The organism is Phascolarctobacterium sp. (assembly GCF_030531065.1).
GTDB lineage: Bacteria > Bacillota > Negativicutes > Acidaminococcales > Acidaminococcaceae > Phascolarctobacterium_A.
The window spans coordinates 1-41,596 of record NZ_JAUNOQ010000017.1 but is presented as its reverse complement, the minus strand read 5'-3'; the positions used below and the strand labels follow the sequence as shown (position 1 = coordinate 41,596).

The window sequence follows — 41,596 nt, the reverse complement described above, 5'->3', positions numbered from 1 at the left end:
TCGCGTCGACTTGTATATATTACCACGCAGCGTTGAGATTGTCAACACTCTTTTTCACTTTTTCCGCAACTTTTTTAACAAATTTTCTTCGCTTTGGCATGAAGCTCAACCGTTATTATCCTAACGGCAATAAAACGGCTCGTTTTTCTTCACCGCTATTGTCCAGCATCACATAGTACTCCCCCGCTGCGCCGGTCTGCCAATGCTTCTTAAACAGCTCGATAGGATAGTTCTTATGAATCTGCCGCCAACTGCTGAACTTATAGCCGGGAATATATTGCTGTACCAACGCTTCATTACGCCAAAAATCAGATACAATATTAAAAATCTCTTCGCTTTGCCAGCCTAACCAGTCGGGATGCCACCCCGGTACGCTCATAAACACATCATAACGCAATATCTCCCGCAATGCCGCAGCCTGCTCGTCTGTGAAATGCTCAATTATATATTGATGCAAAATTTTTGCTACGCCTTTAGTATTATGGCTCTGCGGATAATTCCCCTTCTGCACCCACCAGGCGGTCAACTGACGGTAAAACGCAAAAGCCTCCAACCCGCTCCGCTCTATCAGCGCTGCTAAAATATGCGTAAACGCTCCGCTATTGCCCGTCTGGTCCAAAATATTTTCTACTCGCTTCAAAAGCAGCATATCCTCATAAGGCATATATTTAGTCGCCAAGATTTCGTAAGGCGGTTCATCCATATACGCCAAGCCGTATTTCTGTGTCTCGCGGCACAGCTGCGTACCCGGCAGCACCTTCAAAAAGCCCAGCTGCAGCATATCCGCCTGCAAGCCGTAGACGTCGTTAAAGGATTTGGCGAAGGTTGGCAAATCCTCATAAGGCAAGCCCGCAATCAAATCTACATGAATATGCATATTTTTAAAAGACAGCAGCCTGCGGACATTAGCCGCCAGCTTATCCCAATTATCCTGACGGTTAATAGCCTTCAGCGTCGGCTGATGCGTGCTTTGAATGCCTATCTCCAGTTGAAAGCGGCCTTTAGGCACTGTAGCTAAAAAGTCCAGCACCTTCTCTGATAAAATATCCGCTTTGATTTCAAAATGAAAGGTTGCGTTGGTGTCAGCCGCTGCTAAATGGCGCATGATCGGCAGAAAATATTCTTCATCTAAATTATAAGTACGATCCACAAATTTCACTAACGGCACTCCTGCCGCAATAAATTTATCTAAATCGCGCAGAACCATAGCCAAAGGGCGACGACGCACCGACCGCGAAATTCCCGATAAGCAATAAGCGCAGCGGAAAGGGCAGCCGCGCGTACATTCATAGTACACTATTTTATGCTCTGCCAACACCTCAGGCAAATCAGGATAAGGGAAGGGCAGCTCCGCCAAATCGTCCAGCACCACTGTGCCCCCGTTCAGCTCCACCCGGCCGTCCTTTACATACGCAATATGCCGCGGCACAGGGCCGCCCTGCTCCAGGCTATGCAGCAGCTCGCTGAAAATTATCTCGCCCTCTCCCTGCACGATATAATCGGCGGCAGGCAGCTCCTTAAAGATACGCTCCGCATCAAAGGCCACCTCCGGACCGCCGATGACAATAACAGCCTCAGGGCGCAGCTTACGTAGCATTTTAATCAATCTGAATACGAACAGCTTATTCCAAATATGCACCGAAAAGCCATAAACCTGCGCTTCGGCCTGCATAATTTTTTCCAGAACCGCCAAAATAGGCGTATTGATAGTTTCCTCCAACAGCTTGACGCTATGGCCCTTGCTTTTAGCATACTCGCCCACATAACGCAGGCCCAATCCGGTGTGAATATATTTACTGTTGATCGCAGTTAAAAGTACCTTCATTATCTTCCTCGTTTCCTTCTCAATCACAATATACTATGGTACAATAATAAGGTATGATTCTAAAATTTGCAAGGAGTTGATTTTCATGCCAGAAAAAAATATAAAGATTCCCGCCCATGGCAGCAATGTCGACCGTGCCGATATTCCCGCAGAATGGAAGTGGCGCGTACAGGATATTTACGCCGACGAAGCCCAATGGCAGCAAGCCTGCGCCGATTTTAAAGCTAAACTGCCGCAGCTTACAGCTTTGCAGGGCACATTGACCAACGCGCAAGCGCTTTATAACGCGCTCAAGCTCCAGGACGAGCTGGCGCAAACGCTCGATAAAATTTATGCTTACGCGCGCTTGCAGCAGGACGCGGACAACACCGACCAGCACCTGCAGGCCTTGTCCGGCGAAGCAGAGGGTCTGGCAGCCTCCTTCAGCAGCGCCAATTCCTTCATCGAACCGGAAATGCTGGCTCTCGGCGTACAAAAGGTTCAGCAAATGCTGGACAGCGAGCCGCTGCTGGCTGAATATAAATTTTATATAGCCAATTTAATGCGCCTTGCCCAGCACGTACTTTCTGCAGACAAGGAGGCGCTTTTTGCCCAAAGCCGTCTGGCTACCGGCTCCGCGGCTAACTCTTTCCGCGCTCTGGTCAGCGCCGATATGCAGTTCCCGCCGATTACCGACGGCGCAGGAAAGCCTGCCGTAGTCAGCGAAGGCAATTATATGCTCAATATGTCCTCGAACGACCGCCAGCTGCGTAAAAATTCCTTCCAGTGTCTGATGGGAACCTACCATAAATTCCGCAACACCTTAGCCACTACCCTCACAGGCAGCGCCCGCACGGCTTTCTTCTATGCCTCCGTACATAATTACAAGGATACGTTGGAATCCGCACTCGCCGAGGATAATATTCCCTCCAGCCTGTACGACGGCCTTATTGCAACCGTACATGATAATTTAGCGCCCTTGCACGAATATATCCAACTGAAAAAAGACGTCCTGGGCTATGACGAGCTGCATCCCTACGACCTTTACGTGCCGCTTTCGTCTGCAGCCGACAGCTTTTCCTGTACATTCCCCGAAGCCTGCGCCAAGGTAGAAGCCGCGCTGGCCCCCTTGGGAGAAGATTACGTCGCTACTCTGCATACCGGCTTGAACAGCGGCTGGATTGACGCCTACGAAAACAAGGGCAAGCGTTCCGGCGCTTATTCCTGGGGCGTATATGGCGTGCATCCCTTCGTGCTGCTTAACTATCAGCAGCGCTACAGCAGCGTTTCCACCATCGCCCACGAAATGGGACACGCGCTGCACAGCTATTACAGCAGCCACAACCAAACCTATGTAAATTCCGAATACACTATTTTCTGCGCCGAGGTAGCCTCCACCACTAACGAAAATCTGCTTTTGGAGTACACCCTCAAGCACGCAACGGACGAACAGAAAATTTATCTGCTCAATCAATATTTGGAAGCGGTGCGCACCACAGTTTACCGTCAGGTACAATTCGCTGAATTTGAAAAATTTATTCACAGCGAAATTACCGCCGGGCGCTCGCTGCAAGCCGAAAAGCTGGAAGCTTACTGGCTGGATAGCAATCGACGCTATTACGGCCCCGCCTTAACCGTTGATAAGGAATTAGCCAGCGAATGGTCCCGCATCCCACATTTCTACACGCCGTTCTACGTTTACAAATACGCAACCGGCTACAGCGCCGCCACCGCCTTCGCCAGCGCTATTCTCAGCGGCCAGCCCGGCGCGGTGGCAAAATATTTAGGCTTCCTCAAAGCTGGCGGCAGCGATTATTCCCTCAACCTTCTCAAAACCGCCGGCGTAGATTTAAATACGCCGCAGCCCGTCACCATTACTCTGCAAAAATTTGCCAGCAAGTTGCAGGAGCTTAAAGCGCTGATTGGCAAATAAATTGCGCTTGTCCAAAATTTTTCTACAAAAGCAGTTGACAAGCGCATCATAAACTAGTATAATACTTATTGTTCCGAGTTGTTCGGAGCCAAGAGTTGCCGAAGTGGCGGAATTGGCAGACGCACTTGACTCAAAATCAAGCGGGTTCACGCTCGTGCCGGTTCGAGTCCGGCCTTCGGCACCACGCAAACCATGCGGTTCTTCGAAAGAAGAACCGCTTTTTTGTTTGTCATGAAAGCCGTAAAATTACAGCCATTAGATGCAAAAAGGCCGCCGCATTTTCATGCGGCAGCCTTAATTTTTACTAAAGACGAATCAGCCCAACCAGGAACGCATACCGGTACGCTTTACGCCCTTCTCTTTATTTACCTCTACCTGCTCCGGCGCATACAGCAGCAAATCGTCGCTGATAAAGGACACGGAAGCGGCAACGATATAGCTCACGCCGTTCAGATAATCGAAAATACGGTTTCTCAGCGCAGCGTCCACGGCTTCAAAGCTCACCAGAATCGCAGAACCGCTCATCAAAGAATCGGCGTATTCGCGCACATCCGTAAAGCTTTTGGGAGCGCGCACCATAATATTCAAATGTCCGGTTTTCAACAGACGCGGACCAGCATACTCCTCAACCCGCTCTTCCTCCTCAGCAGAGGAAAAAAACTTTATTGCCGTATTTTTCAAATTCATGGCTGACGCCTCCAAACTAAGAAAGTGTAATGTATAGATATTCGTTCTCTTTCAGGGTATTTCCTGCTTGTATTTTTTATTGTAGCAAAAATTTTACTTAATGTCAAACAAATTAAGCCTGCGCGTTCTTCATACGACCGCGCATTTTGCCGCGCTCCAAGCGGTCCAGCACCTTTTTGCGCATACGGATGGATTTAGGAGTAACCTCTACCAGCTCGTCGTCGTTGATATGCTCCAGCGCCTGCTCCAAAGAGAAAGTGCGCGGCGGAATCAAACGGATAGCTTCGTCGCTGCCGGAAGCGCGCATATTGCTGACATGCTTCTTTTTGCAGGGGTTAACGTCCATATCGTCCTCACGGCTGTTTTCGCCTACCAGCTGGCCTTCGTAAATCTTTTCGGCAGGCACCACAAACATAGTGCCGCGCTCCTGAGCGTTGCCTATGCCATAGGAAGTCGTTTCGCCGCTTTCAAAAGCGACCAGGCTGCCGCGGGTACGACCGGGGATTTCTCCTTTATAATCCTCATAGCCGGCAAAAACGTGGTTCATGATGCCGTTACCCTTGGTGTCGGTGAGGAACTGATTGCGGAAGCCAATCAGACCGCGGGCAGGAATTTTAAATTCCATACGCAGATAACCGGCCATTTCCGTCATATTCTGCAGCTCTGCCTTGCGCAGGCCCAAGCCCTCCATAACGGCGCCCATATAATCCTGAGGCACGTCGATGGTCAGCGCCTCCATGGGTTCCTGCAAGGTGCCGGTAGCGTCGCGGTGCATGATAACCTTGGGCTTGCCCACCTGCAGCTCAAAGCCCTCGCGGCGCATAGTCTCGATTAAAATGGAAAGATGCAGCTCGCCGCGACCGGACACCTTGTAAGCGTCGGGGCTGTCGGTTTCCTCCACGCGCATGGACACATTGGTCTTAACCTCTTTAAACAGACGGTCGCGCAGATGGCGGCTGGTAACGAATTCGCCCTCCTTACCGGCAAAGGGGCTGTTATTAACGTAAAAGATCATGGACAACGTAGGCTCGTCAATCTTGATGCCCTTCAAGGCTTCGGGGTTTTCCTTATCGGCAATGGTATCGCCGATGTTAGCGTCCTGCAGGCCAATCAGCGCTACGATGTCGCCGGCCTCCACCTCCGGCACCTCTACGCGCTTCAAGCCCTGATAGGTATATAAGCGGCCGATTTTGCCGGAACGGTTGCCGCTTTCGTCCATCAGCGTAATATTTTCGCCGTTATGAATGGTACCGCGAACCACGCGGCCGACTACGATACGGCCAACATAATCGTCATAGTCCAAAGTGTTGACCAGCATTTGCAGCGGCGCATTCACATCAACGTCGGGAGCGGGAATATTTTCCAGAATTACTTTAAACAGCGGCTCCAAAGAATCGCTTTCCTCATCCATGGACAGCTTAGCGACGCCATTGCGGGCGGAGGCCAAAACTACGGGGAATTCCAGCTGATCCTCGTCGGCGTCCAGCTCGATGAACAAATCCAGCACCTCGTCGATAACCTCTTCCACGCGCTGGTCGGGACGATCAATTTTATTGATAACTACGATGGGCTTTAAATGCTGCTCCAAAGCCTTGCGCAGCACGTATTTAGTCTGGGGCATAGGGCCTTCGTAAGCGTCGACCAGCAACAGTACGCCGTCAACCATGGTCAGCACGCGCTCTACCTCGCCGCCGAAATCGGCATGGCCCGGAGTATCCAGAATATTGATTTTCACGCCCTCGTGCATAACTGCGGTATTCTTGGACAAAATGGTGATGCCGCGCTCGCGCTCCAAATCGTTGGAGTCCATTACGCGCTCCTCCACATGCTCGTTGGCACGGAAAACGCCGCTCTGCTTCAGCATAGCGTCTACCAAGGTGGTTTTGCCATGGTCAACGTGAGCGATAATAGCTATATTACGAATATCGTTTCTAATCATACTGCTTATTCTCTCCTAACCTTTAATCTACAAAAGCATTTAAAAGACAAGAAAAAGGATGCTTGTCAAGCGCATCCTTTTACGGTATTACTAATAAATTATATGCTTTTTCCTTTTCTCTGTCAATAATTTTACAGCAAAGTATGCAAAAAATGCCCGGACGGCAGCGCGCCAATCCGTAGCGAACTATAAAAGCGTCCGCCCCGAAGGACGGACGCAAAAACAAAATATAAAATTAGAATTGATTATCGCTTTGGCACAACTTACAGGTTCTTGCTCTTGTAATTTTTAGAAGCTCCAGCGCACGCCGGCGTTCCATTGCCACGGCGTCGCCACGTCGCCGCCGTAAGTTTTTTCTACGTCAAAGTATAAATGGCTCGCTTCGCTCAGGTTGATGTTCGTGCCTACGCCGACCTCCCACCAGCCGCCGCCGAGGTCTTGCTCAAAGCGTTTGTTCTGTATGCCATAGCTGTAACGCACGTCCGTCTCGCCGTCGAAATCGTACAGGTACGACGCGCGCAGGTACACGTTGCCCTTGCCTTGCGCCAAATTTTTGCCTAAAGCGAAGCCCAATCGGCCTACCACGCTGTCCATGCCCTCCTGCCGCACTCTGACGCCGTTATTCGTAAGATACTCGCCGCTGCTTACTCTGCCGTAAGTCAGCTCTACCTGCGGCTCAATCCACAAGCCGCTCTTTTGCGTAAAGCGCTTGCCGTATTCCGCGCTCAGGCTGTAGCCGTTGGTATCAAAGTCCCCTTTGCCCGCGCCGCCGTATACTTCATAGTCATGCTCCAGACGCGCGTAGCGGGCGATTAAATCAATAAAGCTGCCGTCGTCGTTCAGGCGGCTGCCGTAAACGGCCAGACCCTTGTGCTTGTTTTCGCCCTTGCCGTAACTAAAGCTGCTTTCCGCGTCCGTATAGGTCAGCGCCGCGCCCACGGTCCAGCGCTTATCAACGCTCAATTTTTCATCGTAGCCTAATTGATAAGCGTTATACTGATTTTTAATATTTTGGTTGCCATACTTAGCTTCACCGCGGGTCATGCGCACCCAGACGCCGTGTTCGCCCACGCTGTCGCGCAGCTCGCCCAAGCGCTTGTTCATATCGTCGTTTTCTTGGCGCCAGGTCATCAGCGAAATAGCTGCCATTTCGCTGATACCTTGGTTTGGTACGTTGGGCTGTTCCTCCGCAAAAACTACTTTGCCGTCTACCACGTCGGCGGTGTAGGCCCCGGCTACGGAACTGGCGTCGGTAGTAATTTGCGTCGCTACGGAAGGATACTCAAGCGAATCGTCGCTATTGATAACTACGTCCGCCAATCTTTGCGCGTTTACTTTTTCGTTCTGCGCAATCAAATCAGTAATTGCGCTGGTTCCGTGTACGGTCAAGCTTTCGATGCCTGTAGGATCGTCTACTTTTATCTTATTGGTTAAATTATCGGTGTTGATAACGCCGCCTTTACTGCTCAAAGCGCCTATTCTAGCGACATAATTGCTGTCGGCGTTACCTTGCGACAAATTTATATTACCGCCGTTATCTAAGTTGACAGTCGTTGCATAACTGTCGTCCGTCACCTTCCACGTCGCGCCATCGGACAAATTTAAAGTAATCTTGCCGCTCTTATCGACGCTGGAATCACCGGAATTATCGTCAATTACGCCGGTAATGGACGAATCCGCCGTAGTCAAATTTACATTGATTACGCCTTCATTCAAAGCGCTGACCGTACCGGTAATTGCAATTTCATTTTTGCCGTCTTCATTAACGTTCACCTGTGTGCCCGCCCCTCTAGATTCGATAGCTACGAATTCTTCGCCTACTCCCGTTTGGCCGGAAATAGAACCGCCGGCAAGATTCACTACGGAGTTACTGACAGCATATATACCCATAGCCTCGCTGCCTACAGAAGCGTTGGTCGCTTCTATTTTGGTAACGCCCAAATTCACTTTGGAAGAATTATAAGCATAAACGCTATAAACGTCAACATCTCCCTCGGCAATAGCGGTAATCGTAGAATTATTGCCTACATTTACTGTACCTCCCGAAGCCACAATACCGATGTTTAAACCTTCAGCAGACGTATTCTTAGCTGTAATTGCAGAACCGTCGCCTAAATTTACCGTTCCGGCGCTCGCTATAATGCCATAACTATTTCCGGACTTAGTGCTTTTAGCTTCCGCTTCAATTTTGCCGCCGTTAGCAATATTGATTATACTTTCCTTGCCTTCCACACTTATGCCATAGCTAAAAACCGTACCGTCGCTTTCACCGGAGACTTTAATATTTACGCTGTCAAAGTTAACTTTATTATTCTCACCTTGTGCGGTATCAAAAATACCTCTAGCAATAACGCTCGCAGACTCATTACCGACAGCGCCCTTAACCTTAATATCAATACCTAAATTTTCTCCGCTTACCTCAGTATTACTGCCACGAATCTCTATACCAGCACCAGAAGCAGTTATACTTTTATTTTGCATACAATCAGTAACATCTATGCTTATGTTGCCTGAACCGAATAGTAATCTATCTTTATCGTTCGCTTCAATAAGTATCCCCGTCGCAGTAGCTCCATACGAATTTTTTGATGATTCGTTATTCACTTTAAGAGATATATCACCACCCTTACTTCTATCTATGAGCGCATTATTATGATTTAAACCTATAAATATACCATAACCAGTATCACCTTTACCATAAGAGATATCAATGTCTAATTTATTTTTAATGATGATGCTATTTGTTACTTGATCAGTTGATGATATAAAGATACCGGTGTTACGTGCATCTACCATTTTCAAAACAGCGTCGCCGCCAAAATCATACGTATATTTAGTTCCGTCCACAGTTTTGACGTCATTGCCATAATTATCGGTAGCGCCGGAAATACGGTCATTGTATTCCGCCGCCCACGCGCCGCACGGCACAGCCAAAAGTAATCCCAATGTTATAGCCCGCGCTAAAATTTCTTTTCGTTTCATACAACCTCACCCTTTCATCAATAAAATTTTATATACGTGCGGCGTACTGCCGCAAGGAAACGACTATTACACTCCCTCAGACATTTTGCAAGCAAAATGCCAACTCCCTCTAAGAGGGAGCACGAAGTTAAACTCATACGCGCCCTCTTATGTACCCTCCTAGAGGGCAAGGTGAATTGGCCGTAGGCCAAGCGGCGTGGGCCGGCTGTCACCGCAGGTGACTAGGTGGAGCATATCCAAACCTACGCCAGCACGCGCCGCGCAGACCGGAACGCACGCCGGATGCGCAAGCAAGCTTTGTTTGCACAGACTGCGGTAGTACTTCGCAACGTACTTCGTCTGCGAGGAGCGGCGAGCTATCTTTCGCTAGTTTTCCGAACTTTTAAGCGTCCGTCTCCCTATGCGGACGCAACTGCTAGGCGGCGGAATCCGGCAAGCGGCTAAAGGCTCTTTTTGCATACTTTTTACCCTAAAGGGCACAGGTCGTGCCTTTACGAAAAAGTATGAGAAGGAAAGCACTAACCTTCAGTAGAAGCCTTTACAAAAAACTTCCACCCTTTTCTTCATTATAGCACGTTTGTCCCCCCCGACAAGCCTTTACTATGCATAAAGCGTTACTTTCTCTAGCTTATCGCCTGTTTCACTTTCGGGCAATGGGCCGACTAAAAAGCGCTGCAAAGCGCGTCAAAAATTGCGCGTCACAGCTAACGCTAAAGCTCCGTCAAAAAGTTCGCAAAAGAAAAGCGTCCCTCAAACAGGACGCCCTCATCAATCAAAAACGGTTCTTATGAAAATCATCAATAGCTTCTATAAACGCAAAAGCTTCTTCTATCAATTCTATAACTTCCTCATCCGTACATTCCCATACATCGCTATAATCACTGCTGGAACGGCTATTAAATAAATTTGTTATAGTGTCTGACAAATCTTTAGAAAAAATTCCTGTTTTCACATATTCTTTTCTGAAATAAGATATAACTCCAGAATGTTTGGCAAAATCTTTGCCCTCTAATGCCAATGCAGAACGCATACCATGAAACATGGCATAATAAGCTCTATTAACGGCTCCGCGACTGTCTCCAAAATCCATTAACATTTTCGCCGACATTAAACATTGATGGGCTTGCTGCAAGCGTAACTTCGCTAAAACTCTTTCCTTAGGCTGCATAAAGTACAACTCCATCCTTTTCAATGTTTTGGTAAAAGGGCATTGCAGGAAGCCAATACGTATAAGCTTCCCTATCTATTAAAAACATGGACAACAAAACGTCATACTCTAATCCGACACGGCTAAAAATTTTATTAAGCTCACGATTATATTTTCTTGTTTCAGCCGCAGTAACACGGGTAAGAATTAAAATGTCCACATCAGACTCCTCCGTATTATCTCCGCGGGCACAAGAACCATAAAGAACCACGCGATCTAATTTATCGCCCAATAAAGAATATATTTGGGCAGTAAGATTTTTCAAAATCATCTCCAAATTTTTTTTTTGCATAATCGCGCCTCCCACCAAAACTTATTATAAACTTATTATATCATTAGAGCAATTTAGTCAGCAAGAAAAATCGCATCTTGTGCTTATTCTTGTAACGCGAGCAGAATAGCACCAAAATATTTAAACGTCAAATCCCTTCCGTTCCCAAAACACGCAAAAAATGCCCGGACGGCAGCGCGCCAATCCGGGCAATAAGAGAGGGGGGCTCTTTATTTAACTACATTGGGCAGCCAAGTGGCCAGCTCCGGGAAGAAGCAAAGGATTAAAATTTCCAGGGCCATAGCTGCGCCGAAGGGAATAACGCCCTTGATAATCTGGGTCATCTTGCTGTCGGGGCTGATGCCCTGCAGCACGAACAGGTTCATGCCTACGGGCGGCGTAATCAGCGCCAGCTCCAGATTCAGCAGCATAACTACGTTGAACCAAATGGGGTCGAAGCCCAGCTGCATAACCAGCGGGAACAAAATCGGCAGCGTAATGAAAATGATAGAAACGGATTCCAAAATGCAGCCCAAAAAGAGCAGCAGAATATTTATCATTACGAAAATCAGCCAACGATTAGCCTCCAGCGATACTACATAAGTAGTCAAGGCCTGCGGCGCGTCGAGAATCGTCAGCACGAAACCGAACAGGCTGGCGCCAATCATGATGGCGAAAATCATGCAGGTGGTCTTAATCGTATCGTTCAAAATACCCGGCATATCCTTGAGGGACAACGTCTTATAAACCACGAAGGTAATAAACAGGCTGTATACCGTACCGATGCCTGCGGCCTCCGTCGGCGTAAAGACGCCGGTATAAATGCCGCCGACTACGATAATCGGCAGCAGCAGACCCCAAAAGGTTTTGCGCAAAGCCTCAAGGCGTTCGCTCCAGGAAGCGGCAGCCTCGCGCTGCAAATTGCGGGAACGGTAAACGACGATGGCCATAAACATAACCGTCATCATAGCCCCGGGAACTACGCCGGACATAAACAGCTTGCCGATGGATTCGTCGGTAATCGCGCCGTACAAAATCATGGGGATGGACGGCGGAATCAAAATACCCAGCGTACCGCCGGCTGCCACGCAGCCCAGAACCAGCGCCCGGTCATAGCCGCGGGACAGCATTTCCGGAATAGCGATAGCGCCGATGGTAACGGCGCAGGCTACGGAAGAACCGGTAATCGCGGCAAAAATAGCGCAGGCCATAACCGTAGCGATGCCCAAGCCGCCGGGCAAATGCCGCAGCCATTTATTGGCCAGCTCGAACAGGTTATTGCCAACCTTACCGGTCAAAAGAATCTGGCTCATTAAAATATACATGGGCACGGCCGTAAGCACGAAATCGTCCAAGGATTTATAGCCGATAATCGGCAGCTGCGCCAACGCGCCCTCGCCGCCCATAAAGGCCAGCATACCGGCAACGCCGCCCATGCCTAACGAGAAGGCTACGGGCAGGCCCATGGCCAGCAGAATCAGCAGAAGGATAGTAAATCCAGCAAGCATTATTTATTTACCTCCTTCGCAAAATCCATAGTAAAATCATTAGCCTTAATCTTCACGATGTCTTCTAAAATCGTGCGGACGATTTGCAGCAGCAGCACGGCGAAGCCCACGGGCATGGATGACTGCGGAATCCACAGCGGCGTGCCCAGTGTCGTCGGCGCGCAGTTATTCAGCTCGATGGACAGCATCATCATGCCAAAGGACTGCACCATGAACAAATAGCTGTAAAAAGCGCCGATAATACAGGTTACAAGCTCCGCATAGGTGCGCGTTTTCGGCGACATCTTAGAAACGAAAATATCTACATGAATATGCTTTTTGCCGGCATAAGCGACGCCCATGCCCAAAAAGCCGGCAATTACGATACAATAGGTGGAAATTTCCATAACCCATTCCGTCGGCGCATGGAAAACGCCGCGGGAAATTACCTCCCACACGATGGCAAAGCCGCAGAACATAACCAAAAACCCGGCGATGGTACCCACCAGCATGGTCAGCAGCTTTAAAAATTTTTCATAGACAGTTAAAAACTTTTCCACCTTAACCCCCACTTTTTTAAAAGATAGCCTGCACGCTTAAATTGCAGCGTAAGCGGCAGCCCCAGGCCGCCGCCTCGCGCAAAGCAATTATTGCTTGGTGCAGATGTCGATAAGCTCCTGGCCTACCTTGCCGTTTTCTTTTACATACAAATCCCATACGGGCTTAGTAGCGTCGCGCCAAGCCTGCAATTCGTTTTCAGGCACTACGTAAACTTCCATGCCCTTAGCTTTCAAATCTTCCAAAGCCTGCAGGTCTTCCTTCTTCGCGTTAGCGCGCAAATCTGCCTGTACTTCGTTGGCGGCTTCGGTCAGAGCCTGCTTTTGCTTGTCGTCCAGCTTATTGAAGGATTTATCGTTAATAGCTACGATAAATTCCGGGGAAGCATGGTTGGTAACGGTCAGATATTTATGCACCTCGTACATTTTGCGGTCGCGCATAGCGGTGGTGCCGGAGGATTGGCCGTCGATAGTACCGCGCTGAATCGCCATATAAACCTCGCCCGCGCCCATGGTTACGCTGGAAGCGCCCAAAGCCTTAATGGTTTCAGCGGAATATTTGCTGTAGCCGCGAATCTTCATGCCGTCAAAATCAGCCGGAGTTTTAGCCAGCTTTTTGTTGTTGGCATATTGTACAAAGCCGTAGTCGGCCCACAGCAGCGGACGCACGCCCTTCTTCAGCAGCTCGTCGCCCAGCTTCTGGCCCAGGCCGTTGTCGATGGATTTATCAACCTTTTCATAGCCGGGGAAAATAAAGGGCACGTCGAAAATATCCATAGCCGGAACTATGCTAGCCCAACGACCGACAGTGTTCAGGCCCATATCAACGCCGCCGGAAATCAGCGCGTCGTTCATATTTTTATCGTTAAACAGCTGGCCTGCCGGATAAATAGCGATTTCCACGCTGCCGCCGGATTTGGCCGCAGCTTTCTGCTTGAGGCTGTCCATAGCCTTTACTAACGGATGGCTTTGCGGAAGAGCCGTAGCCATTTTCAAAGTAACCTTTGCGCCGGTGGCAGCCTTTTTCTCGGAGCTGCCGCCGCAGCCTGCGATTAAAGCCATAGCGGCGATTAAAGCGACAGCGGTAAATTTTTTAGAGATTTTCATAAACATAACTTCCTTTCCTCAAGCACCTTTGCTTATTTTTATTTATATTTTTTATCCAGCTCATTGTAGTCTTCCAACCCAATAAAGCTGTTAAATTGACTAAAGCTTAGCATTTTATCATGAACGCTGCTGGTCGTGCCCTCGTCCCGCAGCGTGCGCAGCACCTCGCCTAAAGCCCTGGTCACGGTGTACACCAGGCTGCAGGGCCAAAAGACGATATCAAAGCCCAGATTTTCCAAATCCTTGCTGGTCAGGTTCGGCGTCCTGCCGCCCTCAATCATATTCGCCAGCAAAATCGTATCGGGAAACGCCTTGGCGATTTCCTCCAGCTCCCATTCGTTTTGCGGCGCTTCGATGAACAAGGCCTCGGCGCCGCTGTCCAAATACAGCTTGCCGCGCTCGATTGCCGCGTCCAAACCGTAAACAGCGCGCGAATCCGTGCGCGCGATGAGCAGCGTATCTTCGCAGGTTTTGGCGTCGGCGGCAGCGCGCAGCTTACGGGCGTGCTCTTCGGCGTCTATAACCTGCTTGCCCGCCATATGCCCACAGCGCTTAGGCCAGACCTGGTCCTCGAACAAGACGCCCGCAGCCCCGGCGTGTTCGTATTCGCGCAAGGTTCGCTGCACACTTAAAGCGTTGCCGTAGCCGGTGTCGCCGTCGGCCAGAACAGGCACGTCCACCGCGCGGGCAATGCAGCGCAGCGCGTCCGCCATTTCCGTCATGGATAAATACCCCACGTCGGGCTCGCCCAAACGAGAAGCGGCGATAGCGTAACCGCCCATCACCAAAGCGTCAAACCCGGCCTTAACGGCCACCTTCGCAGACAAAGCGTCGTAAACGCCCGGCAGCACCAGAATATCGGGGCGCGCCAAACGCTCGCGCAATTTTTTACCAGGATTAAGCATCTTTGCAAAATTCCTCCTTCAAGCTATACAAAAAGCCCCTACCGGAAATCCGGTAGGGGCGTAATACGCGGTACCACCCTACATTATACTCTTGAGCCTTAACGCAGCCAAACGCTTCCTCCTAAACCGGCGGTCTCAGACGAAGGGCTCCCAGGTGAGAAAAAGGACGCCATTCCACCGGCTTGCACCAACCGCCGGCTCTCTAAAGCCTGTTATCCTTTTATTCCTGTTCACAGCCGATGCTATAATGTATAATTCACTTCGGTGTAAATTAAACATAGTATAACAACACGCTTTGCATTTGTCAAGCCGTCCGCACACTTTATTTAGCTATTCAACAATAATTTTTACAAGAGTAGTGCGTCAAGTAGATTTTGTGTTTTCACCAAAGACTTGGCGTCAAAATTCTTTCAACAAATCTTCCATATACTTACGCAGCTTTTCCAGTTTTTTGCGCACCAAAGGCGCTTTGCCTACGTCCCTAGCGACAATCTGCTCCAATTTGCTACGCTGCTGCAAATATTCGCTCTCGATATTGCGCAGGTAAGCGCGCAGCTCCAAAGCGGCCGGTTCCACGGTAACGATTTCGGAAGCCTTTACCTGCCAATCGGTACCGTCGATAGTAACGCAATCGCCAAACTGAGGAATATAAGCGGCCGTTCCCAGCCTGCGGCCCAAAAGATCCGCCAAGCTCATCGCCGCGTCCATCTCGCCGTGAGTCACAAAGAAAGCCTTCGGAGCGCTCTTCATGCCGCCGTACCAAGCCAGCAGCTGCTCCTTATCCGCATGGGCGGAAAAGCCCTTCATATTATAAATTTTCGCCTTCACGCTGATGGTCTCGCCCATAATCTTAACGCGCTTAGCGCCGTCGATAATCTGCCGCCCCATGGAGCCCTCCGCCTGATAACCGGCGAAAACCACGCTGCTGTCCTCGCGCCACAGATTATGCTTCAAGTGATGCAGGATACGTCCGGCGTCCGCCATGCCGCTGGCCGACAAAATAATTTTGCTGCCCGGCGTATCGTTAATCGCCATCGATTCTTGCGCCGTCGCCGTAAAATGCAGATTGCGCATATTCACCAGCCTGCGTCCCTGCATTTCGTACAAAGCGCGGGCCTCGGCGTCGTACTCCGCCGGATTGGTCATCGTAATCTGCGTCGCCTTATTAGCCATGGGACTGTCCACATAAATCGGTACCTCAGGAATGCGTCCTTCCGCCAGCAATTTTTGGAAATAATACAGCAGCACCTGTGTGCGGCCTACGGCAAAGGCAGGAATAACCACGTTGCCTCCCCGCTCCACCGTATCGTTAATAATGCGGGCCAGCTCGCCCTCCTTATCATAAGCCTCGTGGACGCGGTTGCCGTAAGTCGATTCGGTGATGATAAAATCCGCGCCCTCCATAGTTTCCGGGTCCTCGATAATCGGCTGGTTGGGCTGGCCGATGTCGCCGGTAAAAATCAAGCGCGTTTTTTTATCGCCTTCCGTCACCTGCATTTCCACAAAAGCCGAACCAAGAATATGCCCCGCAACCTTAAAGCGCACCCGCACGCCCGGCGCCGCCGTAAATTCCGCCGCGAAATCGTGCACGCGGAACAATTTCAGCGCCCGGTCGGCGTCGTCCACGGTGAACAGCGGCTCGACAAACTTTTTCCCGGCGCGCATGCCCTTGCGATTGGCAAATTCGGCGTCGCTTTCCTGAATGTGGGCGCTGTCCGGCAGCAAAATAGAGCACAGCTCTTCCGTGGATTTAGTGCAGTGGATAGGCCCGCGAAAGCCTTCCTTGACCAGCTTGGGCAACAGGCCGCTGTGGTCCACATGGGCGTGCGTCAGCACCACGGCTTCGATGTCCGCAGGGTTGAACAAAAAATTCTTTTCGTTAAACGCTTTAACCAGCTTCGAGCCCTGGAACATACCGCAGTCCACCAAAAGCTTGTGTCCCTCCGTTTCCACTAAATAGCAAGAGCCCGTAACGGTGCGCGCCGCGCCTAAAAACGTAATCTTCATAGCCAAGCCTCCATTCCTGTATCCGCAAAACGAATCGCCTAAAATTTTCAGCAGTCAAACTGTTTATATATAAATAATTCTACGCCGCGCGGCATAAGTCCTTGCCCTACTTCCGAATGTTTTGTGAAAATTAAACAGCGGCAGCCGTTTGGCAAAAGAAAAACTGCGTCCCGTTTAGGAAACGCAGTTCTTAAAACAAATTTTATAATGCGCCGCCGCTCCAGCTGCGCGGACGCGCGGGCGGTTCGGGGTACGCGCGGCGGCTGGTATGCAAGCCCTGCCGCGCCAGACTTTCCGCCAGCGATACGGCGGCCGCGGCCGCGTCGATTACCGGCACGCCCAGGCGCTCGCCGAGCGGCTTGGCTAAACCTAAAAACGACAGGCAGCCTAAAATCAAAACCTGCGCGCCGCTTTCGTCCAGCAGCTTGCGCCCGGCATCCACAAGCAGCGCCAGCGTTTTCTCTCGGTCGCGCCACGCATCCAGCCCGCGCCCAGCCACGCCGCCGATGGCCGCAATACGCCCCGGCGCGACGCCGCACTGCTCGACGAACAACTTCTTTTCCGGCGCGCGCCAAACGTCCGCCAAAAGCAAGCCAGCCTGCCTCCCCACTAAAGGCGCTAACAAGCAGGCCGCCTGCCCGCCGCCGACGACGGGGATATGCAAAAGCTCGCGGCAGGCGTCCACCGCCGGGTCGCTGAAGCAGTAAATTACCACAGCGTCGTAACCCTCGCGCTGCGCCCGCGCCGCCAGCGTAATAATTTCCGGCGCGGCCAGCGCCGCGTCCAGCGCCGAATCGATTTCAATTTTATTTTGCGTCAGGCATTCCATATGCAGCTCCACGTCCGGGCCCACATACGGGGAAAGCAGCCGGCAACGCTGCGCCAGCTGCTCGTCCGTCATCCCGTAATCGGGATTGATAATAAATATTTTCATCGCTACACCAGGATAGAAGCTAAAAACTTCTTCGCGCGTTCCGTTTTCGGATGGTTAAAGACCTCGTCGGGCGTACCGCTTTCAATCAAATAACCGCCGTCCATAAAATACACGGTGTCGGATACGTCCTTGGCGAAGCCCATCTCGTGCGTCACCAGCACCATAGTGATGCCCGTATTGGCCAGCTGCTTGATAACGTCCAGCACTTCCTTAACCATTTCCGGGTCCAACGCGCTCGTCGGCTCGTCCAAAAGCAGCACCTTGGGCTCCATGCATAAAGCGCGGGCGATGGCGACGCGCTGCTTCTGCCCGCCGCTCAAACGGCTGGGATATTCGTTGGCCTTATCGCTCATGTTCACCTTTGCCAAAAGCTTCAACGCTTTTTCCGTCGCTTCGGCCTTGGACAATTTATTAACTACGCGCGGCGCGTACGTCATATTTTCCAGAACCGTCATATTGGCGAACAAATTAAAATGCTGGAAGACCATGCAGGCGTTTTTGCGGATGTCCTCAATTTTTACTTTGGAATTAACGATGTCCACGCCCTCGAACAGAATCGAGCCGCCCGTGGGCTGCTCCAATAAATTGATGCAGCGCAGGAGCGTCGATTTGCCGCTGCCCGACGAACCGATAATCGTCACGACCTCGCCCTTATGGATGGTCAGGGACACGTCCTTGAGCACCTGCAGGTCGCCAAAATTTTTCGATAGGTGTTGAATCTCAATCACTGACGCGCACCTTCTTTTCTAAAATCGAACCCAAAAAGTTCAGGGCCATAACCAAAACGTAATACACGGCCGCCGCCACGATAAAAGCCTCGAAAGCGCGGAAGGTCTTGGCCTGAATCAAATCGGCCCAGCGCAGCGTATCCGCCACGCCGATAACGGAAACGAGGCTGGAATCCTTAAGCAGCATAATGCTTTCGTTGACCAAAGACGGCAGCGCGTTCTTAATCGCCTGCGGCAGAATAATATCCAGCAGGAAGCGGTGCTTGGGCACGCCCAAGGACATAGCGCCCTCCCATTGCCCTTTATCGACCGCCAGAATGCCGCCGCGCAGCGCTTCCGAAATATACGCCGCCGAATTCAAGCCGAAGGACAGCACGCCGGCCTCCAGCGCGGAAATCGTATAGCTCGTGAGCTGCGGCGTCGCAAAATAAATCAGCATCAGCTGCACCAAAAGCGGCGTGCCGCGGAACACCGAAATATACGCCTTCGCCAGGAAGGACAGCAGACGATTTTTCGACAAGGTGATTAACGCCAGAATGAAGCCGCCCAAAAAGCCCATGATGGTGGACAAAAAGGTAAACTTCAGCGTAATCCATATCGAAGCGGCCAACAGGGGGAAGTACGGTTCCAGTACGGAAAAATCCAACATTTGCTTCGCACTCCCTTACAGCTTGGCGATATCCAGTTTTTCGGTAGCGGCTTCGTATTGCTTAGTAGCGTCCTCGCCCAAATGCTCCACTAAAATTTTATGCAGCTCGCCGTTGGTGCGCATTTCCTTCAGCAATGCGTTCAGTTTTTCCGTATCCTTGGAGCCCTTCGGCAGCGCAATAGCGAAAGTATCGCCCATGAGCACGGGCGCTTCCACGATATGCAGCTCCAGCTCCGGGTTTTGCTTTACGAATACGGCGGCTTGGGAAGAATCGAACAGCCCGCCTGCCAGACGGCCGTTCTTAATGTCCTGGATAACCAGCGGCGTGGTATCCAGCTCCACTACGTCGATGCCGGGTACGGCTTTCAAATCCTTAACGAAGGTCGTACCCATGGACGCGCCGGCCTTCTGCCCTTTCAGCTTGTCCATCGTGTCGAAGCCCGCGCCCTTTTTGCAGATAATAGCCTTCATCGGGAAATAATACGGCTTCGTAAAGTCTACGACCTTCATGCGCTCTTCCGTCGGCGAAATCGCGGAAATAATAATATTAGCGCGACCGCTCTGCAGCGTCGGCACCAAGGAAGCGAATTTCATATCGGTAAATTCAATCTGCTTATTCATCTTCTTCGCCAGATAGTGGGCGATATCGATATCGATACCCTGGTAATCCTTCGTGCCTTCCTTTACCGACTCAAACGGAGGGAAGGTGGAATTGATAGCGACAATCCATTTCTCGCCCTTGCCCGCGTCGGCCTTGGCTTCCTCTTTCTTTTCGCCGCCGCAGCCCACCAGCATCATAGCCAGCATCGCCGTCGCCAGAAAGGCGAAAATGCTTTTCATCGTAAATTTTTTCATCATGAACCCCTCTTTTCATTAATATTTTACTTCTATATTAAACCCCTTTTGGGCTAATACATGCTTAGCAACCTGTTCGTCCGTCGCAATCCACACGCCGTTTTCTTTAGCGTAACGCAAAAAGCCGCGCAGCGCGCGCACATACCCCGGCCGCCCGATGAACTGCGGATGCATCACCAGATTCAACATCCTGCCTTCTTCCGCCAGCCCGTCGATTTCGTCCTGCCAGATTTTTACCATCTCGCGTCCGCTGCGCAGATAATAATGCTCCGGGTGCTGCAAGGTATACATATCGTAGGATGTATCGTCCACCACGCCGTCCTTGGGCAGCTCCACAATGGGAATTTCCCCGCCGTCCAAATCCAGCAGGAACGGCCCGTCGTTATTGCGCCAGTTGGAGGAATAAATTATGCCGCGCTCCAGCCACAGCCGCTTGTGAAAATCGTGGATAATGCCGTCCGGCATCCGCACGCCCACCGGACGCTTGCCCGTCAGCCTGCGGAAAATCGCGTCTACCTTATCCATGAGCGCGCTTTCTTCCTCGTAAGTATCCTTTACCTCGTGCAGATAGCCGTGATAACCGATCTCGTGCCCCTGCGCCGCAATATATTGGATAATTTCCGGATGGATTTCGGCGGTGTAAGCCGTGGTGAAAAACGTAGCCTTGAGCCCTTCTTCATCCAGCAGCCGCAAAATGCGTGGCAGCCCCTGCTTCGTCGCGTACAGCCCGCGCGACATATTCGCCAGATGGCGCGCGTTGATAGCGTTGCGCGTCAGCCACAGAGTTTCGGCGTCAATATCGAAGGACAGGCACAAAGCCATGCGTTTATTATCGGGCCAATGCCAGTTCATCGCGCCCCGCCCCCTTCCGCAGCGCCGCGTTCGGCGTAAAATTTTTTAACGTAAGCCGCCACCTCGCGGCAGCTTGCCAGCCAGGCGCCGTGTTCTTTCATGTAAATTATCAGGCGTTCCAGCATACGCACACGGCTGGCGCGCCCGATAAGCTGCGGGTGCAGCTTGAGCACCATAACCTTATCGCCCTCGTCCGCCAGCTCGTCGAAATTATCGCGCCAAATATCATAAACGTAATCGACTGGATAGGTGCAGGTGATTGTCGCTTCGTCGGCGTAAGAAAAATAAAAGAAAGAAAAATCGTCCAGCGACGGCTCCGTCGGCAGCTCCACAATCCCCGTATCGGGATGGACATACGCCCAATCGCAGTCCTTCAAGGTCGAACAATATAAATAGCCGCGCCGCTTCATTAAATCCAACGCGCAGTTCGGCAACAAATCCAGCGGCCCACGGTAGCCCGCGACCTTTTGCCCGCCAAACGCCTGCAAAAGCGCTTCGCTTTTAGCCATATTGGCTTCTTCCCCCGCCGCCGGCATATCCACCGACGCTTCGTGCAGATAACCGTGGTACGCCAGCTCGTGCCCCGCGTCCGCAATTTGTTTTACTTTTTCGGGATACAATTCGGCGACGCGCCCCGGCACAAAAAAAGTTGTGCGCAAATGCTGCCGCTCCAACATTTTCAGGCAGCGCTCCAGGCCTTCGTCCGGGCCGTAGCGCCCCCTGCTGCAATCCGAAAAGCCGATATTCCTTTTGCCAATCACAGATTGGCGCAAAAGTTCCGCGTCAAAATCGAAGGTCACCATCACGGCAATCTTTTTGCCCTGCGGCCACGTAATGCCGTCGCCGTTTTTCAAAATAAACATGATAACCTCCTCGCACTTTGCAATATTATTCATGAAATTGCATGATACTGCATATAATCATTATACCAAATATAGCAGCGCATTAAAAGAGCAAATGCAGCGCAAAATTTTTATCAAAGCTTACGGCGCAGATGACAAACCGCAAAATAAAAGCTTCCCGACAATATGAAAAGCGAAAGCCTCGGCGTCGTTGCCTGCGGCTTTCGCTAAATGTACTTCGCTTGCGCTAATTAAATTTTACAGCCCGGCCTGCTCCCGCAGCGCGTCGGCCTTATCGAGATGTTCCCACGGCAGGTCGACGTCGGTGCGGCCAAAATGACCGTAAGCCGCGGTCTGCTTATAAATCGGGCACAGCAAATCCAATTCTTTGATGATGCCCGTCGGGCTCAAAGCGAAGTTTTTGCGCACCAGCTCGGAAATTTTTTCGTCGGCGATTTTGCCGGTGCCGAACGTTTCCACCAAAACGGAAACGGGCTGCGCCACGCCGATAGCGTAGGCCAGCTGGATTTCGCACTTGTCGGCCAGGCCTGCGGCCACGATATTCTTCGCCACGTGACGCGCGGCGTAAGCGGCGCTGCGGTCAACCTTGGACGGGTCCTTGCCGGAGAAAGCGCCGCCGCCGTGACGCGCCATGCCGCCGTAGGTATCGACGATAATCTTGCGGCCGGTCAAGCCTGCGTCGCCCTGCGGCCCGCCGATAACGAAGCGGCCCGTCGGGTTGATGTAATATTTAGTGTCGTCGTCCAACATTGCAGCAGGAACCACCGGTTTAATAACCTGCTCGATAATATCCTTGCGAATTTGCTCCTGCGTAACTTCCGGCGCGTGCTGGGAAGAAACTACAACCGCGTCCACACGCACGGGTTTGCCGTCGTCGTATTCCACAGTAACCTGTGTTTTGCCGTCCGGACGCAGGTAGGGCAGAGCGCCGTTCTTGCGCACCTCGGTCAGGCGCAGCGCCAGTTTGTTCGCCAAATACGCCGGCATGGGCATATAGCTGTCGGTCTCGTTAGTAGCGTAGCCGAACATCATGCCCTGGTCGCCTGCGCCGGCTTCTTCCTCGGCGGCCAGGCCTTCCTTGGCCTCCAAAGCTTTATCGACGCCCATGGCGATATCGGGCGACTGCTCGTCGATGGAAATCAGCACGCCGCAGGTATTGCCGTCAAAGCCGTACTTAGCGCGGTCGTAGCCGATGTCGATAACCGTCTGGCGAGCGATATGCGGAATATCTACATAACATTGCGTAGAAATTTCGCCGAAAATATGGATTTGCCCGGTGGTAACGATAGTTTCACAAGCTACGCGGCCTTTCGGATCCTGACTTAAAATAGCGTCCAACACCGCGTCGGAAATTTGGTCGGCAATTTTATCGGGATGGCCTTCGGTTACAGATTCGGAAGTAAATAATTTTCTCATGTCTAGCTCCTTTCAAGAAATCATGCTTTGGGCATTAAAAAAGGCGTTCTCGCAATGAGAACGCCGTAAAAGACTTTTAAAGCATCCTCATCTCACAGCTAAAGTGCTGCCGGACTTAGCACCGTTTACAGATTTCAACCTGCAATGGTTGCTGCGGCTTCACAGGGCCAGTCCCTCCACCGCTCTTGATGAGTAATATTAACTTATTACGTTGATTAGTATAATACATCTCGCTGTTAATAGCAAGAGCTTTCCTGCAAATTCACAAGAATTACACAAGAAAAATTTTAAGAAATATTTTTTACCTGCTCTTCCTGATTTTCAACGCTTCGTCCAGAATGCAGTTGGCGACGTCCGTCTTGGGCATCTGCTCCAGTGAGCGCACCTCGCCGTCGGCAAAAAGAAACTTTACGATATTCGTATCGGCGTTAAAGCCCGCGCCCGCAGCCGTAACGTCGTTAGCGACAATCATATCCAGATTTTTCTTCACGACCTTTTCCCTGGCGTTCGCCAAAAGATTCTGCGTTTCGGCGGCGAAGCCCACCAGCACCTGATGGGTTTTCATCCCGCCCAGTGTTTTCAAAATGTCCGGGTTCTTATCCATCACTACGGTCAAAGCGTCGTCCGTTTTCTTTTTTATTTTCTGGTCCGCCACGTCGTGCGGCCGGTAGTCGGCCACGGCGGCCGCCTTGATTACGATATCCATATCGTCGTAAGCGGCAAGGCAGGCCTCCAGCATCTCGTTAGTCGTTTCCACTTTAACAGCGCGCACGTTGGCCGGAATCGCCAAAGCCGAAGGCCCGCTGACCAGCAGCACCTCCGCGCCGCGCTCGGCAGCCATCTGCGCCACGGCATAGCCCATTTTGCCGCTGGAACGGTTGCCCACGAAACGCACCGGGTCGATGGGCTCGCGTGTGCCCGCGGCCGTCACTAAAACTTTAAGCCCGCGCAAATCGCCTTCGCGGCGAGCGAAAAAGCCATTGACAAATTCCACAATCTGCTGCGGTTCTGGCAAACGCCCCGCGCCGCTCGTACCGCAGGCCAGCTTGCCCACGGCCGGAGGCATCACGGTCACGCCCCGCGCCTTTAACTTCGCGATATTTTCCTGCGTAGCCGGGTTCTCGTACATTCCCGTATTCATCGCCGGGCAAACAATAATGGGAGCCTGCGCCGCCAGCAGCGTCGTACTCAGCAAATCGTCCGCCAGGCCGTAAGCCATCTTCGCCAAAATATTGGCGGTAGCGGGCGCCACTAAAAAAGCGTCGGCCCAATTAGCCAGAGCGATGTGCTCCACATTAAATTCCTGATTGCCGCTCCACATGGATACGGCCACCTGATTGCCGCTGATTTCCTTAAAGGTCAGCGGGGTAACAAACTGCTGGGCGTGTTCCGTCATCACCACGCGCACCTGGCAGCCCTGCTTGCGCAGACGGCTGACCAAATCCACCGCTTTATAAACGGCAATGCCGCCGGTAACGCCTAAAACTATTTTTTTACCCTTCAACAAGGCTTCGTCCTCCCGCTATTACACGTTCTTAGTGCGCTCGTAAGTAATGGTATCGTCGGCAATCTCCTTCAAAGCCGTGCTGACTTCCTTCTCCGGCGCGTTTAACTCCGGCTTCGTCAGCTCGCGCGCTCTTTTCGCAGCCAAAATAACTAAAGTATATTTGCTGTCCACCTTTTCAGCCAAATAGTCGATGGACGGATCTACCATAGACATAAATCATTCACTCCTTCATGCTTGTATCGGCTTTGCCCTTGCAAATTTTATCTACAATAAAATACGTTCTCGCCACGCGATAGCGCTCCGCTTCCATAATCGTCAGCACCTTCTGCGCCGCCTTTTCGGCAATATCGTTCACGATGATATAATCGTATTCCGCAGCGTAAGTCAGCTCGCTGGCCGCCGAAGCCATACGCCGCTGAATAACGTCCTCGCTGTCGGTGCCGCGTTTGTAAATACGGGCGGACAGCTCGTCCAAAGACGGCGGTACGATAAAAACGAATACGCCCTCCGGAAAGCGTTTTTTAATCTGCAACGCGCCCTGAATATCTATTTCCAGCAGCACATCGCGGCCGCTTTGCAGCTGCTCCATAACATATTGGCGCGGCGTACCGTAATAATTGCCGTACACCTCGGCATATTCCAAAAGCTCGCCGCGTGCAATCATTTCCTTGACCTGGGGTACGGTCTTAAAAAAATAATTTACGCCGTCCACCTCGCCGTTGCGGGGCTGACGCGTCGTCACCGAAATAGAATAGCCCAAATCCGGCAGCTTCTCGCGCAGCATCTGGCAAATCGTGCCCTTGCCCGCTCCCGAAGGCCCGGAAACAACCAGCAGCACGCCCTTAGGCGTGACGCCTTCCTTTTGCTTTCCCATTACCATCGTTTTACTCCTCATCCTCTACATCGTTTTGAGCCAGGCGGTTAGCCACTGTTTCCGGCTGCACGGCGGACAGCATAATATGCCCGCTGTCGGCAACCACCACAGCGCGGGTACGGCGGCCGTAAGTAGCGTCGATCAGCAAGCCCTTATCGCGCGCCTCCTGAATAATGCGCTTAATGGGCGCGGATTCCGGGCTGATGATAGCAATGATGCGGTTGGCGGCGACTACGTTGCCAAAGCCAATATTGATAAGCTTAATATCCATACTAACCTCCCTCTTCCGATTACGCGGCAGCTTGCCCGCTTTATTCGATATTCTGCACCTGCTCGCGGATTTTTTCAATCTCGGCCTTAATTTCCACCACAAGCTGCGCCAAAGTATAATCGTTGGCCTTGGACGCGATGGTATTGGCCTCGCGGTTGAATTCCTGAATCAAAAAGTCCAGCTTGCGCCCCACCGGCTGGTCGGAAGCGAGAATCAGCTTGAACTGCTTGATATGGCTCTTCAAGCGCACAATTTCCTCCGTAATGCTGGTGCGGTCGGCGAAAATAGCCACCTCCTGCAGCAAGCGCTCCGGTTCCACCGTCACGTTATGCTCCGCTAAAAGATTATTCAGGCGCTCCGAAAGCTTATTCTGATATTCCTCCACCACCATGGGCGAACGCGCCTCGATCAGAGCCAGCTTTTCGGCAATCAAATCGGCGCGGTAAATAAAATCGCCGTAAATATTTCCGCCCTCGGCCTCGCGCATGGCCACCAAATTATCCACGGCCTGACGCAAAGCCAGCTCCACCTTGGGCCACACGCTCTCCACGTCAAAAAAGCCTTCCTTAACATTGATAACGTCCTGGCAGCGGGCGATGTATAAAATTTCCGCAGCGGCGTTAATGCCCGTTTCCGCAGCGCCGACAGCCTCGCCCACCTCCCGCAAAGCGTTGTGGTACGCGGCGGCTAAATTCTTATCCACCTTCAGCGTGCAGTTGCCGCTGGCGGTATAATCGGCGTTAATAAAAACGTCGATGCGTCCGCGGCTTATAGTTTTCAAAATTGTTTTGCGAATGCGGTCCTCCAACGGATTCAAAAACCGCGGCAGCCGAATCGCAACCTCGTTATAACGATGGTTTACGGCTTTCATTTCCACGGTAATAGAAAAATTATCGTCCTCGTATTCGCCGCGGCCAAAGCCGGTCATACTTTTTAACACAAAGCTCCTCCTAACCCCGCTGAGCGGCGTATTGCGTGTACATTCAAAAGATAAGCATCCTTAACAAATCTTATCTTGAAAAAATATTATATCATATCTTGCCGCAGATTTCAGCTATTTTGTGGAACTGTGCCGCGCAGATTTAGAAAAATAAGTTTAAAAGTAAAGCAGGCAGTACCTTCTTAAATACTGCCTGCTTTAGAATTTTTATTTTCTGCCGCCTTGCCTCACTTGTAAAGCAAACGGCAGGTTTACATTTAGAAACTCCAGCGCACGCCGGCGTTCCATTGCCACGGCGTTGCCACGTCGCCGCCGTAAGTTTTTTCTACGTCAAAGTATAAGTGGCTTGCTTCGCTCAGGTTGATGTTCGTGCCTACGCCGACCTCCCACCAGCCGCCGCCGAGGTCTTGCTCAAAGCGTTTGTTCTGTATGCCATAGCTGTAACGCACGTCCGTCTCGCCGTCGAAATCGTACAGGTACGACGCGCGCAGGTACACGTTGCCCTTGCCTTGCGCCAAATTTTTGCCTAAAGCGAAGCCCAATCGGCCTACCACGCTGTCCATGCCCTCCTGCCGCACTCTGACGCCGTTATTCGTAAGATACTCGCCGCTGCTTACTCTGCCGTAAGTCAGCTCTACCTGCGGCTCAATCCACAAGCCGCTCTTTTGCGTAAAGCGCTTGCCGTATTCCGCGCTCAGGCTGTAGCCGTTGGTATCAAAGTCCCCTTTGCCCGCGCCGCCGTATACTTCATAGTCATGCTCCAGACGCGCGTAGCGGGCGATTAAATCAATAAAGCTGCCGTCGTCGTTCAGGCGGCTGCCGTAAACGGCCAGACCCTTGTGCTTGTTTTCGCCCTTGCCGTAACTAAAGCTGCTTTCCGCGTCCGTATAGGTCAGCGCCGCGCCCACGGTCCAGCGCTTATCAACGCTCAATTTTTCATCGTAGCCTAATTGATAAGCGTTATACTGATTTTTAATATTTTGGTTGCCATACTTAGCTTCGCCGCGCGTCATGCGCACCCATACGCCGTGCTCGCCCGCGCTGTCGCGCAGCTCGCCCAGGCGCTTGTTCATGTCGTTATTTTCCTGACGCCAGGTCATGAGCGCGATGCTCGCCATCTCGCTGATGCCCTCGTTAGCGGGGTTGACGCCTTCCTTCACGCTGGAGGTAATAATTTTATTATTAGCGTCGGTCATAGCTTCCGTCGGGCCTAAAATTTTGCCTGCCGGGGACGCAACTTTTCTACCCTGGTCGCCGCTTTGCTCGTTAATCGACGCGGCGTAAGCTAAAGATTGCAGCCCTGCTTCAATGTTGTCGGAAGCAAAGCTGTCGGTGATATCGCTGTTGCCGTTAATCGTTATTCCGCTGCCGTTCATTTTGTCAATTACTACTTGGTTGGGCGTCAGCGAAGCCACATTGATTTTTAAATCATTGCCGGTAAACTCCGTTACGTTAATTTGTTCTTCCTTATCGGATTGCAAATTAAAAGTCAAACTTTCGCCGCTCATGGCCTTTGCGGTCAAAGAACCGCCGTCGCTGGTAACAGCGCCGCTGTCGGCCATAGCAAGAGATTCAGTTTCAAAAGTTGCGTCGTCAGCTAAAGCAACGGATTCTACATCGCTAACTGCACCCGCGGCCGTTAATTCTGCATCAGCTCCCACTCCAACATTTTTCAATACATATGCTTCTTGCTTCAAGTTAAAATTACCATCTGCTAGAACATTAAGATTGTCCACCATAAAAGTTTCTTTGCTGGATTTATCGCTGGTCGCAAAAGTATCGTCGTAGCCGTTAGCAACATTTAAAGTTTCGACGGCAACGATGCCGGTATTATTCAAAGTGCTCTCAATGGTAAGCTCCTTGATTTTTTCACCGGCTCCGTTTTTAGCAATAACGCCGTATATATTGTTTTTTTGTAAATATGTATCAAGCTTTTCACCCTTATTTTCAATAATCCCGTCGCCGCTAATAACGGCGCTATCTCCATCAAACAGCAACTGCCCGTAATTGTTAAGCGTATTACTTTCGTTTACAACCAATTTATCATGCACAATCACTTTGGCAGGGCCATATTTTATTTCAGCTCCTGTGCCATCTATTTTAGCACCTATATTACTTGTTGCGTTTTTACCACTAACAACTAATTCATCTACTTCTATAGACGCAGCATTTTCCCCATAGTTTAAACTATTAACATAAAAGACATTAAAACTATCTGTAGTGAGTTTCTGTGTTTTAATATCGCCATAAGCTTCAATACTTGATGCCTGTATTTGCTCATCAACAGTCAGTAGAGTTTTCTTTTCATCCCTCTTTGACCCAACAGTCAATTCCCCACTAACGCTCAATTTATTGAGATTTTCATTTGCATTAGCTCCTACTAATGCCTCTTCCCCGCTGATGTGAAAATCCCCAATAACTTTTAACTCTCCGCTAGTAACATACATCTTGTCATAATTCATAATAAGACCAGTTATCGTTTCAGTTCCATTGTAAATAAACGTACCATGATTACTTAAATCGGAAGCCAGCTTATGATTAACAGTTAATGAACCAAAATTATCTACACGAGGATCACCATAACCAACAAGTTTCCCATCAGATTCTAAAGTCCCGATTTCTGCTGTTCCATAATTATTAAGTTTACCTCTATTGCCATTGATAAAAATTTTAGCGTTAGCGGCGTTAAGAGTAGCATTAGTATTGTCTCTAGTACCGTTATTAAACATTTCTGTTGTTACCGTAACGCCGTCGCTTATATTTATAATACTACCAGATATATTCGTTAAGGCTTCTCCACTCGGCTCTTCTTCTCTATTTTTAAAAATTGTATCGCCAGTAATATTTAAAACAGCGCCTTCATCGTTATACGTCCATCCGACTAAAGTACCGCCGCCAATAGTTGTTGTCCCCTCATTAATAAAGCGAATAGTGCTGCGGCCAATTTTTCTCGTACTTAGCACCTGCAAGTTGCAAATTTTTGACTTCTAAAATTCCCCCATTATTATAAACGCTTCCAGCAGATAAAGTGCCCACGCCTGTTATAGTTCCTTCATTTACAACACCCAAAAGAATTTTATTGTAAGGAAATGTACTATCCACTTTTAAATCATAGCTATTGCCTTGTATATTTCCGCTCTTCTCAACCAACAAGCCGTCGCTGTATGTAGTTTCATTTCCCAAAGTAACGATATTATTTATTTTCGTCTCTGCCCACGCGCCGCACGGCATCGCCAACAGCAACCCCAAGGTTATAGCTTTCGCTAAAATTTGTTTTCGTTTCATATCCATTCAACCCTTTCCTCATAAAAATTTTTATGTGTGCGGCCTGCAGCAGCGCATACTGCGCAAACCAAAACTCACGCATCAAAATCCCAAATTATTTGGGGAAATAATTGCGCCCCCTTTGTTGTATTTTATTGTATCATACTTGTACCCCCCCGCAAGACCTTATCATTTGTAATTTTTCCGCCAAACAAAAAAGCTGACAAGAAAGTTTTAGCTTTCTCATCAGCTTTTGTTTTACTTATTCATTTGGCAAATGAAAGTCAGTCAATAATATTTTGTTTGTAATCGTGATAGAGAACCTTCAGCTCCTCCACCGCTTTGGCCATTTCAATCTTCAAAGCGGAAGCCGTATCGTAATCTTCGGAAGCGATAGCCTTACGGATGCTGGTAAACAGGCTCTTTTCTTCAAAGGAATCCTTAGCCAGCTTCGCGCGCAGCGCCTGAATTTTATGCCACAGCGCCAAATCGCAGTCGGTGCAGCTTTCCGGGTCGTGCAGCTTTTTCATTTCGACAACCGCTAAATAATTTTCCGGAATCAAGCGGGTCAGCAGCTCCGTTTTCCAGCGGGTCAAAGCGCCCTGCTTAAAGGATTCGATATATTCCTTCTTCAAGATGCCGCCTTGAGTAAGCACGTCCACCTTTTCGGGATATTTATCAAAGGCGCAGAGATTTTCCCAAACCGTAGCGGGAGGCTCGCCGAATAATCTGCTGCGTTCTTCCGCAGTGAAATCTTCAAAAACGTCGTCCTCAGTGCGGTACTGACGGTCGGTATCCAGATAGAAGCCGGGCTCGCCTGCTTTCTTGGAAATTTCCTTCTCCAGCGCTTTCAAATCCTTGCCGGATTCCACGCAGGCCTTAATGCCGTCCAGGCAGGACAGGTAGAAGGCTGCCAAAGCGATATAAGTATTGGTGTAGGGATTCGGCGAACGCATCTCGATGCGGGTGGCCTTATCGTTATCCAGGTCGCGGATTAAGCCCGCCAGAATCGTTCTGTTGCGGGACGGATTTTCCGGGCTCATGCCCAAGCTGGTAACGATACAGACCGGCGCTTCAAAGCCGGGTTTCAAGCGGTTCAGCGAATCGATAGTGCAGGAAATAAAGGGATTGGTAACCTCGTAATTTTTCAGCAGGCCCATCAACGCGCCGTAGCCGATAGCGGACAAAAAGTCCTCGTGCATATTCTTGGGCGAAAACAGGTTGACGAATTTGCCGTTCTTCATTTTTGCGGCCATGCCCACATGCGTATGCTCGCCGCTGCCTGCCACGCCGGGAATCGGCTTAGCCTGGAAGGAAACCTCCAAGCCGTTCATGCGGAATACTTCTTTTACAATGATACGCGCCAGCAATTCGTTATCGCCGGTCTGTACGCCGCTGGCAAACTTCCAGTCCACCTCCAGCTGCTCCATAACGTGGGTCATGTGACCGGCTGCGTCGATCTGGCCCTTAACGCCGCCGCATTCCTTGTGCCCCATTTCCGGCTCCAGGCCGTAAAGGTCCAAGGTTTCCACGGTTTGTTCCAAAGCTGTGCGCACATTGCCGCGGGTGCGCTGCCAGTATTGCTCCTGCATCATTTGAGAAGAGGACAGCGCTTCGATGGGAGCGTCCTCGCGCGGAGATTTTACCCAAAATTCCAGCTCGGTAGCGCTGGTGAAAACAAGCTTTTCAATTTCAGCCGGATCAACGTGCTCCAAGCCGGGAATCACCGGATGCTTTTTAAAGAGCTCCATGATTTCGCTTTCCACATAATCCAGCGTATTTTTCAAAATAGAACGGGAATCTACAAAATTGCCGTTGTGCAACAAATAGCAGGGAATGCGCAACGTGCCGATCATTTTGCCGTTAGCCGCGTCAAAATGCTCATAATTATAATCTACAAACCAATTAACGGATTTATCTACTACCAGATCTACGCGGGCGTTATTCAGCGTGGCGATGCCCGTCAACACTACGGAAGAACCGTCGGTCTGTGCGGCGCTGCCCTCCAAAAAGCTGCGCATATCTTCCAGAAAAACCTTCATGGGAATTTTTTCATCCGTATCATTACCGGCAAAATCCACGCCCATCAAGGAAACAAATTTTATTTCCGGATGCTGAAGCAAAAGCTCGCGCAAGGCTTCTTCGGTTTGCTGTGCAGGTTTAATAACATACAGTAAATCTTTGTTGTTCATGATTGTGTGCAGCGTCAATGACGGCTGCTCTCCTTTCTCAATACTCCCTAATTGCCCAGAAAAACGAAAAAGACTTTTTTAAGAACAGGGACACTAATCCCCGACCTAAAAAAGTCTTCGTTGACTGTTCACAGCTATTATAACAAGTTCTTACGTCTTTGTCCAGCTTTTGTTTGCTGCCCAAGGCTCAGCCAATGAGGCACAGCAAAATTTCCTCCAGGCGCTCGTAGCCGCGGCCTCCACGACGCAAATCGATATTCAGCTGCGTTAAATCCAGCAGCGCTTGCTGCAAGGACTCCGGCTGAAAACGGCGGCACTGCTCCTGCATTTTTTTGGCGGCGTACGGATGCAGCTTGAGCTCCGCCGTAGCTCCCTTCAAATCGTAGCCATGCTGCCGCAGCTCCATAAATTGCAGCATCTGTCGCAGCTTAAACATGATTAAGGCACAGATGGGCAAAATATTGCCGCCCTTCTTGCGTTCGTCCGCCAAAAGCCGCAGCGCCTCCGGCAGCTTGCGGTCGCAGATAAAATTCAGCAGCGCAAAGCTGGAGGTCTCCGGCAAAGCGGAAAAAATTTCCTCCACGTCCGCCTTCGTCCACGTTTTACGCTCGCCTGCGTAAACGGCCAGCTTAGCGATTTCCTGCTGCAACAGCTGCAAAGGAGCGCGCTCCACCGGCGCCAGATATTCCAGCACCGTACCCACGGCGTCCCGCTCCCAGCGCGCGCCGTACTGCTCCGCCTGCCGCTCCAGCCACGGAGCCAAATCATAAGGGCGCAGGCTGGCGCATTCGCACAGCAGCGCCTGCTTTTTCAGCAGCTTGAACAGCTTGGTACGCTTATCCAGCTTGCTGGCGCAAATCAGCACCGTACAATATTCCGGTACGTCGCTTAAAATATCCGCCAGCTTATCCAGCTGCTGCTTTTTGCTGTCGCTGTCCTGCTTGCCGCCCCACAGCTTTTCATCCTTCAAAATCACCAGCGAACGGCCGCAAAAGAACGGATAGGTATTGACCACAGCAGCCATCTGCCGCAGGTCGGTATCCTTATCAAAAATTGTGATTTCCCTGTCAGCCTCGTCGATACCGGCAAAAATAAAGGCGGGCGCCGCCGCGGCAATTTGACTGCGGTAATAATCCTCCTCGCCGTAAACGGCAATTATGCCGCTCAAGTCGGGCAGCGGCTTGCCCTGCTGTAATCTGAATAATAATTCCTCCGGCTTTATTTCCATGACGGCACCTCGGCGTCAATGGGAACAATCGCCAGCTTTTTCCCCAGCGGGACTAAAATTTTTATCAGCGTGCTGATACTAGGGATAGAAGTACCACGCTCCAAACGCGCGATTACCGGCTGCTTAACGCCGCTCAATTCCTCCAACTGCTTTTGCGTAATATTTTGCTCATGCCGCGCTTTAATAAATTCGCCAATCAAAGCCACCCGCAAATCGCATTCCGCTATTTCTTCCGGCGTATACAATTCTGCGCGTACCTGCTGCCACTCGCTGCCCACAGAGCTATACTCTTTCGTCATTTTTACCGCTCCTCTCACAAAAATCCTTAAATGCGTTCTGCGCCTTTTCTATTTCTCTTTTTGGAGTTTTCTGCGTTGTTTTCATAAAATAATGCAGCAGCACAAAGCTATTGCCAGTCCATGCGGCAAATAATACTCTGTCGCGCAATGGCCGCAGCTCCCAAATATTTCCTGCCAAATGTTTTATGTAAGGCTCGCATAATTCCAAACCATATTCGCTTAACGCGCTGATGTACTCATTGTACTTATTTAATTTTATTCTGCTATCCTTGTCTTTTCTCTTGCTGAGCTGTACAAGGTAGTTTTTTACCGGCTGTTTGCCCTTGCGGTCTTGATAAAATATTATTTTATACACGTTTCCTCCTATATTATAACTCATAAGTTATTATTCTGCAATCTTCTGAACGCTTTCCCGTCATACGCCCAGCAGCGCAGTTCCTCCGCGAACTCTATCTTAATGCAGCCCATAGCGTCCGTGCGTAGTACGCGGCTGCCCGCCGCCCGCAAGCGTTCCATAGTTTCTGCATGCGGATGGCCGTAGCGATTGCCGCGGCCGCAGGAAATTACCGTTACTAAAGGCTGTACCTGCTGCAAAAATTCGGCGCTGCTGCTGTATTTTGAACCGTGATGCCCGGCCTTCAGCACCGTATAGCAGCCCAATGCCAAATTTTGCTCCCGTTCCTCGCCCATATCGCCCGTCAGCAGCAAACTGCCGTAAGGGCTGAAAAGTTCCGCCAGCGTACTGGCTTCGTTGCCGACAACTTGCTCCGCAGGCACGGCCAGGCGCAGCAAGCTATCCTCAAACTGCCAGCTGCGCCCCTGCCTAGCTAAAGATATTTTGCCTGCACCCGCCGCCGCGATTATTTTTTGACGAATCGCGGCGCTTGCTTCCGTCAGCCGTTCCTGAGGTAAAACAATTTCTTTAACCGGCATTTGCCGCAAAAGTCCTGCCGCGCCGCCTGCGTGGTCAAAATCGTAATGGCTGACGATAAGTAAATCGATTGCGCTAAACCCCAAACTACGCAAAAACGGCGCGACTATTTTAGCGCCCGTATCGATCCCGCTCAAGCCGCCGGTATCGTACACCGCTACTTTACGCGACGGCGTAACGACGACGACGCAATCTCCCTGCCCCACGTCCAGAAAATACGCCGCCAAAGGACGCGGCCCATACTGCTGCCACAGCAGCGCGCCGCTTAAAAGTAAAACACAGCCTGTCATCAAGCAGCGCCTTTCCCAATTGCGCAAAAATTGCAGGCAGGGCCAATCGGCCCACACCGCTAACAAGCCATAATAAATAACGGCGCACCACAGCGGCAGCGCCCCCACCGTCAGTACGCTGCCGGGCAGGCAGCTCAGCCACGCGCCCTGGGTCAGCGCCTGGCGCACTAAAAAACCGGCCGCCGCTAATAAATAATCGCCCAAGGGCAGCGCGCATCCTGCCAGCCCCAGCAAAGCCGCCAGCTCCAAAAGCGGCACCAGCACAATATTGCTGACCAGAGAAATCACCGAAAGCTGATGAAAATAACCTACAATGAATGGCAGTACGCCCAGCTGCGCCGCCAAGGTCACGGCCGCGCCTTCGCTGATAACAGTCGGCAGCCAGGCAGGCAAGCAGCGCCGGCAGGCCGGCAGCAGCCACACCAGGCCCGCCGCCGCGCCGAAGGAAAGCTGAAAGCCAATATCCGCAAGCCACACCGGCTTGAACAGCAGCAAGCTCATCGCCGTCAAACACAACAAGCGTCCCCGTTCGGCCCCCGCGCCGCCGAACAGCACAACAGTACTCATGAGCAACGCCCGCAGCACCGGCGGCCTGCCGCCGCACAAAGCTGCGTAAGCGCACAGCAGCAGCACCAACAGCAGCCTGCGCCACTTAAGCGGCAGCGGTTTGAGTAACGCGGACAGCAGGCTGGCCAGCAGCACTAAATGAGTTCCGGAAACCGACAGCAAATGCGCTAACCCGTTAGCAATAAAAACTTCTCGCGTTTCATCGTCCAAGCGACCGCTGCCGCCCAAAAGCATACCGCCTAGCACCGCTCCCGCTTCGCCGCCCGCACCCCGCTCCAAACGGCGGCACAAGCGCAAATTCAGCAGCTCCAGCTTATCGCGCCACCCGGCTTCTTCCTGCGCGGCCAGCAACTTTGCGTTTTTCAGCCTGCCGCCCAAGCCGTTGACCCGATGATACTGCTCGCTGTCGAAAGCGCCGGGATTGCGAAAACCCGTCAAAGGCTCCAGCTGCCCGGCCAGCGTCAGCCTGCCGCACTCCGGCAGGATTTCCTTTTGCCGCACACCGACCCGCAGGCGTCCGCGGTAAGGACGCAGCTCCGCGCCAAGCCGCAGCTGTTCGCACTGCAAAATAAAGCTTTGATAGCCGGTGTCCTGCCGCAGGCTTAAAGGCTCCAGTTTGCCGTAAGCCACCGCCTGCCGTCCCCAAAGCTGCTCCAGCTGCTGCGCCGCGCTGAGTTCTACGCGGCAGCCGTTGCCCCAGCCCAACAACAGCAGGCTCAGGCACACGCACAAGCCGCGCCGCCATCCGTCCGTCAGCCGCACGCCTAACGCCAGCGCCGCCGCGGCCGCGCCTGACAAAAGCGGCCACGAGGCGAAGGCAGCGGCGGGCTGCAGGCCCAGCCACAAGCCCAGCATAAAGCAAACCATTCCTGCATAAATAAACTGCATCGCCGTCCTCCTTAATCTGCCTCGACTAAATCGCGCAGCCGTTCCAGCTTCGCCTTACCAATGCCCTTAACCTGCAGCAAGTCCTCCACTTTTGTAAAACGTTTTTTCTGCCGCCGCTCCACAATGCGCCGGGCCATCGCGGGGCCGACGCCGGGCAGCGCGTCCAGTTCTTCAACCGTAGCCGTGTTCAAATTTATGCGCCCGCCGCTGACGTAATTTTTTTCAACGCGCACTCCTGTTGAAAAATCCCCGCCGCGACCCGACGAAATTTTCCCGGCCGCAGCCTTCAGCGCCGGTACGTTGACCTGATTGCCGTCCTTCAGCTTTTTCGCCAAATTCACCTTTTCCATATTGGCGTCCTCCCGCAGTCCGCCTGCTGCCTCCACCGCCTGCCAGGCCCGCGAACCTACGGGCAGGTCGTACAGTCCCGGCTCCAGCACCGCTCCGCTGACATAAATTTTTATTTTCGTTTGTTTAAGCTCGCCGTCAGTATGGGGCGGCAGCGGCGCAGGCAACGGCTCTTTATTCCCTTGCGCCCACTCGGCAACCGCGCTGGTCAGCAAGCAGCCCAGCAATAAAATTCCTAACAGCATCAACTTCTTTTGCTTATTATCCACAGTAAAAACCTCCCTCTAAATATTCCTGAAAAACAAAAAGAGTCCCTAAGAATAACGTAAGTTATTCTCAGAGACTCTGAAAATGTAAGCGTTATTTTGGCACTACTAATTGTCAAAACCTACTTATTCGATTATCAAAGAAACATTATGGACAGCTTATTTAGCTACGATATTTACCAGACGCCCCGGTACGCAGATGACCTTGCGCACAGTCGCGCCGCCGATATGAGCCTGCACGTTGGCGTCGGCTAAAGCGATTTGCTCCAGCTCCTCCTTCGTAGCGGCTGCGGGAACGGTCAGACGGCCGCGCACCTTGCCGTTAACCTGCAGAACGATTTCCACATTGTCAACCTTCAAAGCGTCCTCGCTGTATTCCGGCCAGCTTTGGTCGTGTACGCTGGTATTTTCATTCACAGCGCCGCGCCACAGTTCTTCGGTAATGTGAGGAACGAAGGGGCTCAGCATTTTAATCAGATCGGTAATAGATTCGTAAACTAAACCGGCGTTGGGCTCCTGCTTAGCGTCCTTATAAGCATACAGAGCGTTGACCAGCTCCATCAGCGTGGAAATGGCGGTGTTGAAATTGAAACGGGTCTCGATATCGCTGGTTACTTTCTTAATGCTGCTGTGCAGCACGCGGCGCAGCTCCTTGTCCGCTTCGGTCAGCGCTGCCGCGTCATAGCCAGTAAGCTTTTGCTCCATCTGCGGCATATAGTTGAGAACGATACGCCAGATACGGTTCAGGAAACGGAAGGAACCCTCCACGCCTTGGTCGCTCCATTCCAGCTCTCTTTCCGGCGGAGCGGCGAACAGGATAAAGAGGCGGGCGGTATCGGCGCCGTATTTTTCCAAAATTTCTTCCGGAGAAACTACGTTGCCTAAGGATTTGCTCATTTTCGCGCCGTCCTTAATTACCATGCCCTGGGTCAGCAAATTGCTGAAAGGCTCGTCGTAATCCACCAGGCCTGCGTCGCGCAGCACCTTGAGGAAGAAGCGGGAGTAGAGCAGATGCAGGATAGCGTGCTCGATGCCACCGATATATTGGTCTACCGGTCCCCAGTACATATTAACGTCCTTAGCGAAGGGCAGCTCCGTATTTTTCGGGTCGGTATAGCGCAGATAATACCACGAAGAGCACAGGAAGGTGTCCATGGTATCGGTTTCGCGGGTAGCGTCAGCGCCGCACTTCGGGCACTTGCAGTGAACAAAGCTTTCAGAAGTTGCCAGCGGAGATTTTGCTCCGGCGGTAAAGCTTACGTCCTCCGGCAGACGCACGGGCAGCTCTTCTTCCGGCACCAGCACCTCGCCGCAGTGCGGGCAGTAGATGATGGGAATGGGCGCGCCCCAATAACGCTGACGGCTGATGAGCCAATCGCGCAGACGGTAGTTGACGCGGCGTTTGCCGAAGCCTTCCGCTTCCGCCTTATCCATAATCGCAGCCATTGCCTTGTGCATTTCCATACCGGTGAATTCGCCGGAATTTACCAGCATGCCTTCTTTTTCTTCATAAGCATGGGTCATTTCTTCCAGCTTTAATTCCTTGCCTACCGGGCAAAGAGTAACGATCTTTTCAATGCCGTATTTATCGGCGAACATCCAGTCGCGCTGGTCGCCCGTAGGCACGCCCATAACCGCGCCGGTGCCGTAATCGTACAGCACGTAGTTAGTTACCCAAATCTCTACCTTGCGCCCGGTGAAGGGGTTAATGCAATATACGCCGGTAAAGATGCCCTCTTTTTCAGACTCGCTGGAGGTACGCTCGATCTCGGACTGATTGCGCACGCGCTCGCAGAAAGCTTTAATTTCTTCTGCCTTAGGATTATTTTCACAAATCTTATGAATCAGCGGATGCTCGGCAGCCAAAGCCATAAAGGTTACGCCGTAAGAGGTATCGGGACGGGTGGTGTAAACCGCAACTTTGTCATGCAAAGCCGGGATTTCAAATTCAAATTCCAAGCCCTCGCTGCGGCCAATCCAATTGCGCTGCATGGTCTTAACGCGCTCCGGCCAGCCGGTCAGCAAATCCAAATCTTTCAGCAGCTCGTCGGCGTAATCGGTAATTTTAAAGAACCATTGGCTCAAATCCTTTTTAACTACCTCGTGGTCGCAGCGCCAGCATTTGCCGTCGATAACCTGCTCGTTAGCCAGCACCGTATTACAGGTATCGCACCAGTTTACGGCGGATTCTTTCTTGACAGCCAGGCCGCGCTTATAGAAAAGCTCAAAGAACCATTGGGTCCATTTATAATAATCTTCCTTGCAGGTAGTTACCTCGCGGTCCCAATCGTAGGACAGGCCCAAAGCCTTTTGCTGGCGGGTCATATTGGCGATATTGTCCAGCGTCCATTTTTTCGGCGGAATACCGTGCTTAATAGCGGCGTTTTCGGCAGGCATACCGAAGGAGTCCCAGCCCATGGGGTGCAGCACGTTAAAGCCCTTCATAGTGCGGAAGCGTGCTACTACGTCGCCGATGGAATAATTGCGCACATGGCCCATGTGCAGATTGCCGGACGGATACGGAAACATTTCCAGCACATAGGATTTCGGCTTGCTCTTATCCATTTCTACCTTAAAGGTTTTATTATCCTCCCAATATTTTTGCCATTTGCTCTCTATCTCATGAGGAGCATATTTTTCTTGCAGCATTTCATTACCTCCAACAAAATTTTTGGCCGAAAGAAAACAAAAATCCCCGACCCTAAAATACAATAAGGTCAGGGACGAAAAATCTTCGCGGTACCACCCTGATTGCGGCATTGCCGCCACTCCATTAGCCTTAACGCAGCGTCACGTCCGCACATTTCCTTGCGGCTTCTTCACGGTGAGTTCATCTTCGTCGTTTACCGGCTCGCATCGCCCGCCGGCTTTCTGAAAAACGCTTACGACTACTAATCCGCTTCGCAGAATTTTGCAAAATTATCTTTAATATTATATAACGCGGCGTGGCAAAAGTCAAACCGCCGCGCTCATTTTTGTTCAAGCTTTTACAAAAATCTGCGCGCGCGCAGGCCATATTGCATGTATACAATATAATATGCCGCTCCGGCGCCGTATGCAAAGCTTCTATGGTATAATAAAAAAGTATTTTACAGTCAGCCGCGCTTATCCCATGGCCGCCGACGTATGCTAAATTTTAAAACAAAGGAGCCAATGTTATATGAAACTTTCCGCACGTGTTCAAAGCCTTACTTCATCTCCCATCAGAAAGCTTTCCCCTTATGCCGACGCAGCCAAAGCCGCAGGCAAAAAGGTTTATCATCTTAATATCGGCCAACCCGACATCAAAACTCCGGCGCAATTTATGGACAGCATCCGCGCTTACCAGGCGCCCGTTATCGCCTACAGTAATTCCAAGGGCGAAATGTTCTTGCTGAAAGCAATTCAGAAATATTATGCAGAAAAGGGCATGAATTTTGCCATCGACGATATTTTTATCACCAACGGCGGCAGCGAAGCGCTGATTATGGCGGTCATGGCGCTGTGCGACCCCGACGATGAAATTATGGTGTTCGAGCCTTTCTACGCTAATTACACCACCTTCTGCAAGGAATTCGGCGCTAAAATCAACGCCGTGCCTACCAGCGTAACCAACGGTTATCACCTGCCCAGCGAAGAAGAAATCGAAAAGCATATTACGCCAAAAACCAAAGCTATCTTGCTGACCAATCCCGGCAATCCCACAGGCGTAGTTTACACGCCAGAAGAACAGGACATGATTTCCCGCATCGTCCGTAAATATGATTTGGCGCTGATTGCCGACGAAGTGTACCGCGAATTTGTTTACGACGGCGCATACCGCAGCTTCGGCACGATGCCGGAACTGGAAAATAATTTAATCATTATCGATTCCGTTTCCAAGCGCTACAGCGCCTGCGGCGCGCGCATCGGCTGCATCATCAGCAAAAATAAAGATTTAAGCAAGCAAATTATTAAATGCTGCCAGGCGCGCCTGTGCAGCCCCATTCTGGAGCAGGTCGGCGCAGCCGCGCTTTACACCACGCCCGCTACTTATCTGGAAGAAGTCAACAAAGAATATAAAAAACGCCGCGACACCATCGTCGCAGCTTTGGCAAAATTGCCCGGCGTTATGGCCTCCGACCCTAAAGGCGCTTTCTACATTATGGTCAGCCTGCCCGTCGACGACGCCGAAAAATTTGCTATCTGGACTCTGGAAAATTTTGCCATCGATAACGAAACCATAATGTTCGCTCCCGGCAACGGTTTCTATAATACGCCCGGTAGCGGCGTGAACGAAGCCCGCTTGGCCTACGTACTCAAATCCGAAGATTTGGAACGCGCCATCTATATTCTGGGCGAAGCTCTTAAAGCCTATCCCGGCCGCGTAGAAAGATAAGCAACAGAAAATAATATTCGTAAAAAAGAGTTAGGCAAACGTGAGCCTAACTCTTTTGCTGTATTTACGTTAAATTATTTAATGCTGTTCAAAAGCTCTGCCAGCGCGGCGAATCGTCAGCCAGGCCTGCGCCCTTGTCGGCAGATGTCTGCGCATATAAAAACAGCACCATGCTCAAGCATGGTGCTGTT

The 41,596-nt window shown here is 51.2% G+C and carries 34 protein-coding genes, 1 tRNA gene, 1 riboswitch and 1 other annotated feature; of the genes, 3 read left to right on the top strand and 32 right to left on the bottom strand.

What is annotated here, in order from left to right; genetic code table 11:
* Positions 1-115 precede the first annotated feature (115 nt).
* Entirely contained in the window at positions 116-1,825 is a 1,710-nt protein-coding gene (locus Q4E64_RS10115; RefSeq protein ID WP_303167784.1) for a B12-binding domain-containing radical SAM protein, read from the bottom strand.
* 85 nt (positions 1,826-1,910) lie between these two features.
* Here Q4E64_RS10115 and pepF point away from each other — a divergent pair, with 85 nt between their 5' ends.
* Complete coding sequence (gene pepF / locus Q4E64_RS10110; RefSeq protein ID WP_303167783.1) at positions 1,911-3,737, top strand: oligoendopeptidase F; 1,827 nt, start codon at positions 1,911-1,913, stop codon at positions 3,735-3,737.
* 97 nt (positions 3,738-3,834) lie between these two features.
* Positions 3,835-3,921 (top strand) — tRNA-Leu (locus tag Q4E64_RS10105).
* Positions 3,922-4,052: 131 nt separating this feature from the next.
* On the opposite strand, the gene sepF is transcribed toward Q4E64_RS10105, so the two are convergent.
* The 31 genes from sepF to leuS form a co-directional block, all read right to left on the bottom strand.
* On the bottom strand, positions 4,053-4,424 hold the full coding sequence (sepF, locus tag Q4E64_RS10100) for a cell division protein SepF (RefSeq protein ID WP_303167782.1): 372 nt from the start codon (positions 4,422-4,424) through the stop codon (positions 4,053-4,055).
* A 112-nt stretch (positions 4,425-4,536) separates the two neighbouring features.
* Positions 4,537-6,363: a translational GTPase TypA gene (typA, locus tag Q4E64_RS10095; RefSeq protein ID WP_303167781.1), complete on the bottom strand. Its 1,827-nt coding sequence runs from the start codon at positions 6,361-6,363 to the stop codon at positions 4,537-4,539.
* Positions 6,364-6,651: 288 nt separating this feature from the next.
* Positions 6,652-9,345, bottom strand: a complete 2,694-nt coding sequence (locus Q4E64_RS10090; protein ID WP_303167780.1) for an autotransporter outer membrane beta-barrel domain-containing protein — start codon at positions 9,343-9,345, stop codon at positions 6,652-6,654.
* A gap of 772 nt (positions 9,346-10,117) precedes the next feature.
* Complete coding sequence (locus tag Q4E64_RS10085; RefSeq protein ID WP_303167779.1) at positions 10,118-10,513, bottom strand: HEPN domain-containing protein; 396 nt, start codon at positions 10,511-10,513, stop codon at positions 10,118-10,120.
* Positions 10,503-10,844: a nucleotidyltransferase domain-containing protein gene (locus tag Q4E64_RS10080; protein WP_303167778.1), complete on the bottom strand. Its 342-nt coding sequence runs from the start codon at positions 10,842-10,844 to the stop codon at positions 10,503-10,505. Before Q4E64_RS10080 ends, Q4E64_RS10085 begins: the two co-directional genes overlap by 11 nt.
* A gap of 209 nt (positions 10,845-11,053) precedes the next feature.
* Entirely contained in the window at positions 11,054-12,331 is a 1,278-nt protein-coding gene (locus Q4E64_RS10075; protein WP_303167777.1) for a TRAP transporter large permease, read from the bottom strand.
* Positions 12,331-12,870 (bottom strand): TRAP transporter small permease subunit, encoded by a 540-nt coding sequence (locus Q4E64_RS10070; RefSeq protein ID WP_303167776.1) that lies wholly within the window; start codon positions 12,868-12,870, stop codon positions 12,331-12,333. The genes Q4E64_RS10075 and Q4E64_RS10070 overlap by 1 nt, the downstream gene beginning before the upstream one ends.
* 87 nt (positions 12,871-12,957) lie before the next feature.
* A complete protein-coding gene (dctP, locus tag Q4E64_RS10065; protein WP_303167775.1) occupies positions 12,958-13,980 on the bottom strand; it encodes a TRAP transporter substrate-binding protein DctP in 1,023 nt (340 codons plus the stop codon).
* Positions 13,981-14,012: 32 nt separating this feature from the next.
* A complete protein-coding gene (locus tag Q4E64_RS10060) occupies positions 14,013-14,879 on the bottom strand; it encodes an oxaloacetate decarboxylase (RefSeq protein ID WP_303167773.1) in 867 nt (288 codons plus the stop codon).
* A 399-nt stretch (positions 14,880-15,278) separates the two neighbouring features.
* Complete coding sequence (locus Q4E64_RS10055) at positions 15,279-16,886, bottom strand: MBL fold metallo-hydrolase (RefSeq protein ID WP_303167772.1); 1,608 nt, start codon at positions 16,884-16,886, stop codon at positions 15,279-15,281.
* 202 nt (positions 16,887-17,088) lie between these two features.
* Entirely contained in the window at positions 17,089-17,820 is a 732-nt protein-coding gene (locus Q4E64_RS10050; RefSeq protein ID WP_303167771.1) for an aspartate/glutamate racemase family protein, read from the bottom strand.
* Positions 17,821-17,822: 2 nt separating this feature from the next.
* Entirely contained in the window at positions 17,823-18,548 is a 726-nt protein-coding gene (locus Q4E64_RS10045) for an amino acid ABC transporter ATP-binding protein (protein ID WP_303167769.1), read from the bottom strand.
* Complete coding sequence (locus Q4E64_RS10040) at positions 18,541-19,197, bottom strand: amino acid ABC transporter permease (protein ID WP_293729650.1); 657 nt, start codon at positions 19,195-19,197, stop codon at positions 18,541-18,543. Before Q4E64_RS10040 ends, Q4E64_RS10045 begins: the two co-directional genes overlap by 8 nt.
* Before the next feature lie 15 nt (positions 19,198-19,212).
* Positions 19,213-20,055 carry a transporter substrate-binding domain-containing protein gene (locus tag Q4E64_RS10035; protein ID WP_303167767.1) on the bottom strand — a complete coding sequence of 281 codons (843 nt, stop codon included), beginning with the start codon at positions 20,053-20,055 and terminating at the stop codon, positions 19,213-19,215.
* Positions 20,056-20,070: 15 nt separating this feature from the next.
* On the bottom strand, positions 20,071-20,904 hold the full coding sequence (locus Q4E64_RS10030; RefSeq protein WP_303167766.1) for a polysaccharide deacetylase: 834 nt from the start codon (positions 20,902-20,904) through the stop codon (positions 20,071-20,073).
* Positions 20,901-21,767, bottom strand: coding sequence for a polysaccharide deacetylase (locus Q4E64_RS10025; protein WP_303167765.1), 867 nt, complete (start codon positions 21,765-21,767; stop codon positions 20,901-20,903). The genes Q4E64_RS10030 and Q4E64_RS10025 overlap by 4 nt, the downstream gene beginning before the upstream one ends.
* A gap of 237 nt (positions 21,768-22,004) precedes the next feature.
* The gene (gene metK, locus Q4E64_RS10020) at positions 22,005-23,183 is read right to left on the bottom strand and encodes a methionine adenosyltransferase (RefSeq protein ID WP_303167764.1); all 1,179 of its coding nucleotides are present in this window, start codon (positions 23,181-23,183) and stop codon (positions 22,005-22,007) included.
* Positions 23,184-23,267: 84 nt separating this feature from the next.
* Positions 23,268-23,378: riboswitch (SAM riboswitch) on the bottom strand.
* Between the two features lie 106 nt (positions 23,379-23,484).
* Positions 23,485-24,690: a bifunctional phosphopantothenoylcysteine decarboxylase/phosphopantothenate--cysteine ligase CoaBC gene (gene coaBC, locus Q4E64_RS10015; RefSeq protein ID WP_303167762.1), complete on the bottom strand. Its 1,206-nt coding sequence runs from the start codon at positions 24,688-24,690 to the stop codon at positions 23,485-23,487.
* An 18-nt stretch (positions 24,691-24,708) separates the two neighbouring features.
* Complete coding sequence (rpoZ, locus tag Q4E64_RS10010) at positions 24,709-24,903, bottom strand: DNA-directed RNA polymerase subunit omega (RefSeq protein WP_368501567.1); 195 nt, start codon at positions 24,901-24,903, stop codon at positions 24,709-24,711.
* A gap of 7 nt (positions 24,904-24,910) precedes the next feature.
* Complete coding sequence (gene gmk / locus Q4E64_RS10005; protein WP_368501569.1) at positions 24,911-25,564, bottom strand: guanylate kinase; 654 nt, start codon at positions 25,562-25,564, stop codon at positions 24,911-24,913.
* 10 nt (positions 25,565-25,574) lie between these two features.
* Positions 25,575-25,835: an extracellular matrix/biofilm regulator RemA gene (gene remA, locus Q4E64_RS10000; RefSeq protein WP_293729657.1), complete on the bottom strand. Its 261-nt coding sequence runs from the start codon at positions 25,833-25,835 to the stop codon at positions 25,575-25,577.
* A 40-nt stretch (positions 25,836-25,875) separates the two neighbouring features.
* Positions 25,876-26,775, bottom strand: coding sequence for a YicC/YloC family endoribonuclease (locus Q4E64_RS09995; RefSeq protein ID WP_303167760.1), 900 nt, complete (start codon positions 26,773-26,775; stop codon positions 25,876-25,878).
* A gap of 257 nt (positions 26,776-27,032) precedes the next feature.
* Entirely contained in the window at positions 27,033-29,504 is a 2,472-nt protein-coding gene (locus Q4E64_RS09990) for an autotransporter outer membrane beta-barrel domain-containing protein (RefSeq protein WP_303167759.1), read from the bottom strand.
* A gap of 187 nt (positions 29,505-29,691) precedes the next feature.
* Entirely contained in the window at positions 29,692-30,066 is a 375-nt protein-coding gene (locus Q4E64_RS09985) for a hypothetical protein (protein WP_303167757.1), read from the bottom strand.
* A gap of 257 nt (positions 30,067-30,323) precedes the next feature.
* Entirely contained in the window at positions 30,324-32,231 is a 1,908-nt protein-coding gene (locus Q4E64_RS09980; RefSeq protein ID WP_303167756.1) for a glutamine synthetase, read from the bottom strand.
* Positions 32,232-32,418: 187 nt separating this feature from the next.
* The gene (gene holA / locus Q4E64_RS09975) at positions 32,419-33,459 is read right to left on the bottom strand and encodes a DNA polymerase III subunit delta (RefSeq protein WP_303167755.1); all 1,041 of its coding nucleotides are present in this window, start codon (positions 33,457-33,459) and stop codon (positions 32,419-32,421) included.
* Positions 33,450-33,758 (bottom strand): helix-turn-helix domain-containing protein, encoded by a 309-nt coding sequence (locus tag Q4E64_RS09970; protein WP_303167754.1) that lies wholly within the window; start codon positions 33,756-33,758, stop codon positions 33,450-33,452. The genes holA and Q4E64_RS09970 overlap by 10 nt, the downstream gene beginning before the upstream one ends.
* A complete protein-coding gene (locus Q4E64_RS09965) occupies positions 33,742-34,113 on the bottom strand; it encodes a type II toxin-antitoxin system RelE/ParE family toxin (RefSeq protein WP_303167753.1) in 372 nt (123 codons plus the stop codon). Before Q4E64_RS09965 ends, Q4E64_RS09970 begins: the two co-directional genes overlap by 17 nt.
* Before the next feature lie 20 nt (positions 34,114-34,133).
* The gene (locus tag Q4E64_RS09960) at positions 34,134-36,434 is read right to left on the bottom strand and encodes a DNA internalization-related competence protein ComEC/Rec2 (protein ID WP_303167752.1); all 2,301 of its coding nucleotides are present in this window, start codon (positions 36,432-36,434) and stop codon (positions 34,134-34,136) included.
* Between the two features lie 11 nt (positions 36,435-36,445).
* Complete coding sequence (locus tag Q4E64_RS09955) at positions 36,446-37,051, bottom strand: ComEA family DNA-binding protein (protein ID WP_303167751.1); 606 nt, start codon at positions 37,049-37,051, stop codon at positions 36,446-36,448.
* A gap of 156 nt (positions 37,052-37,207) precedes the next feature.
* On the bottom strand, positions 37,208-39,697 hold the full coding sequence (gene leuS / locus Q4E64_RS09950) for a leucine--tRNA ligase (RefSeq protein WP_303167750.1): 2,490 nt from the start codon (positions 39,695-39,697) through the stop codon (positions 37,208-37,210).
* Between the two features lie 67 nt (positions 39,698-39,764).
* Positions 39,765-39,962, bottom strand: a binding site (T-box leader).
* A 246-nt stretch (positions 39,963-40,208) separates the two neighbouring features.
* Between leuS and Q4E64_RS09945 the strand changes: the two genes are divergently transcribed.
* Complete coding sequence (locus tag Q4E64_RS09945) at positions 40,209-41,405, top strand: pyridoxal phosphate-dependent aminotransferase (protein WP_303167748.1); 1,197 nt, start codon at positions 40,209-40,211, stop codon at positions 41,403-41,405.
* The last annotated feature ends 191 nt before the right edge of the window (positions 41,406-41,596 follow it).

Bases quoted from the DNA above. Each gene is read 5' to 3' on its own strand.
- Q4E64_RS10115 (WP_303167784.1), bottom strand. From the start codon at position 1,825: ATGAAGGTACTTTTAACTGCGATCAACAGTAAATATATTCACACCGGA.
- pepF (WP_303167783.1), top strand. From the start codon at position 1,911: ATGCCAGAAAAAAATATAAAGATTCCCGCCCATGGCAGCAATGTCGAC.
- sepF (WP_303167782.1), bottom strand. From the start codon at position 4,424: ATGAATTTGAAAAATACGGCAATAAAGTTTTTTTCCTCTGCTGAGGAG.
- typA (WP_303167781.1), bottom strand. From the start codon at position 6,363: ATGATTAGAAACGATATTCGTAATATAGCTATTATCGCTCACGTTGAC.
- Q4E64_RS10090 (WP_303167780.1), bottom strand. From the start codon at position 9,345: ATGAAACGAAAAGAAATTTTAGCGCGGGCTATAACATTGGGATTACTT.
- Q4E64_RS10085 (WP_303167779.1), bottom strand. From the start codon at position 10,513: ATGCAGCCTAAGGAAAGAGTTTTAGCGAAGTTACGCTTGCAGCAAGCC.
- Q4E64_RS10080 (WP_303167778.1), bottom strand. From the start codon at position 10,844: ATGCAAAAAAAAAATTTGGAGATGATTTTGAAAAATCTTACTGCCCAA.
- Q4E64_RS10075 (WP_303167777.1), bottom strand. From the start codon at position 12,331: ATGCTTGCTGGATTTACTATCCTTCTGCTGATTCTGCTGGCCATGGGC.
- dctP (WP_303167775.1), bottom strand. From the start codon at position 13,980: ATGTTTATGAAAATCTCTAAAAAATTTACCGCTGTCGCTTTAATCGCC.
- Q4E64_RS10060 (WP_303167773.1), bottom strand. From the start codon at position 14,879: ATGCTTAATCCTGGTAAAAAATTGCGCGAGCGTTTGGCGCGCCCCGAT.
- Q4E64_RS10055 (WP_303167772.1), bottom strand. From the start codon at position 16,886: ATGAAGATTACGTTTTTAGGCGCGGCGCGCACCGTTACGGGCTCTTGC.
- Q4E64_RS10050 (WP_303167771.1), bottom strand. From the start codon at position 17,820: ATGAAAATATTTATTATCAATCCCGATTACGGGATGACGGACGAGCAG.
- Q4E64_RS10040 (WP_293729650.1), bottom strand. From the start codon at position 19,197: ATGTTGGATTTTTCCGTACTGGAACCGTACTTCCCCCTGTTGGCCGCT.
- Q4E64_RS10035 (WP_303167767.1), bottom strand. From the start codon at position 20,055: ATGATGAAAAAATTTACGATGAAAAGCATTTTCGCCTTTCTGGCGACG.
- Q4E64_RS10030 (WP_303167766.1), bottom strand. From the start codon at position 20,904: ATGAACTGGCATTGGCCCGATAATAAACGCATGGCTTTGTGCCTGTCC.
- Q4E64_RS10025 (WP_303167765.1), bottom strand. From the start codon at position 21,767: ATGTTTATTTTGAAAAACGGCGACGGCATTACGTGGCCGCAGGGCAAA.
- metK (WP_303167764.1), bottom strand. From the start codon at position 23,183: ATGAGAAAATTATTTACTTCCGAATCTGTAACCGAAGGCCATCCCGAT.
- rpoZ (WP_368501567.1), bottom strand. From the start codon at position 24,903: ATGTCTATGGTAGATCCGTCCATCGACTATTTGGCTGAAAAGGTGGAC.
- gmk (WP_368501569.1), bottom strand. From the start codon at position 25,564: ATGGGAAAGCAAAAGGAAGGCGTCACGCCTAAGGGCGTGCTGCTGGTT.
- remA (WP_293729657.1), bottom strand. From the start codon at position 25,835: ATGGATATTAAGCTTATCAATATTGGCTTTGGCAACGTAGTCGCCGCC.
- Q4E64_RS09990 (WP_303167759.1), bottom strand. From the start codon at position 29,504: ATGTTTAATAACGGTACTAGAGACAATACTAATGCTACTCTTAACGCC.
- Q4E64_RS09985 (WP_303167757.1), bottom strand. From the start codon at position 30,066: ATGGATATGAAACGAAAACAAATTTTAGCGAAAGCTATAACCTTGGGG.
- Q4E64_RS09980 (WP_303167756.1), bottom strand. From the start codon at position 32,231: ATGAACAACAAAGATTTACTGTATGTTATTAAACCTGCACAGCAAACC.
- holA (WP_303167755.1), bottom strand. From the start codon at position 33,459: ATGGAAATAAAGCCGGAGGAATTATTATTCAGATTACAGCAGGGCAAG.
- Q4E64_RS09970 (WP_303167754.1), bottom strand. From the start codon at position 33,758: ATGACGAAAGAGTATAGCTCTGTGGGCAGCGAGTGGCAGCAGGTACGC.
- Q4E64_RS09960 (WP_303167752.1), bottom strand. From the start codon at position 36,434: ATGCAGTTTATTTATGCAGGAATGGTTTGCTTTATGCTGGGCTTGTGG.
- leuS (WP_303167750.1), bottom strand. From the start codon at position 39,697: ATGCTGCAAGAAAAATATGCTCCTCATGAGATAGAGAGCAAATGGCAA.
- Q4E64_RS09945 (WP_303167748.1), top strand. From the start codon at position 40,209: ATGAAACTTTCCGCACGTGTTCAAAGCCTTACTTCATCTCCCATCAGA.